The 57,671-nt window shown below is 33.5% G+C and carries 54 protein-coding genes, 4 tRNA genes, 1 pseudogene and 1 riboswitch (2 of these 60 only partly in view); of the genes and pseudogenes, 18 read left to right on the top strand and 41 right to left on the bottom strand.

Going from position 1 to position 57,671, the window contains the following annotated elements; genetic code table 11:
* Both ppk1 and GQS07_RS10935 read right to left on the bottom strand, forming a co-directional pair.
* Positions 1–423, bottom strand: the beginning of a protein-coding gene (gene ppk1 / locus GQS07_RS10940; protein ID WP_158210836.1) for a polyphosphate kinase 1. It extends 1,695 nt beyond the left edge of the window; only the first 423 of its 2,118 coding nucleotides appear in the window; its start codon is at positions 421–423; its stop codon lies off the left edge, out of view.
* A gap of 1 nt (position 424) precedes the next feature.
* A complete protein-coding gene (locus GQS07_RS10935) occupies positions 425–910 on the bottom strand; it encodes a SixA phosphatase family protein (protein ID WP_158210835.1) in 486 nt (161 codons plus the stop codon).
* A 168-nt stretch (positions 911–1,078) separates the two neighbouring features.
* Between GQS07_RS10935 and GQS07_RS10930 the strand changes: the two genes are divergently transcribed.
* The 6 genes from GQS07_RS10930 to GQS07_RS10905 all read left to right on the top strand — a co-directional run bounded on the left by GQS07_RS10930 (position 1,079) and on the right by GQS07_RS10905 (position 3,116).
* Complete coding sequence (locus GQS07_RS10930; RefSeq protein ID WP_158210834.1) at positions 1,079–1,639, top strand: DUF4199 domain-containing protein; 561 nt, start codon at positions 1,079–1,081, stop codon at positions 1,637–1,639.
* 26 nt (positions 1,640–1,665) lie between these two features.
* Entirely contained in the window at positions 1,666–2,484 is an 819-nt protein-coding gene (kdsA, locus tag GQS07_RS10925; protein ID WP_158210833.1) for a 3-deoxy-8-phosphooctulonate synthase, read from the top strand.
* A 161-nt stretch (positions 2,485–2,645) separates the two neighbouring features.
* Positions 2,646–2,729, top strand: a tRNA-Tyr gene (locus GQS07_RS10920).
* A gap of 47 nt (positions 2,730–2,776) precedes the next feature.
* A tRNA-Tyr gene (locus GQS07_RS10915) sits at positions 2,777–2,857 on the top strand.
* Between the two features lie 48 nt (positions 2,858–2,905).
* Positions 2,906–2,986: transfer RNA gene (locus GQS07_RS10910), tRNA-Tyr, on the top strand.
* Between the two features lie 49 nt (positions 2,987–3,035).
* A tRNA-Tyr gene (locus tag GQS07_RS10905) sits at positions 3,036–3,116 on the top strand.
* A 393-nt stretch (positions 3,117–3,509) separates the two neighbouring features.
* Here the strand turns inward: GQS07_RS10905 and GQS07_RS10900 are convergent.
* Positions 3,510–4,631: a retropepsin-like aspartic protease gene (locus GQS07_RS10900; protein ID WP_158210832.1), complete on the bottom strand. Its 1,122-nt coding sequence runs from the start codon at positions 4,629–4,631 to the stop codon at positions 3,510–3,512.
* Between the two features lie 202 nt (positions 4,632–4,833).
* Here GQS07_RS10900 and rlmD point away from each other — a divergent pair, with 202 nt between their 5' ends.
* Complete coding sequence (gene rlmD, locus GQS07_RS10895; protein WP_158210831.1) at positions 4,834–6,246, top strand: 23S rRNA (uracil(1939)-C(5))-methyltransferase RlmD; 1,413 nt, start codon at positions 4,834–4,836, stop codon at positions 6,244–6,246.
* Positions 6,247–6,304: 58 nt separating this feature from the next.
* Here rlmD and GQS07_RS10890 read toward each other — a convergent pair whose 3' ends face one another.
* From GQS07_RS10890 to GQS07_RS10870, 5 genes are all read right to left on the bottom strand, one after another.
* The gene (locus GQS07_RS10890) at positions 6,305–7,054 is read right to left on the bottom strand and encodes a hypothetical protein (protein ID WP_158210830.1); all 750 of its coding nucleotides are present in this window, start codon (positions 7,052–7,054) and stop codon (positions 6,305–6,307) included.
* Positions 7,055–7,140: 86 nt separating this feature from the next.
* A complete protein-coding gene (locus GQS07_RS10885; RefSeq protein ID WP_158210829.1) occupies positions 7,141–7,719 on the bottom strand; it encodes a lactate utilization protein C in 579 nt (192 codons plus the stop codon).
* Positions 7,720–7,726: 7 nt separating this feature from the next.
* Positions 7,727–9,100, bottom strand: a complete 1,374-nt coding sequence (locus GQS07_RS10880) for a lactate utilization protein B (RefSeq protein WP_158210828.1) — start codon at positions 9,098–9,100, stop codon at positions 7,727–7,729.
* Between the two features lie 4 nt (positions 9,101–9,104).
* Positions 9,105–9,845 (bottom strand): (Fe-S)-binding protein, encoded by a 741-nt coding sequence (locus GQS07_RS10875; RefSeq protein ID WP_090406720.1) that lies wholly within the window; start codon positions 9,843–9,845, stop codon positions 9,105–9,107.
* 19 nt (positions 9,846–9,864) lie between these two features.
* On the bottom strand, positions 9,865–11,400 hold the full coding sequence (locus GQS07_RS10870; RefSeq protein ID WP_158210827.1) for an L-lactate permease: 1,536 nt from the start codon (positions 11,398–11,400) through the stop codon (positions 9,865–9,867).
* Positions 11,401–11,649: 249 nt separating this feature from the next.
* Between GQS07_RS10870 and GQS07_RS10865 the strand changes: the two genes are divergently transcribed.
* Positions 11,650–12,168: a DUF6452 family protein gene (locus tag GQS07_RS10865; RefSeq protein ID WP_158210826.1), complete on the top strand. Its 519-nt coding sequence runs from the start codon at positions 11,650–11,652 to the stop codon at positions 12,166–12,168.
* Positions 12,140–13,027 carry a DUF6048 family protein gene (locus GQS07_RS10860; protein WP_233269270.1) on the top strand — a complete coding sequence of 296 codons (888 nt, stop codon included), beginning with the start codon at positions 12,140–12,142 and terminating at the stop codon, positions 13,025–13,027. Before GQS07_RS10865 ends, GQS07_RS10860 begins: the two co-directional genes overlap by 29 nt.
* Before the next feature lie 51 nt (positions 13,028–13,078).
* Here GQS07_RS10860 and GQS07_RS13710 read toward each other — a convergent pair whose 3' ends face one another.
* From GQS07_RS13710 to GQS07_RS10845, 3 genes are all read right to left on the bottom strand, one after another.
* A complete protein-coding gene (locus GQS07_RS13710; protein WP_199269098.1) occupies positions 13,079–13,651 on the bottom strand; it encodes a hypothetical protein in 573 nt (190 codons plus the stop codon).
* Between the two features lie 17 nt (positions 13,652–13,668).
* A complete protein-coding gene (locus tag GQS07_RS10850; RefSeq protein ID WP_158210825.1) occupies positions 13,669–14,214 on the bottom strand; it encodes a putative glycolipid-binding domain-containing protein in 546 nt (181 codons plus the stop codon).
* A gap of 115 nt (positions 14,215–14,329) precedes the next feature.
* On the bottom strand, positions 14,330–14,818 hold the full coding sequence (locus GQS07_RS10845; RefSeq protein WP_158210824.1) for a 3'-5' exonuclease: 489 nt from the start codon (positions 14,816–14,818) through the stop codon (positions 14,330–14,332).
* A gap of 254 nt (positions 14,819–15,072) precedes the next feature.
* Between GQS07_RS10845 and GQS07_RS10840 the strand changes: the two genes are divergently transcribed.
* Entirely contained in the window at positions 15,073–16,602 is a 1,530-nt protein-coding gene (locus GQS07_RS10840) for a M20/M25/M40 family metallo-hydrolase (protein WP_158210823.1), read from the top strand.
* A gap of 59 nt (positions 16,603–16,661) precedes the next feature.
* Here GQS07_RS10840 and GQS07_RS10835 read toward each other — a convergent pair whose 3' ends face one another.
* The 3 genes from GQS07_RS10835 to GQS07_RS10825 all read right to left on the bottom strand — a co-directional run bounded on the left by GQS07_RS10835 (position 16,662) and on the right by GQS07_RS10825 (position 19,559).
* The gene (locus tag GQS07_RS10835; protein WP_158210822.1) at positions 16,662–17,327 is read right to left on the bottom strand and encodes a hypothetical protein; all 666 of its coding nucleotides are present in this window, start codon (positions 17,325–17,327) and stop codon (positions 16,662–16,664) included.
* A gap of 123 nt (positions 17,328–17,450) precedes the next feature.
* The gene (fabG, locus tag GQS07_RS10830) at positions 17,451–18,197 is read right to left on the bottom strand and encodes a 3-oxoacyl-[acyl-carrier-protein] reductase (RefSeq protein ID WP_158210821.1); all 747 of its coding nucleotides are present in this window, start codon (positions 18,195–18,197) and stop codon (positions 17,451–17,453) included.
* A 69-nt stretch (positions 18,198–18,266) separates the two neighbouring features.
* Positions 18,267–19,559 carry a Na+/H+ antiporter NhaC family protein gene (locus GQS07_RS10825; RefSeq protein WP_158210820.1) on the bottom strand — a complete coding sequence of 431 codons (1,293 nt, stop codon included), beginning with the start codon at positions 19,557–19,559 and terminating at the stop codon, positions 18,267–18,269.
* Positions 19,560–19,629: 70 nt separating this feature from the next.
* Positions 19,630–19,736: riboswitch (SAM-I-IV-variant riboswitch) on the bottom strand.
* A gap of 136 nt (positions 19,737–19,872) precedes the next feature.
* Between GQS07_RS10825 and GQS07_RS10820 the strand changes: the two genes are divergently transcribed.
* Positions 19,873–20,367, top strand: coding sequence for a hypothetical protein (locus GQS07_RS10820; protein WP_158210819.1), 495 nt, complete (start codon positions 19,873–19,875; stop codon positions 20,365–20,367).
* 130 nt (positions 20,368–20,497) lie between these two features.
* On the opposite strand, the gene GQS07_RS10815 is transcribed toward GQS07_RS10820, so the two are convergent.
* The 3 genes from GQS07_RS10815 to GQS07_RS10805 form a co-directional block, all read right to left on the bottom strand.
* Positions 20,498–21,073 (bottom strand): Crp/Fnr family transcriptional regulator, encoded by a 576-nt coding sequence (locus GQS07_RS10815; RefSeq protein ID WP_158210818.1) that lies wholly within the window; start codon positions 21,071–21,073, stop codon positions 20,498–20,500.
* 9 nt (positions 21,074–21,082) lie between these two features.
* Positions 21,083–21,739 (bottom strand): 3,4-dihydroxy-2-butanone-4-phosphate synthase, encoded by a 657-nt coding sequence (gene ribB / locus GQS07_RS10810; protein WP_158210817.1) that lies wholly within the window; start codon positions 21,737–21,739, stop codon positions 21,083–21,085.
* 132 nt (positions 21,740–21,871) lie between these two features.
* Positions 21,872–23,659 carry an ABC transporter ATP-binding protein gene (locus GQS07_RS10805; RefSeq protein WP_158210816.1) on the bottom strand — a complete coding sequence of 596 codons (1,788 nt, stop codon included), beginning with the start codon at positions 23,657–23,659 and terminating at the stop codon, positions 21,872–21,874.
* Positions 23,660–23,820: 161 nt separating this feature from the next.
* On the opposite strand from GQS07_RS10805, the gene GQS07_RS10800 reads away from it, so the two are divergent.
* Positions 23,821–24,384, top strand: coding sequence for a porin family protein (locus GQS07_RS10800; RefSeq protein ID WP_158210815.1), 564 nt, complete (start codon positions 23,821–23,823; stop codon positions 24,382–24,384).
* Between the two features lie 54 nt (positions 24,385–24,438).
* Here GQS07_RS10800 and GQS07_RS10795 read toward each other — a convergent pair whose 3' ends face one another.
* Positions 24,439–25,311, bottom strand: a complete 873-nt coding sequence (locus GQS07_RS10795; protein ID WP_158210814.1) for a bifunctional GNAT family N-acetyltransferase/NUDIX hydrolase — start codon at positions 25,309–25,311, stop codon at positions 24,439–24,441.
* A gap of 97 nt (positions 25,312–25,408) precedes the next feature.
* On the opposite strand from GQS07_RS10795, the gene GQS07_RS10790 reads away from it, so the two are divergent.
* On the top strand, positions 25,409–25,873 hold the full coding sequence (locus GQS07_RS10790) for a GNAT family N-acetyltransferase (RefSeq protein ID WP_158210813.1): 465 nt from the start codon (positions 25,409–25,411) through the stop codon (positions 25,871–25,873).
* Positions 25,874–25,882: 9 nt separating this feature from the next.
* Here the strand turns inward: GQS07_RS10790 and GQS07_RS10785 are convergent, their stop codons facing one another.
* The 7 genes from GQS07_RS10785 to bcp form a co-directional block, all read right to left on the bottom strand.
* Positions 25,883–27,475, bottom strand: a complete 1,593-nt coding sequence (locus GQS07_RS10785) for an ABC-F family ATP-binding cassette domain-containing protein (protein WP_158210812.1) — start codon at positions 27,473–27,475, stop codon at positions 25,883–25,885.
* Between the two features lie 284 nt (positions 27,476–27,759).
* A complete protein-coding gene (locus GQS07_RS10780; RefSeq protein WP_158210811.1) occupies positions 27,760–27,933 on the bottom strand; it encodes a hypothetical protein in 174 nt (57 codons plus the stop codon).
* Positions 27,934–28,011: 78 nt separating this feature from the next.
* The gene (locus tag GQS07_RS10775; protein ID WP_158210810.1) at positions 28,012–28,515 is read right to left on the bottom strand and encodes a hypothetical protein; all 504 of its coding nucleotides are present in this window, start codon (positions 28,513–28,515) and stop codon (positions 28,012–28,014) included.
* A 249-nt stretch (positions 28,516–28,764) separates the two neighbouring features.
* Positions 28,765–29,370 carry a GDYXXLXY domain-containing protein gene (locus GQS07_RS10770; protein WP_158210809.1) on the bottom strand — a complete coding sequence of 202 codons (606 nt, stop codon included), beginning with the start codon at positions 29,368–29,370 and terminating at the stop codon, positions 28,765–28,767.
* Positions 29,357–30,445 carry a DUF4401 domain-containing protein gene (locus tag GQS07_RS10765; RefSeq protein WP_158210808.1) on the bottom strand — a complete coding sequence of 363 codons (1,089 nt, stop codon included), beginning with the start codon at positions 30,443–30,445 and terminating at the stop codon, positions 29,357–29,359. Before GQS07_RS10765 ends, GQS07_RS10770 begins: the two co-directional genes overlap by 14 nt.
* Positions 30,432–31,415, bottom strand: coding sequence for a DUF2157 domain-containing protein (locus tag GQS07_RS10760; RefSeq protein ID WP_158210807.1), 984 nt, complete (start codon positions 31,413–31,415; stop codon positions 30,432–30,434). The genes GQS07_RS10765 and GQS07_RS10760 overlap by 14 nt, the downstream gene beginning before the upstream one ends.
* 148 nt (positions 31,416–31,563) lie before the next feature.
* Complete coding sequence (gene bcp / locus GQS07_RS10755) at positions 31,564–32,019, bottom strand: thioredoxin-dependent thiol peroxidase (RefSeq protein ID WP_158210806.1); 456 nt, start codon at positions 32,017–32,019, stop codon at positions 31,564–31,566.
* A gap of 245 nt (positions 32,020–32,264) precedes the next feature.
* Between bcp and GQS07_RS10750 the strand changes: the two genes are divergently transcribed.
* Positions 32,265–32,372, top strand: a complete 108-nt coding sequence (locus GQS07_RS10750) for a 30S ribosomal protein THX (RefSeq protein WP_158210805.1) — start codon at positions 32,265–32,267, stop codon at positions 32,370–32,372.
* Positions 32,373–32,435: 63 nt separating this feature from the next.
* Here the strand turns inward: GQS07_RS10750 and GQS07_RS10745 are convergent, their stop codons facing one another.
* Positions 32,436–33,836, bottom strand: coding sequence for a serine hydrolase (locus GQS07_RS10745; RefSeq protein WP_158210804.1), 1,401 nt, complete (start codon positions 33,834–33,836; stop codon positions 32,436–32,438).
* A 754-nt stretch (positions 33,837–34,590) separates the two neighbouring features.
* On the opposite strand from GQS07_RS10745, the gene GQS07_RS10740 reads away from it, so the two are divergent.
* On the top strand, positions 34,591–35,253 hold the full coding sequence (locus tag GQS07_RS10740) for an endonuclease III domain-containing protein (protein WP_158210803.1): 663 nt from the start codon (positions 34,591–34,593) through the stop codon (positions 35,251–35,253).
* A 20-nt stretch (positions 35,254–35,273) separates the two neighbouring features.
* Here the strand turns inward: GQS07_RS10740 and GQS07_RS13705 are convergent, their stop codons facing one another.
* Both GQS07_RS13705 and GQS07_RS10735 read right to left on the bottom strand, forming a co-directional pair.
* Positions 35,274–35,423: a hypothetical protein gene (locus GQS07_RS13705; protein ID WP_199269097.1), complete on the bottom strand. Its 150-nt coding sequence runs from the start codon at positions 35,421–35,423 to the stop codon at positions 35,274–35,276.
* A 53-nt stretch (positions 35,424–35,476) separates the two neighbouring features.
* On the bottom strand, positions 35,477–36,064 hold the full coding sequence (locus tag GQS07_RS10735; protein WP_158210802.1) for a sigma-70 family RNA polymerase sigma factor: 588 nt from the start codon (positions 36,062–36,064) through the stop codon (positions 35,477–35,479).
* A gap of 346 nt (positions 36,065–36,410) precedes the next feature.
* Between GQS07_RS10735 and uvrA the strand changes: the two genes are divergently transcribed.
* Entirely contained in the window at positions 36,411–39,221 is a 2,811-nt protein-coding gene (gene uvrA, locus GQS07_RS10730; RefSeq protein ID WP_158210801.1) for an excinuclease ABC subunit UvrA, read from the top strand.
* Positions 39,222–39,273: 52 nt separating this feature from the next.
* On the opposite strand, the gene GQS07_RS10725 is transcribed toward uvrA, so the two are convergent.
* From GQS07_RS10725 to GQS07_RS10710, 4 genes are all read right to left on the bottom strand, one after another.
* Positions 39,274–40,569, bottom strand: a complete 1,296-nt coding sequence (locus GQS07_RS10725) for a glycosyltransferase family 4 protein (RefSeq protein WP_158210800.1) — start codon at positions 40,567–40,569, stop codon at positions 39,274–39,276.
* Positions 40,570–40,578: 9 nt separating this feature from the next.
* A complete protein-coding gene (locus tag GQS07_RS10720) occupies positions 40,579–43,017 on the bottom strand; it encodes a YfhO family protein (protein WP_158210799.1) in 2,439 nt (812 codons plus the stop codon).
* 121 nt (positions 43,018–43,138) lie between these two features.
* Positions 43,139–43,423, bottom strand: a complete 285-nt coding sequence (locus tag GQS07_RS10715) for a DUF4834 family protein (protein ID WP_158210798.1) — start codon at positions 43,421–43,423, stop codon at positions 43,139–43,141.
* A gap of 122 nt (positions 43,424–43,545) precedes the next feature.
* Entirely contained in the window at positions 43,546–43,935 is a 390-nt protein-coding gene (locus GQS07_RS10710; RefSeq protein WP_158210797.1) for a rhodanese-like domain-containing protein, read from the bottom strand.
* Positions 43,936–44,024: 89 nt separating this feature from the next.
* Here GQS07_RS10710 and hemN point away from each other — a divergent pair, with 89 nt between their 5' ends.
* Complete coding sequence (hemN, locus tag GQS07_RS10705; protein ID WP_158210796.1) at positions 44,025–45,386, top strand: oxygen-independent coproporphyrinogen III oxidase; 1,362 nt, start codon at positions 44,025–44,027, stop codon at positions 45,384–45,386.
* 10 nt (positions 45,387–45,396) lie between these two features.
* Positions 45,397–45,597 (top strand): hypothetical protein, encoded by a 201-nt coding sequence (locus GQS07_RS10700; RefSeq protein WP_158210795.1) that lies wholly within the window; start codon positions 45,397–45,399, stop codon positions 45,595–45,597.
* 220 nt (positions 45,598–45,817) lie between these two features.
* On the opposite strand, the gene GQS07_RS10695 is transcribed toward GQS07_RS10700, so the two are convergent.
* The 9 genes and pseudogenes from GQS07_RS10695 to aroB all read right to left on the bottom strand — a co-directional run.
* Positions 45,818–46,735: a phospholipase A gene (locus GQS07_RS10695; protein WP_158210794.1), complete on the bottom strand. Its 918-nt coding sequence runs from the start codon at positions 46,733–46,735 to the stop codon at positions 45,818–45,820.
* Between the two features lies 1 nt (position 46,736).
* Positions 46,737–49,391: a DNA gyrase/topoisomerase IV subunit A gene (locus GQS07_RS10690; protein WP_158210793.1), complete on the bottom strand. Its 2,655-nt coding sequence runs from the start codon at positions 49,389–49,391 to the stop codon at positions 46,737–46,739.
* An 8-nt stretch (positions 49,392–49,399) separates the two neighbouring features.
* The gene (locus GQS07_RS10685; RefSeq protein ID WP_158210792.1) at positions 49,400–51,250 is read right to left on the bottom strand and encodes a DNA topoisomerase IV subunit B; all 1,851 of its coding nucleotides are present in this window, start codon (positions 51,248–51,250) and stop codon (positions 49,400–49,402) included.
* A 77-nt stretch (positions 51,251–51,327) separates the two neighbouring features.
* Complete coding sequence (locus GQS07_RS10680) at positions 51,328–52,266, bottom strand: YihY/virulence factor BrkB family protein (RefSeq protein ID WP_158210791.1); 939 nt, start codon at positions 52,264–52,266, stop codon at positions 51,328–51,330.
* Positions 52,267–52,532: 266 nt separating this feature from the next.
* Entirely contained in the window at positions 52,533–53,627 is a 1,095-nt protein-coding gene (gene ychF / locus GQS07_RS10675) for a redox-regulated ATPase YchF (protein WP_158210790.1), read from the bottom strand.
* Between the two features lie 130 nt (positions 53,628–53,757).
* Positions 53,758–54,051 (bottom strand): annotated as a pseudogene (locus GQS07_RS10670) (hypothetical protein); the annotation flags it as partial.
* Positions 54,052–54,143: 92 nt separating this feature from the next.
* A complete protein-coding gene (locus GQS07_RS10665) occupies positions 54,144–55,118 on the bottom strand; it encodes a deoxyhypusine synthase family protein (RefSeq protein ID WP_158210788.1) in 975 nt (324 codons plus the stop codon).
* A 27-nt stretch (positions 55,119–55,145) separates the two neighbouring features.
* Positions 55,146–56,543: an arginine decarboxylase gene (locus GQS07_RS10660; protein WP_158210787.1), complete on the bottom strand. Its 1,398-nt coding sequence runs from the start codon at positions 56,541–56,543 to the stop codon at positions 55,146–55,148.
* Between the two features lie 299 nt (positions 56,544–56,842).
* Positions 56,843–57,671: the 3' portion of a 3-dehydroquinate synthase gene (gene aroB, locus GQS07_RS10655; protein WP_158210786.1), read on the bottom strand. It continues 239 nt past the right edge of the window; only the last 829 of its 1,068 coding nucleotides appear in the window; the start codon falls outside the window, past its right edge — the gene reads right to left on this strand; its stop codon occupies positions 56,843–56,845.

Below are 57,671 nucleotides of genomic sequence, written 5' to 3'. Positions count from 1 at the left end.
AGCAACCTCGTGCAAGAAAAACTCTTTGACAAACGCTTGTTGTTTCTCATTGATCTCTTTCTCGTTCAACATAAAGATACCTTCCTCTTCCAGTTTAGACTCAACTTCGTGTAATATGCGTAAACTTTCGTTTTGCAACTCAATCACACGCGCTGTAATCTGTGCTAATAACTCTTTTACTACCGCTCCACTACCTAACTTGCGATTGCTTTGTCCTGTTAAAGTCATTCTACGAATTGTAGCATACCTAACTCTAAAAAACTCATCTAAGTTATTTGAAAAAATACCGATGAAGCGCAAGCGCTCTAACAAAGGTACAGTTGCATCACCTGCTTCTTGTAAAACACGTTCATTAAATGCTAACCAGCTTTTCTCTCGGTCAACGTAACGGTATTTGCTTGTACTATTATTATTGCTATTCATTCTATTTTAAATCTCTTGGGAAAATGGTTAATTCTGTAACCCCTGATTCTATACTACCCCAATCATCTGTATCGAAATTTATCACTACAACACCTGAGGTTGGTACATTATCAAAAGTTTCGCTACCAAATTTATTAACAAATTTTGTTATTGCATCATTATGGCCAAAAAGAATTAGCGCATCGTGATCATTTTTACATTTTTTGATCTCTTCACGCAACTTTGAGTGCTCAAAAGTGTATAATCCTTCTCTAATTATAACACATTCCAAACTCAAATCCATATTTTGACAAAATATAGTTGCTGTTTCCTTTGCCCTTTTAGCTGGACTCGTCCAAATAATCGACTTATTAGGTAAATGTTCTTTTAAAACATCAGACACAAGATGTGCATCTTTAATCCCCCTCTTAGAAATCGGTCGTGTTAAATCATCTGTTATCGTATCCCAGCTTGATTTTGCATGCCTAATTAGGATTATTTTTTTCATAAAGTATAGTTTTAATGTTGTTTGCAATATTTTTAATCTAATAACTGCATATTTCTTGCCAAGAATTAAATAAGTCTCCTAAACTTAGTAAAAAATATCAAACTAAAATATATTTTATGCTATTAAATAAAAACTTTACTTTTGAACTATTAATTTTAAAAGACAGTAATGAAGAATTTCTCTATTGAGTTTAAATGGGCTGCCCTTGCAACTTTAGCAGCATTAATTTGGATGTTTATCATTAAATCACTTGGTTTTCACAGCATTGAGAAAATTCGTTATGAGGTAGCTTTCGAGTTACTATTTAATATTTTACTTACTGTATTTTATTGGTTGGGAATTAGACAAAAGAAGTATGAGTTTTACAACGGTATTATTTCTTGGCAACGCGCTTTCTTGTCTGGATTAGTTATCTGTGTAATGATTACCTTCTTCTTCCCTCTTATCCAATACATTACCTTCTATCAGGTTTCTCCTAATTTTATGAACACCTTTTTGGAAGCTTTGACAACACAAACAAATATGTCGTTAGAAGAAGCTCAAAAAAGTGCCTCTTTTGATTTATTTATGAGAAATGGAGTAACGAATAACCTTTCATTTGGAGTAATTATTGTGTCTATTGTTTCATATTTCTTGCAAACTAAGAATATGACGCCTGAAGCACAACGTACAATTACAAACAGAGCAGAAGTAGTTAAAGTAAAAAAGAACAAAAACAAGAAAAAGTAACACACTAATAATAAACATTGAGTATTATGGACATTAATAAAATCCCCCTAATTAAAAATACAGACGCAGATAACTTCTTCCTTTTAGCAGGACCTTGTGCTATTGAAGGAGAAGAAATGGCAATGAGAATTGCTGAGCGCATCATTAAAGTAACTGATGATTTAAAGATTCCTTTTGTATTTAAAGGTTCTTTTAAAAAAGCAAATAGATCTCGTATTGACAGCTTCACAGGTATTGGTGATGAAAAAGCACTTAAAATACTTCAAAAAGTAGGAAAAGAGTTTGGTGTACCAACGGTAACGGATATCCACGAACAAAGTGATGCTGCAATGGCGGCAGAATACGTTGATGTTTTACAAATACCTGCTTTCTTAGTTAGACAAACTGACTTAGTTGTAGCTGCAGCAAACACTGGTAAAGTAGTAAACTTGAAAAAAGGTCAATTTATGAGTCCTGAAAGTATGCAACACGCAGTACAAAAAGTTCTTGATTGCCAAAACGAGAGTGTGATGGTTACAGATAGAGGTACTATGTTTGGATACCAAGATATGATTGTTGATTACAGAGGTATTCCAACAATGAAGCAATTTGCTACAACTGTTTTGGATATTACACACTCTTTACAACAGCCAAACCAAACTTGTGGTGTAACTGGTGGACGTCCTGATTTAATCGAAACTGTAGCAAAAGCAGGTATCGCAGTAGGTGTTGATGGATTATTCTTAGAAACACACTTTGATCCAGCTAACGCAAAAAGTGACGGAGCGAATATGCTTCACTTAGATTATTTCGAGGATTTAATGAAAAAACTTGTGGCAATTCGCCAAACAGTGAACAAATTCTAAAAAATAATTAAAAAATATTTTCCTTGTACTTTTTTTAGAACCAAACAGTTAGAGGTACAAGGAAAATAAAAGTTAAAAAAAAACACAAAGAACGCTTGCAGATTAAGGAAACAGCGCTATATTTGCACCGTTGAAAACAAACAATAAGCGATTATGCTTATGGGGAGATACTCAAGCGGCCAACGAGGACGGACTGTAAATCCGTTGGGTAACCTTCGCAGGTTCGAATCCTGCTCTCCCCACCAAACGTTCTTTAAAAAACATATTATATTATTTAAGTAATAATACCGGAGGGGAGATACTCAAGCGGCCAACGAGGACGGACTGTAAATCCGTTGGGTAACCTTCGCAGGTTCGAATCCTGCTCTCCCCACTAAATTCTTTATAGAATAACAATATATACTTAAATAATAATACCGGAGGGGAGATACTCAAGCGGCCAACGAGGACGGACTGTAAATCCTTTGGGTAACCTTCGCAGGTTCGAATCCTGCTCTCCCCACTAAGTTTTTTAAAGAACAACAATATTATTGATATAAGAAGGTACCGGAGGGGAGATACTCAAGCGGCCAACGAGGACGGACTGTAAATCCGTTGGGAAACCTTCGCAGGTTCGAATCCTGCTCTCCCCACTACAAAAGCGACTATTATTAGTCGCTTTTTTTGTTTATATTTGTTACGTTATTAATTGAAGAGAATCAGTCTATTTCTTTTTCAATTGAAAATAACTTTCTTTATATAGAAAGCCATTCTATTGTATATTGATAATGCTTTCTGTACTACTTCACATAAAATATATCGCTATTTCAAACGCACCTTGTTCGGAAACGATTCGAGACTTGTTCGGGAGTCCTTCGTAAAAGAGGCTCGTTTTCCGAACAATGCACGACTTTTTCCGAAGGATGTTTAAAAGAAGACTCCTTTAATATTTAGCCAATATCTGTATTGCTGTAAAATATAAAAAAAGCCCAGAATTAATCATATTAATCAATTCTGAGCTTTAAATAGTTTTACATTATTTTATATCAATATTCAAATTCTTTTTTCCCTCTTTTCAGTCCTAACTTAGGAGTATCTTTTGCTATCTGAAAATACTTTCTATAACCACATATCTCACTTATTGCTACACCATCAATTGTTATAACTTCATCACCAATCTTCAATACCTTTTCATTCTCACTGATAGCCGCTATAATATACTTCCCTTCTTGATAAGCAATTCCGTAACCAAACTTATTCAAATTAGATTCTCCCTCGTATCTTCTAACTTGTTTTAAAAATAATAGTTGTAAATCGGCCATATAAATCATATGAAACTGTTTTATGAACTCCACTCCTATTTGATATATACCTTCTGAAGGGCTAAAAGCTAATTCCTGTTCGTTAAGTATACGATCAGCAAGCTGGACCCTACCATTTACACTTATCTGTGTCTTTGCTAAGCCCTTATTCAACCCAAATGCACCTACACTTCCATAGCTTAGAAAACTTTTGACAGCTAACGTTTCAATGTATTTCACCATATCCCTATCTCGTGATACGGATAAATACCCATTATCTCCCGTATCCACTAAAAAAGGACGGTACATACCTCCGACAGCCATAGGGATAACTATACGCGTAGGATTTTGATCGTTTAAACTTGCTACGTGAATAAAGTCATCACTCAATATACGCAACTCTAAAGCCCTTGAAAAGTCCTCCAAGATAATTTCCTTCTTAATTGGATCTATTTCCAATACCTTATCTTTATAAATCACATTTCCCAAAATACCATCAATCTTATAACAATCAAATATAGGATCCTTCAGCATTGGAAACTGCTCTAAGTCTGTAAAAGGTAAATTGCGAAAAACATAATTGCCAACCTTTAAACTATCTACACGCATTTTAGCCACATCTTGTAATACGTTATTCGCATCAACAGCAGCAATACTCCCCGCTTTTTTATATCCATCTAACAAACTACCGCGAATAGATAAACCATCCCAACCGGTGTCAAACAGAAAAGTCATCTCTTTATCATTTACGGTCAAATTAACCAACATCCAACCCGATTCGTCCGTATAAGGCAAGCGAATTGTTTGAGCAGAAGACATAGTACTAAAGAGCACAAAAAAGGCTAATACAATCTTTTTTAAAGACATAGTGGTGTGTTTTTTTACGAAGTACTAAAATAGTATATATTCTAATTGATACAGCGCCTTAAAAGAATTAAACTACTTTTTAATTCCTGCTATTTGAAACATAAATGAGCCAACAAACCTTCTCCTTCTTTAGAATGTTTCCTAATTAGCAAAATTCAAATAAAAATGATTTTCAAATTGAAATTAAGTTTATTTTTGCGGCATGACAAGAAAAAGAACAGAAAGAATCGTATTCGAAAACGTAGAAGTCCTTGATGCAGGTGCAAAAGGCGTTTCGGTAGCTAAAGCTCCAGATGGGAAAGTAATATTTATTCCTAACGTAGTTCCGGGAGATGTGGTAGATGTGCAAACTGTAAAAAAACGCAAAGCGTATTATGAAGGTCGTGCTATCAAGATCCATAAATTTTCTGAACACAGAATTGACGCCGTTTGTGAGCACTTCGGAGCTTGTGGTGGATGTAAATGGCAAAATATGAAATACAGCCAACAGTTGTTTTACAAAAACCAAGAGGTTTTTAACAACTTGAAGCGTATTGGTAAAATTGAATTACCTGAATTCGAGCCTATTTTAGGTTCTGAAGAAACTTTATTTTACAGAAATAAAATGGAGTTCTCTTTCTCTAATGCTCGTTGGTTAACACCAGAAGAAGTAGCAAGTGGAGAAGAAATGGGTAAAGAGAATGCTCTTGGATTCCACATCCCTAAAATGTGGGATAAAATCTTAGATATCAAGAAATGTCATTTACAAGAAGACCCTTCTAACGAAATTCGTAACGAAATCAGAAGATTTGCTAATGAGAATGGGCTTTCATTCTTTAATCCTCGTGAACAAGAAGGTTTATTGCGTACATTAATGATTCGTACTGCATCTACTGGAGAAGTAATGGTATTAATCCAATTCTTCCACGAAGATCAAGAAAAGAGAGAGTTATTACTTAACTTCTTAGCTGAGCGTTTCCCAATGATTACTTCATTACAATATGTTGTAAACGGAAAAGCAAACGATACAATCTACGATCAAGATGTAGTATTATACAAAGGACGTGATTATATCTTAGAAGAGATGGAAGGACTTAAATTTAGCATCAATGCTAAATCGTTCTACCAAACAAACTCTGCTCAAGCTTACGAATTATACAAAATTACAAGAGATTACGCTGGATTAACAGGAAATGAGTTAGTATATGACCTTTACACAGGTACAGGAACTATTGCTCAGTTCGTTTCTAAAGCAGCTAAAAAAGTAATCGGTGTTGAGGCAGTTCCTGAAGCTATTGAGGATGCTAAATTAAACGCTGAGCGCAATAATATTACAAACTGTGATTTCTTTGTAGGAGATATGAAGAATGTGTTTAACGATGAGTTTATCGGTACACACGGGCATCCTGATGTAATTATCACTGACCCTCCTCGTGATGGAATGCACAAAGATGTAGTAGAAATGATCTTAAAGATTGCTCCTAAACGCGTAGTTTACGTAAGTTGTAACTCTGCAACACAAGCACGTGACTTAGCTTTAATGGATGAAAAATACAAAGTAATTAAAGTAAGACCGGTGGATATGTTCCCACAGACACACCACGTTGAAAACGTAGTATTACTTGAATTAAAATAATATTCTAAAAAAAAGCCCTTGTATTAAATACAAGGGCTTTTTTATTGCGTTTAATTCGCTATTTACTTTTCTGTTTTTGATACAAGATTTTAAATTCTTCTTTACCAATGTCAACACGCATCTGCTTGATAATAGGGCGTCCTAACATAATTCCAAAACCTACACTACACTTAACATAGTACTCGTGACCTTTTTCTAAAGTAAGCTTTACTTCTTCTGTTGTTTCTAAACTACCTTTAAATATTCTATCACCGTACGTTGTTGTTTTGTAACTAAAAGTTTCACCTGTACGCATTCTTCCAATATTTTGACTTTTTTCATCTTTTACTTTGTATCCTAACAAATGACCAGGACCACCTGTTGGTCTGTAAAAGTGAACAATCGCATAATCTGGATCTCCTTCTATTTTCTTAGCATACACATTAGAATCACTGAAACGCAGATCTTTTAAGTGTTCTGTATTCAAATTACGAAAAGCTTTTCCTTGTATTCTATAACAAGTACTCCCCATTGAAGTAGGTGTCTTTACCTCTGTTACCATTATAATATTGGCCCCTACTTTACGCGCTGCATTCTCAAAATCTGTTATCACAGTTTCATAATCACAACGAGTTGTAAATCCAGAATCGCCAATTTTGACTGTTCCCACCAATTCTGTCGCTTCTGGCAATTGGCGAACATTCTCTACGATGTAAACTTTGGTAGAATCTGCCAACGGATTGTGGTTCGTTCCAGACACTTTTGTTCTAACAGCAGTAGAACAACTGCATAATAATGCACTAATAAATAAGATAGATAGGTATCTCATATTGCTTGGTTTTTAGGTATAAAAAAAGAGACGCAATTATACGTCTCTTTTTCTTTATATTCTAAGCAATATTAAACTTTTCTTAATTATTTTAAAATAACTGTTAACCCTTTAGGTCCGTGGGCTCCCACTACTAAAGCTTGTTCAATATCAGCTGTTTTAGAAGGTCCTGAAATAAACACTCCAAACCCTTTATCATTTGTTCCAATCTTAGCATAAGCCTCGTGCATATTATTGACAATCTTATTCTTATCTAAAACGATAACTAAGTATTGTGTGATAAAATACAATGCTTTGTGCTTAATCTCTTGAGGAATCCAGATACAACCATTCTCAGCTACACCTAACTCTCCTTCGATTATTGCTAAGTCTACATCCTTTAAATCAGTTGCCTCTGCTACTGAATTAGGATCTAAAGTACTCAATGTAATATCCTTTAAAGCAGAAGAAATCTCCTTTGCATCCGGATATAAGTCACGAATAACAGCATTGATATCTTGTCCTTCTTCTAAAACTACAGCGTGTCCACCAACAGCTTGAGAAATCTCAACAAACTGTGTCAACAAGTTATCAAAAGTGATAGCATCCAATTTCACAACGGGTCTATCATGTCTTTTCTGTATGTTTCTTGTTATCTTTTCTAATATGTAATTTTTGCTACTCATAACTCTACTATTTTTTTTGAACCTTACCTTTCTTCCACATTTCTGTAAAAGACTCTTTTGCAAAAGGAGGTAACGAACGACCATCTTCCCATTCTTTCAATCCAAAAGTCAACGAACGAGGCGCATATTTTGCTAATGAAGAGAATTTCAAACTTGTTCTAAACAACGCTGGATGTGTAAATAAAAACTGCATACCAGAAGAAATAAGTTTCTTAGAAGCATTTGCTTTTCCTAAAGAATCTAAATCTTGACGCCATTTATAAATCTGATCTGCCAAGTCAATACGCACTGGACATACGTTATTACAAGAATAACATAGCGAACAAGCAGAAAGGTTTTCACTGTGTTTCACAGGATCTTTAAGCATTCCTAAGTTAATACCAATAGGTCCAGGAATAAAGTAAGTATATGAATATCCACCACTACGTCTGTAAACCGGACACGTATTCATACACGCACCACAACGGATACAGTTTAATGATTTGATGTGATCTTCATTTGTAAGAATATCACTACGCCCATTATCTACAATGATGATGTGAAATTCTGCACCCTCAATTGGTTTTTGGAAATGAGACGTATACGTTGTTGTAGGTTGTCCTGTAGCAGAACGCGCTAATAAACGTGTAAATACCGCTAAACACTCTCTGTTAGGGATAACTTTTTCAAGTCCCATAGAAGCGATGTGCACCTTAGCTAATGAAGTACCCATATCGGCATTCCCTTCATTAGTACACACAACAACCTCTCCTGTAGAAGCTACACCGAAGTTAACTCCAGTCATTGCAACATCAGCAGTTAAGAAATCATTTCTCAATGACGCTCTTGCAGCACGAGTTAAGTACGTAGGATCACTATTTCCTTTTTCAGTGTTTAATTTCTCACTGAATAATTCCCCTACTTCCTCTCTTTTCATATGAATAGCAGGAAGTACGATATGTGAAGGCGCAGTACCATTTAACTGTAAAATACGCTCTCCTAAGTCACTTTCAATAACATCAATTCCCTTAGCCTCTAAGTAATGGTTAAGCTCACACTCTTCAGTAAGCATAGACTTACTTTTTACCATTTTCTTAGCATTGTGTTTTTCAAGAATTGAATGTACAATAGCATTGTGCTCTTCAGCATCTTTAGCCCAGTGTACAATTACTCCGTTAGCTTCAGCGTTAGTTGAAAACTCTTCCAAATAAACATCTAAATTACTAACACTATGTAACTTTATTTTTTCTCCCATAGCTCTAAGTTCTTCCCATTCAGGAATTGTCTTAGACATACGGTCTCTTTTTTCTCTTACAAACCACAAGGCATTATTATGCCAAGCAGCCTTTTCTGAATCCTGCTGAAAAACGCCAGCATTCTGTGAATGTTTTGTACTACCCATAATCTTATAATCCAGCTGCGAATATTTCTACTACGTGAATGGTTTTAATTGGCAGACCTTTTTTGTCTACAATTCCCCCCATATGCATCAAACAAGAACTGTCTGGTCCTGTAATATATTCAGCACCAGTTGCAGTATGACAAGAAACCTTATCATTCCCCATTCTAATAGATACAGCAGGCTCCTCGATAGAAAACATTCCACCAAAACCACAACACTCATCTACTCTTTCTGGTTCTACAACTTCTACACCTTTTACTAATCTTAATAAATCTTTTACTTTAGAGTAAGGTTTAATATTTAACTCACTTGCCGACCCTAATTTAAGCTCTCTTAAACCGTGGCAACTATTATGTAAGCTCACTTTATGTGGGAAAACACCTGGAAGTGCTTCAACTTTTAAAATGTCGTGTAAAAACTCACACATATCATATACTTTACCGCTAACCTTACTTGTACATCCTTCTTTCTCCATAATACGCGGGTAAGAATCTTTTACGAACCCAACGCAACTTCCCGAAGGAGCAACTATATAATCATATTGATCAAATAATTTATTAAATTGATTTGCCAATGGTAATGCTTTATCTTCAAAACCCGCATTAGCCATAGGCTGCCCACAACATGTTTGATCTACAGGATAATCAACCTCTACACCAAAATGTGTTAATAGCTTATAACTTGCTACACCTACTTCCGGATATGCCGCATTCACGTAGCAAGGAATAAATAATCCAACTCTCATATATTTGTTTTTATATATTTTAACTACCAATATAAACAACGATTCCTGCGATAATAATATATACTAACGCGAAAACAATTGCTCTTTTTAAAATAACACCTTCTTGACCTTGTTGATTACAAGCTGTTGTAGCGACTGCAATACTTTGTGGAGAAATAATCTTACCACCCGTTGCACCTGCTGTATTAGCCGCAGCTAACCAACCTTTATCTGCCCCGATTTGATCGGCAACAGTTGCTTGTAACTTACCAAATAAGATGTTTGAAGAGGTATCACTACCTGTTAAGAACGTTCCTAATGCCCCAATTGCTGGTGCAAAGAAAGGATAAAACGCTCCTGTACCCGCTGCTAACGCCAACCCTAATACAGAGATCATTCCTGAGAAATCCATCAATGTAGATAAAGCGATTAAACAGCTAACTGTAATTACAGTCTTTTTCAATTGCAAAGTTGTCTTACCTAATAACTTGAATAATTTAGACAATGAACTACCTTGAATTAATCCACCTACTATTGAACTCACAAAGATTAAAACACCTGTATCTGTCAACCAGTAGATTCCTACTTTTCTCGCCGCCCCTGCTATATCAAAGCTAAAGACAGTTTGGAAAATAGTAACATTTTCTTTCAACCAAGCTGTAATTGGGAAAAGTGGACTTGTCAATAATACTAAGATTAAGATAAGACCATATACACTCCACGCTTGGAATATTTCTTTTCCTGAGAAGTTGATTACCTCTTTTTTCTCAGTACTCTTTTTAGCTGTAATTTTTCCGAATGCAATAATAACAAAAATTGACGCTATACTCCCTAAAATTGCAGGAGTTTCTGCACCAATATATACTGCTGCATAATATTGAACAGCTAAAGTTACTGCTCCAGTTAATCCACCTAATATAATATTTCTTGGAATTGACTTAACTGATTTACTCGTTAATGTTAAGATTACAAATGGGATCAAGAACATTAAAATAGCCAATTGCCAAACTACATTTGCACTAATCGTAGTAATTTGGTCTGCCATATCAACCTCTCTCGCCAATACAATAACAGGAATACCAACTGCACCAAAAGCTGTAGGAACACTATTTGCTACTAAACTTACAACGGCAGAAAACATTGGTTTGAATCCTAAGCTAATTAAGATAGCTGCTGGAATAGCTACAGCAGTTCCAAAACCTGCCATACCTTCTAATAATCCCCCAAATCCCCATGTTAAAAGCAAAACTTGAATCGCTTTGTCTTCAGAAATCGCAGAAAACTGCTGTTTTATTACTTCTATTTTCTCTGTTTGTACTTGAACATTGTAGCTATAAATAGCCATTAAAATGATGATAAGTATCGGAAAAACTGCTTTAATTACTCCGTAAAGAACAGACAATGCTGTGTCGTTTACTGATAATTCAAAACCAAAAATGGCGATTAAAATTGTGACAACCAACGTGATAAAAGCACTTTTCTCTCCTGGCATTTTTAAGAAGCCAAGCAAAACAATCAAGAGTACAACAGGAGTAGCTGCAAGCAGTATCAATCCTGAGGAAATAGATTCTAACATTATTATTTTATTTATTTTTTAGCCCCTTAAAGGTAAGGTCAAAAACACTTTTTTCACGCATAATCAGTAAAACAATCACTCAATACCCCTTAATTTAGAATGATTAAATACTAATAAGCTTGTTTAACTTAATTTTATGTTATAAATTTTGAGGTTTTCTACACCAAACTATACCACTATTTTATTAGAGACTTATGAATTAGTTTTAGTATTTTTGACAACTTATATAAGACAGTGTAAAGATTCTATATGAAAAAATTAATATTAGCAGGTGTACTATTATGCATTGGTAGCATAGCTTTTGTAGCTTGTGAAAAAGATGATATCTGTGCAGAGACAGAACCTACAACTCCAAGCTTCCGCGTAGAGTTCTATAACTATGACGACCAAGACATTCCAAGAAATGAAAGGGTTGAAGCTTTTGTAGCTGGTCGTGAAGATGATGTGATTTTTAGCACAGGAAATAAACTATCATTACCATTGCGTTTAGATCAAGCTGAAACTGCGTGGATACTAAAGTCTACTCAAAGAATTGATAACGAATCTGTAACTTTATACGACACGCTTACTTTTAAGTATAAAATAACTACAAAGTATTTTAATAAAGCGTGTGGATATGTTTCTACATTTTCATTAAGTCAAGATGGAACTTCTCCGCAATTAAATGGTGATGCAGCAAGCACAACAGGAAATTGGATTAAACAATATATAACTGAAACAAACGAAATAGTAGACGAAGATGAAGCGCACTTTAAAATATTTTATTAGTTGTAGTTTATTCCTTTTTGCTTTTTCTGCTGTTGCTCAAGAAACATCAAAGAAAGACTTTGGAGCTCAAAGAGATTCTATTGACAAGGAGATTCACTTCTATCCACAACGATATGGTTTACGTGTAGGAGTTGACTTATTCAGAACTACAAGGTCATTATACGACAAGACTTATTCAGGATTTGAAATAACAGGAGATTACCGTTTAACTAAAAACTGGTATGCTGCTGCAGAGATTGGTCACGATAAGATGGATAGAAATGAAAACAACTTCGGTTTTACAACAAATGGTAACTATCTTAGATTAGGAGCAAACTACAACCTGAATATCAACTGGATGGATAGAGAGGATTTGATGTATGTTGGTTTTAGATATGGTATTGCCTCTTTTTCTCAAACATTAGATTGGTATAAACCCTATACAACAGACCCTTATTTTCCAACGCAACGCGTTGATATAAACAGAAAAGAAAGTGGACTTTCTGCGCATTGGGTAGAGTTTGTTGCTGGTATTAAAACAAGAGTCTTTAATAATGTTTTTATGGGATTCTCTTTAAGATTGAATGGTTTAATAGCACAAAAACAACCAGAAGATTTTGAAAACCTATATATTCCTGGGTTTAACAAAAAACATAGTGGAGCAATCGGAGTTGGTTTTAATTATTCTATTTCTTACTTCATTCCTTTTTACAAATCTAAAAAGAACAGGTTTGTAATGCCTACAGAAGACGATGGTGCTAAATATGATTTGGAAGGAAACTTAATTGACAGAAAAGAAGTTGTTCCGTCTGAACCTTCTAATCCAATGGAGGCTGAAGAATTAAAGCTTATTGAAGAAAATAAAAAGACAATCAAATAATATAGAAAAGGCTCACTTAATAGTGAGCCTTTTCTATATATCATTATAAAACTACTTAAGTCTTATTTCTTTAACATTAGAAGTAATCGGAATTATCTTAACTCCTTTATCAGTTGATAAAAAGATCACATCATTTGTCTTCCCTATAAGCTTCCCTACTTCCTCTTCATTATCTGTAAACCGAAGACTAACTGTTGCTTCTTCTTCAATTAATCGCTTAGTCAACTTACCATAAGTATTAGCAGCTATAAATAAATAAAAGATAAAAATAATTAAAGAAAAACTACCTTTTATCTTTCTATAGCTTTCAAAACGATCTACATTAAACGAATAACGCTTATATGAAACAGGATACCTTCTTTGCCAATAGATATCAAACCGATATAACAAATAGGTCGCTATAATTGTAACTACTGTAAACAATAAGATTTTATAATCTGCAAAGGGCGCTATCAAGAAATCAAATATTCCTGCATAGTCAAAGATATTAATACCAAATTGCTTGTACTTATAAAAGTTAAACAACATCCCTATTCCCACAGCTAATAAATAAGAAATGGTTACAAGACTCTGTATTTCTTTAACTGCCTTGCTAAATAGCTCTTTAAGAAGATCCGACTTCATACATCAATACTACTAAGTTAAATTGCTTTATACATATCAGAATAATCTTTAACAATACCATCTTCATCTACGGTTATTGTAGCTTTAAAGTCATTCCACAGGTTTTCATAATAATAAGTATCCTCTGAAAGACGTTTATAACGCTGCATAACTAAAGCAATTCGTTCTTCTAAAGGATTAATATATAACACACTTAATTCTTTAGACTCTCCTATTACTAATTTCAAACGATTAATAGGCAATGTATTCGTATAGGGTGTTGTTGCTATATCAATAGCCAAACATTCATTAAATTCTGGACGCTCTATATCATCGATAACCCAAAGATTATTAATCTTATGTGCATTTACACTATAATGTTTATGCCCTTGATAACTATTAATTGAGAAAAATCGTGTTTCCCATTGTTCATCAACTACAATTTGATAATCCAAACCATATACCTGATTATTCTTGTTACCCACAACTTCTCCTCTACTGTGAAAGCTTTGTTCTTTCTCAATAATATGACATTTTTCTATCGACAAATGTTCTTCTCCAATCCAGGTAATATGCTTATTCATATTTCTAAATTTAATATTATATACAAGTTAACATTCTTTGTGCAATTAAAAACACATTCCTTAGAGATAATTTATAGCAATAGTACTTGAGATCCTATCTCTACTAAAAAGTTTATTATAGAAAGATATTTCCCTCTGACAAATATTGATTGAATAATTGTCCACAAGCATTCGCATCACTTAAAGCATCGTGGTGATTTAATTTTATGTCGTATTGCTCAGCCAATACAGCTAAGCCTTTTTTATAAATTCGATACGTACAAAACTTATTATACTCAGGCACAGCTAAATTGTAGTATCCTAATGTTTTTGCTAACACTGGAAAGTCAAATGCAAATCCGTTGTGAGCTACAACATTTTGATCTTTTACAAAAGGTTCTATCTGGTGCCATACCTCATCAAATGTAGGCGAAAATTGCGTGTCCTCAGGAGAAATTCCGTGAATATCTACAAACTTAGACCAGTATAAATTCTGAGGCGGTTGAACTAACACATTAAGTGTATCAACTATTTTATTATCCTCAAAAACTACAAGACCAACTTGGCATATACTTGAGCGATCTGCTTGTGCTGTTTCAAAATCTATAGCTGTAAATCTATTCATCTGCTGTATTAAATGTTTAAGAAGCTAAATTACTATTTTTATTAACTGTATGCTTTGTTTAAATAGTCTTTTTATCAAATCAAACTCATAACCTCAACTAATCTCTAAAAAAAGCTTAGGTTAATTAGGAATGAGATTTTCTTTGTAATTATTCCTATTTTTAAACCTATACAGACATATAATCTCCCTTTTTTTTATCTTCTGCTTCTAAAAAGGCTTAGTTATTGTAATACAATACGAAAAGACACAGAATTATGAAGAAGATAATTACATTTGGAATACTTGTATTACTTGTTATCGCTACAATTATGATAGTCAAAACATTTACATTTAATTTCCAAATTAAAGAAAACGCAAATAACGAAACAATGAAATACCCTACCAATAAAATCGCCCTTCTAAGATTGTCACAAGCTATACAGATACCAACAGTAAGCGCTGTACATTATGAAGAAACAAACTTCAAACCTTTTGACGATTTTAAAACTTTTTTACAAGAAGCATATCCACAGGTTTATCAATCGATGGATGTAACTACGGTAAATACATACGGATTAGTATTTCATTGGAAAGGGAAAGATAGTGCTAAAAAGCCCCTTTTGTTTTTATCACATTATGATGTAGTTCCGATAAACAACTATGATTTTGATGCCAATCCAGTTCCCAATGAAGCGATTGTGGATTTGAATACACCATCAACCCCATTATCTAATTACCAAGAAGGTTGGGAAGGATATCCCTTTAGTGGAGATATAAAAAATGGGCGTATCTATGGTAGAGGAACACTTGATATGAAGTCTATGCTTATTTCGATTATGGAAGCTGCTGATACATTATTAGCAGAAGGATATGTTCCTAATCAAGATATATACTTTGCATTTGGACAAGATGAAGAAGTAAGTGGTAGACAAGGTGCTGTGAAAATAGCAGAGTATTTCAACAATAAAGGAATACGCTTTGATGCAGTATATGACGAAGGAGGTTTTGTAACGAGTCCAACTTCTGTATTACCACAAGTGGACAAAGCTATTGCATTAATTGGCGTTGCAGAAAAGGGATTCTTAACATTAGAAATAAAAGTAAATGGTATAGGGGGTCATTCATCTATGCCTCCTGCAAAAGGATCTTTGGTATTAGCAGCAGAAATTATTGAGAAACTGAATACAGAACAGATGCCAGCAACATTGATTCCGCCTATTGAAAACTTTTTACACAATATTGGAGGGTCTATGGATTTTAAATCGAGAATGGCCATTTCAAACAAGCGGTTACTGGGAAATACGTTACTTAAATCACTCTCTAAAAACCCAGGTTCAAATGCGCTGATTAGAACGACAACAGCAATAACTATGGCTCATTCAAGTGATGCACCTAATGTGCTTTCTGCTTCGTCAGAGATCACAGTTAACTTCCGTATTTTACAAGGAAATACAGTTGAAGATGTTTTGAATCACGTAAAGAAAATATGTAAAGGATACGATGTGGAGTTCAATGTAGTTTCTGCACGTGAACCCTCTCAATTATCTTCACATACAAGCGAACAATTCAAAAAGTTAGAGAAAACAATTGCCGTGAATTATCCTAACGCCATTATTACACCGTATCTTACCATTGGTGGTACGGATGCTTATAAATATGAATTAGTTTCTGACAACGTATTTCGTTTTATGCCAATTGAAGTAAATCAATACGAACAAAGACAAATTCACAATGATAATGAGTCTATTACAATAGACAATTATATGCGAATGATTAACCACTTTAAATTGTTAATGGAACAATAGTAATTAGATAACAGAAAGGGCGAACTATTAGATTAGTTCGCCCTTTCTATTATAATCTGTTAGACAAATACCCTTAGATACACGATAAACAATATTTGTAAAACTACGAGTGCATAAAATCCCCATAAAGCAGGTAAAAATGCCATAGGATTAAAACGCAAAGTTGTTAATTGCTGAAGTAAGCTTCCCTTACCGCCAACCTTAGCTTTAGATAAAATATAGTTAGTAGTACGTCTTTGAAGATTACTTGCTACCACATTCGTAGCATTCATATTAATCAATTCTTGTTTTATGGTTTGCTTATCCAGCGAATCCGTAAACAAGGTAGGTTGCTTAGCTTGTAAATACCCTAAGAGTTGAGCGATATAAGACGATATATACTCACTTCCTTGTCTTTCCCACAACATCGCAATAGCTTTCTGAATTGCGTATTTATTTGCAATAATAAAATAACCTATTAACATCAATATCTGTACAATAAAGATAAGAGCCACTGAATAGTTTATATCTTTAAAGAACGCTCCAACATTAGCAAAGAAGCCATTAGCTTCTAATCCCTCCCTTATAATATAAATCTTAGTCATCGAATAAATTATAATCCACAGTGACAAGAATATACCAACAAGCATTATTCCCAACCAGCGCAACAAACAAACGAAGACGATCTTAAATGACTTTATTCCCTCATTACCCAAACTCTTTCCCTTCTCTATAAACTCTTTCATTTTACTTACGTATTACAATAGAATAAAAATACAATTAATTTTTTATACCTTCTTTATATAAACACAAAAGGCTATACCCGTAGATATAGCCTTTATATATAAGTTTTGATATACTAAGATATCTTATGTCAACATTCCTCCATCAACATTAATAACTTGTCCACTGATATAAGCAGACATATCAGATGCTAAAAATACACAAGCATTAGCAACATCCTCAGGAGTACCTCCACGTTTTAAAGGAATAGCATCTCTCCATCCTTTTACAACATCTTCTGGTAATTTACCTGTCATTTCAGTTTCAATAAATCCTGGTGCAATTACGTTACAACGGATATTTCTTGAACCTAACTCTAATGCAATAGATTTAGAGAAACCAATTACACCCGCTTTAGAAGCAGCATAGTTAGCTTGTCCAGCATTACCTTTCACACCTACAACAGAACTCATATTGATAATAGAACCTTTTCTATTTTTCAACATTGTGCGTTGTACTGCTTTAGTCATATTAAATACAGACTTAAGATTTACTTCGATTACAGCATCGAAATCTGCTTCTGACATTCTCATCAACAAATTATCTTTTGTAATACCTGCATTATTAATTAAAATGTCAATATTTCCAAAATCTTTTAAAATCTCTTCAACCAATTGTTCTGCTGCTGAAAACTCAGCTGCATTAGATTGATATCCTTTAGCTTGAACTCCCATAGCAGCTAATTCTTGTTCAAGTTCGATTGCAGCTTGTGCAGATGAACTATAAGTGAACGCAACACTTGCTCCGTGTTGTGCAAATGCCATAGCTACTCCTCTACCGATTCCTCTTGTAGCACCTGTGATAATAGCGATTTTACCTTCTAATAATTTCATTTGTAAATCCAATTTTATATTTTGAACTAAACGCAAATATAAACAATTTGTATTTTGTTGTACTTTATTTTACGCAGTTTGTGCTTGTTTTCTAAAGAAAGTCATATAAACTAACGTTACAAGAAGCAGTAAACCAAAGTAGTAAGCGTGTTTCATCAAATCAAGATAATCTAAGTTACCATTAGAAAAACTCAATAAGATTAAGATTTGTGCTCCATACGGCAATACACCTTGAACAACACACGCAAAAATATCTAAGATAGACGCTACGTGTGGTCTGTCTAACTTATACTCCTTAGCAACATCATTTGCAAGATTACCCGCTACAAGAATAGACACTGTATTATTAGCTAAACATACTGCTACACCAGATACTAATGCTGCAATACCGTACTCAGCACTCTTAGGTGTTTTCATACGACTCTTCATTTTAGTCAACAACCATTGGATTCCCCCTTCTTTCTCTACCATACGAGCCATTCCCCCTGTAAGCATAGAAAGTAAAAAGATTTCTGTCATTGATAAAAACCCTTGGTATATAAGATTAGCAAAGCCAAATAAGTCATAATTCATTTGAACTAACCCTACAATACCCGCTACGACTATACCAATAAACAAGGCAACGAATACTTGTACGCCCGATAAGGCTAATACAATAATTAGAATATACGGAATAACCACCCAGTAATTGTGATTAGGATCTAAGTCTAAACTCACACCTGCGTCATTACTTTTCATAAATAACAAAACACCAATCGTTAAAATTGCTGCTGGTAATGCCAGTTTAAAGTTCGCTCTAAACTTATCTTTCATCTGACAGCCCAAAGTTTGCGTAGCTGTAATAGTCGTATCAGAAATAATAGACAAATTATCTCCAAACATAGCTCCTCCTAACAACGAACCACATAATAGTCCCATTGAACTCCCTGTTTTCTCAGCTAAACCAATAACAATAGGTCCTAAGGCAACAATAGTTCCCACAGACGTACCAATAGACAAAGACAAGAAACTTGCTATAATGAAGATTCCAACACCAAGATAAGCAACAGGTATAAAACTCAACCCTATGTTTACCATCATATCTACTCCTCCGATAGCTTTCGTTACTGTAGCAAACGCACCAGCTAACAAATAGATCAAACACATTGTGATAATCTTACTATCACCACAACCTTCTACTAAAGAAACAACTTTGTCTTGTAAAGGAGTTTTATAAAAAAGGATAAATGCTGTTACAATACCAATACAAATAGCAACAGGCGATGGTAGTTTGTAGAAATCACCTAAGGCAATACCACATCCTAAGAACACAGCAATAAATACTAAAAAGGGAATTAAGGAGTAAAATTTGTTTTCTGACATAACTTAATTTAAAAGTTTAAAATTGTTTTATTCGCCAGAAACGTAGAAATAGCCCTGCTTATAAAGAAGCAGTTACAACATTTTTTCCATTCCTGGCTTATCGATTGCAGCACCTTGCTTGTTGTTGCAGGTTGCTATTTTCCTGAAGGTTATTCAGTCAAATTCTTGATAATAATACCGCAAATATATGAAAAAATGAGAAAAAACAAAACTATCTATCAATTAATCAACAAAATATAGAATTCAAAAATTCTTTTTTTGCGAACTAATTCTATTTATACTACATTTGAAACCGTACAAAAAATAAAATACAATGAAAAAATTATTGCTTTCGGCAGCCCTTATCGCAGGGTTTGCATTCTCTGCTCAGGCACAAAACAGTCCTAAAAATGCTATTGGATTGCGCTTCGGAGGAAACAGTGGATTAGGAACAGAAATTTCTTACCAAAGAGACTTAAGTAAAAACAACCGTCTTGAATTAGATTTAGGTTGGAGATCTCATAATCATTATGATGCTGTAAAGGTAACAGGTATCTATGAATGGGTATGGAATATAGAAGGTGGTTTTAACTGGTACGCTGGTGCTGGTGCTGCTGTGGGAACTTGGAACTATAGCGAAACTCACAAAGGAGAAAGACGCTCTGGCAGTGGAGCATTCGGACTTGTAACTGGTACAGTTGGTATTGAATACAACTTCGATATTCCTTTGCAAATTTCTCTTGACTTACGTCCTGAGGTTTATTTAAACGATAGCTACAGAGACGGTATCCGTGCTGACTTAGGTCTTGCAATTAGATACAGATTCTAATACATCTTACACACGAAAGCGATCTTACAATATAAAAGCCACCTCAACACGGGTGGCTTTTTCTTTTCTATCTTGTCTTAAACACTTATACACTTTGGAATATACTCAATATAATGCATCGCGTAAACACTTATGACATTATAACCTTTGCTTTTATTCTACTTAACGTTTCCTGAGAAATATTCAAATAGGAAGCAACAATCTTATTAGGCAATCGCTGTACAATCAACGGGTTTTGCTTCAGCAATTCGCAATATCGTTCAGACGCATCCATAGTAACCATTGCAAACAGTCTATTTGTATTGTTTACGTAAGCAAACTCAAGGTACTGACGATAAAACTTCTCCCATTGAGGTACTTCTTCTAATAGATTGTAAAAATCATTATGTGTAATTGCAAAAACCTCACTCTCTTCTAATGCCTGTAAATACTCAGACGACGGAGAGGTATTGATAAAGCTAACTAAAGCAGTTGCAAACTGGTTCTCAAAAGCAAAGAAACGAGTTGCATCTTGTCCTGCTTCATTGATATAGAAAATACGTAAACATCCTTTACACACAAAGTACAACTTCTGTGTACTAAGTCCAGACGAAGTCAATTGCGTTCCCTTTGCCAACTTCTCATAGTGAAAACGGGAAAGAATAAGGTCTAAATCCGCTTCTGACACGCTTATACGCTCTTGTATATAGGCAATCAACTGTTTCATATGTAATGCTTATTTGTCAATTACAAAAGTACGGTAATAAACCAAATCGGCTATACTAAGTACAGTCATCTTATGCTCCTTAGCAAAATCAACTACCTCAACTAAACGCGCCATAGTTCCATCGTCATTCATCAATTCGCACAAAACTGCCTGTGGAGGTAATCCTGCCAATTTCATTAAATCAATTGCGCCTTCCGTATGCCCGTTTCTCTCAAGTACACCACCATTCTTAGCACGAAGAGGAAATATATGTCCAGGACGCGCTAAATCAGCTTTAACAGCATCTTTGTTACTCGCAGCGCGAACTGTTGTCAATCTATCAGCAGCAGATAGTCCTGTTGTAACTCCCTTAGCTGCTTCAATTGTAATTGTAAACGGAGTTTGAAAACGACTACTGTTTTCCTCTACCATATAAGGCAAGGCTAACTCATCTGCCTTTTCATTGGTTAGACATAAACAAATAACTCCACTGCAATAGCGTATTAATAGAGCCATATCTTGCTCTGACATCAAATGAGCAGAAAAAATAATATCCCCTTCATTCTCCCTATCTTGATCGTCTAACAACAATATTCCCTTGCCACTTTTTAAAAAGCTCAATGCATTTTCAACCCTTTCTTGACTATCCCAACCAAAGTGGTTAAGTGTATTTTCTAATGTTTTCATCTCTTTTAGTTTATACGCCAAAGGTCTTGTATCACCTAAGTAGAAACATTGATATAGGTCAATAAATTAAAACCACAAAAAAAGACCTACAAATAAATGCAGGTCTTTTGACATCTAACGGTTGGTAAAGACTTATTCGTCTTGGTTTAACGTATGTGATATTTTATCTAAGTTCAAGCTATTTGCCATCGCTGAGAATATATCGTAATACGTTTGTTTATTATCATATAAAACTTCGTGTGTACCACTTTCAACCACTTGCCCTTTTTCCATTACGATAATATTATTGGCATCTATTATCTGAGAAATACTATGTGACACAATGATTACCGTACGGTTTTCCTTAATAGCATCTAAACTCAGTTTTATCTGTTCAGTGGCAATAGCATCCAAACTTGCTGTTGGTTCATCTAAAAAGATAATAGCAGGATTCTTTAAGAACAGTCGTGCAATGGCAATACGCTGTTGTTGTCCTCCTGATAACAAACGTGCGTCAGCTTGATATCCTTTCGGTAAATCCATAATCTGCTCGTGTATATACGCTTGCTTAGCCGCTTGCTCTACTTCCTCAAAAGTAGCTTGCGGATTACCATAGCGGATATTATCTTCAATACTTCCTTGAAAGATGTGGTTCTTTTGAAGCACTAAGCCTATGTGTTTACGGAGTTCTTTAGTATCGTACTCTGCTAAATCAATACCGTCTAAAAATATTTGTCCTTTTGTAGGTGCATAAAACTTATCTAATAGATTAATGACTGTACTCTTCCCCGCTCCACTTAGCCCTACTAAAGCCGTAGTTTCATTTGGTACAATAGTCATCGATACATCTTTCAATGCCGTAGTGCCATTAGGGTAGTCAAAGCGAACGTCTTTAATTTCTATTTTCCCTTTAACTTCTTTGGGAATATACGATCCAGTAGATTCAACCTCATCTTCTGCATCTACAATTTCAAAAAAGCTTTCTGAGTAAATCATCGCATCATTCACATCATCATAAATACGGTGTAACTGACGTATAGGCGCTGTAACATTATTAAACAATAGAACGTGAAACATAATAGCACCAACAGTCATTTCTCCCTTCAACACAAAATAAGCAGTTAATAGAATAATGACTACCAATCCGAATTGCTCTATAAATCCTTTCACGGCATCAAATACAAAACTTGTACGTCTTGTTTGCAATTGGTTCTCTGTCATATCATACTGAATCGCTTCGTGCTTTTTGGCTTCTAATGGTTCACGTACAAAAGACTTGATAACAGTAATTGAATTAATCAACGAGATTATTCCGTTGTTCTTATTCTCTCTATAACTACGCATTTTACGTCTATACCCCTTTAGTTTTGTTGCTTGTCGCTGACTTACATAGAAATATAAAGGTATCATTGCAGTACTTACCAGTCCCACATAAACATTGGCACTATAAATAAATATCAAAGCAACAATAGCATTGGCGAAAAGAGGTAATATATCAATAAAGAAATTCTGTATTAATCGGGTAATACTACTTATACCTTGGTCAATACGAGTTTGTAATTTTCCGCTATCATTGTCGTCAGAAGTATAAAATGCCATTCGATACGTCAAGATGCGATCTACAACCAATTGTGATATGTCTCTTGATACGTAAATACGCAATTTCTCACCAAAGAATTTCTGTCCGAATTGAATAAACGCAAGTATAATCTCCTTGCTAATTAAAATAGCACTACAAATCAGCAGCATCTTATAGCCGTAGTTCAAATCGTGTAAACCATTTATTACATTTGTCAGTTCATCTACCAAACGGCGAAGAACAATAGCATTTACTTGAACCGCAAAAGAACCGACTGCTGTAAGAACTAACGTTCCTATAATTAACCGTTTATAATTAGCCACAAAGGGCTTAATCTTCTTTAATATCTTAAATAAATTCATAATACAAAGATAGCTATGTTACTTATATAAGTATTTGACCTACATCAATAAAACGCAAAATCACGCTGGTACGAAAGAACAGGAACTGTTAAATAAATACTAACAAAATGCGAATTATTAAAATTTAACTACATTTGATAAAAATATAAAACATAAGAACAATGAAAAAAATCACACTATCGTTATTAGCTGCGTTAGCTTTTAGTTTAACAGCTAATGCACAAACACCAGATGTAAAAATAGGTGCTAAAGGAGGTTTAAATATTGCAACTTTAACTGGTGAAGGGTCTTCATCATTAACTGGTTTCAATATTGGTGGAGTTGCTGAAATCTTTGTGAACGAAAAATTCTCTGTTCAACCTGAGATTTTATATTCTACACAAGGAGCTGAATACTCTTTTTTAAACAAAGATATAAAAGCCGAATTACACTATATCAATGTACCTGTTATGGCTAAATATTACGTTTATGAAGGTTTAAACGTACAAGCTGGTCCACAATTCGGATTTAATGTAAAATCTGAATTAGATGGTAAGGATATTAAAGATATGACTAAAGGATTTGACTTTGGCCTTAACCTTGGTTTAGGATATGAATTACCAGTAGGTGTATTTTTTGATGCTCGTTACAACTTTGGTTTAACTGAAGCTTTCAAAAGCCAAGCTGGAGTAAAAACAGACGCTAAGAATAGCGTATTCCAAATTTCTGTTGGTTACAAATTCTAATCAAATTAGTATCTAAAATAAGAAAGGCTATCCTGTATAGGATAGCCTTTTTCCTTATAAAAGTCTTTCTTTCTTCAAGAAATCATAAACCATTAAAACGCCTGGTACTAAAACAAGCTCTTGTTTATAGTCGCTATAACTAAAATACCTCACGGCTCCTATTTCATTTGTTGGATGTATTTCCTGCTCACCTAAGTCATAAAGGAAACATTGCTGACGCATCATAATATTTAACTTTTCTCCATAAGCAGGTGCAGACACCTGTAAAAGAGATGTCATTTTAGAAGGATCCAGCGTAACAGCTAATTCTTCTTCAACTTCTCTAATCAAAGCTTCTTGCTTATTTTCTCCTTGATCAACCTTTCCTCCTGGCAAGTACCACGCTTTCTTATTGTTGCTATAAGCCAATAATAATTGACCATTATTAACTACAACTAATCCTACCGTAGGCAAATCAATCCATTGTTCGTCTGTAACAGTAACGTGAAAAACACTCATCATACGCCCTGGAACATTTGTCAGTACACTCTTAACTGCAGTTCCTCCTACTTTTTGATAGAATCCATCTGTATTGGGATCAGCAAATACCTCAATATATTTATAACCTTCTTCTTTGCTGATACGTTTAATTTCTTTTATAACCTGTGTACCATAGCCTTTATTTAAAAAATCAGGTAAAAACCAAAGGTGTTCTAATGCTATATAATCTCCTTTAGGCACTAAGGCAAAGAAACCTATAAATTCATCCGCTAAGTAACATTTATAAAGATTACCTCTTTTAAAATTCTCCTCTGTAATCGTTAGTAAATCAATCCATTGGCGAATAAGCTCATCGGCATATCCCCAATGTTTTTTTGCAGTTATAGCCGTTTCTGTTAGCAAATCACAATCTGCTATTGTGGCTTTTTTATATAGTAAAGTGGACATATTATTGTTGTTTGAATCTCAAATTTACTACTTTTAAAAACTTTATTTATAACATTTATAAATAACTTAGTATTTTCGTTTATAAATACAATAAATTATGATTATCAGAAAAGCTGTGTCTTCCGATATACCTCAGTTGCAGTTAATATACCAACAACAGTTTGAAACCTTACAAGCGTACCAACCAAACTACTTTAAAGCTGATTTGCCAGCTATTGATTTTTTACAAGAAACAATTGATTCCGATGAATGTGAGTTTATCCTTGCTGAAGATAAGGGAACTTTAATTGGTATGGTTGCATTATTTATTGAAGAAACCCTGCCTTACGAATGCTTTGTTCCTCACCGTTACTTAAACTTTGCCGATATTTATGTAGTTCCAGCTTATAGAAACCAATCCATAGGTCAACAATTAATTGCTGAGGTGAAACAATGGGCTGCCACCAAAAAAGTAGATTACATCGAATTATTGGTCTTAAAACAAAATGTACAGGCGTATGAACTTTACTTACGTGAAGCATTTGAACCTGTACATACTGTTATGCGATATACAATGAAGTAAGACAATATTTTACAAAGCTATTTCTCTAATTAAGCCTATTTCTTTACTAAAAGTAGCATCGTGACTTATAGCAAGTATAGTTCCTTTAAAACTATTTAAAGCAGTAGTTAAACTCTCAATGCTTTGTATATCTAAGTTATTCGTAGGTTCGTCTAAAAGCAAGACATCTATATTTTCATATCCGATATTTAAACAACATAAAGCAAGTTTTAATTTCTCTCCCCCACTCAATGTATAAACTGGGTTGCTCCATAACTCTACGCCAATTCCGTATTGAAACAAAAGGTTATGAATTTCTTCAGAAGGCAGCCTTAAATAATTAAATACAGCTAATTGTTCTGACACAGTCAAATCACTATCCAATAAAGAATAAAATTGATCCAGATAGACAATGTTACACTTGGCATAACTTATCTTACCTATTGGTTTTATCTTATCTAAGAACAATTTGAATAACGTAGTTTTACCCGAACCATTATTCCCCTTTATTAAAATGCGTTCACCACTCTCTATTGTAAAGTTTAAATCATTGCTCCAAAGGTTCTTTTCTTGATTTGGAAAACAATAGTTAACATTCTCTATCTTCCATAGTATTTTACCTTTGTGCAATTGGCTATTTGGAAAGCGAATATCAAATATTTTATCCCTTTCAATGTTCTCGCGGATATTAGCCATATCACGTACTAAGCTATTTCGTCTCTCTTCGTGAACACCTTGTAACTTAGCACTACTATTTTCAGCTTTGTTTTTAAAGGCATTGATAACAATTTTAGGCAAACCTGCTTTCTTTTCCGCCTTCTTATTTTGCGCTTGCTCTTTAATAAGTTGATTATTTCTATTGGCTTGTTCTTTTTTAGCTGCTTTTAGTTCCTTCGTAGTATTATCTAACTTTTGAAGTAAACTATCTACTTGTATTTGTTTTTCTTGTCTGTAGTAATCGTAATTTCCTCCATAGCGCTTAATTCCTAAAGCAGACAATTCATAAGTAATATGTTGTCTATTTAATAATGCACGATCATGGCTAACCAAAACTATTGTTCCTTTATACGTATCAATAAACTTGTAAAACAGTTCTTTTGTGTAACTATCCAAGTGGTTAGTGGGCTCGTCTAACAGTAATATATCAGCCCTGTACAACATTAAACTCGCTAAATACACTTTGGTTTGTTGTCCGCCACTTAACTCTTGCATTGGACGATCAATGGTTATTTCTTCTATGCCCCAAAAGCACATAGCTTCTTTGATACGTTCTTCTATATCCCATTCGTCATTTAAGATTTCATAACAACTTTCATCAACCGTACCTGCTAAAATCTTTTGTAAGGCATTTAGTTTTGAAGCAACTCCTAAGGCATCTTTAACCCTGTCTCCACTTTGGAAACGCATATTTTGTTTAAAAAAGAACAAGTCTCCTTTAACCATTATATTTCCTTCTGTGGTAACTAATTGTTGGGCTATAAGTTTTAATAAGGTACTTTTTCCTGTACCATTACGCCCTATAATATTGACTCTCTCTCCTTGATTGATTGTAAGATTTAATCTGGAAAATAACATCTCCTTATTGGGATGCTGATAAGATAAGTTAGTGATAACTATACTCATAGTCTAATTGATATTGATGTGAATACTTGATATGTGGCCCGTACACCACTCCTCACGGTCAATAAATTTTATATATACACGATACTAAGTATTGGATAGCACAATGCTATCATTTAAAAATGATTTAACCATTCCAATGCTTTCTTCAAGCATATCTCAATTGGTTAAGCAACCAATTCTTACTTAGATGTGTACATTTAGACTATTTTTCGTTTATACTGCTGCAAATATAGAACGAATCTATTAATAATAGAAATATTTTAGATATTAGTAAAACAGAAGAATTATAAACTATCCCCTTTTTGCTTGTCTTTATATAAAAAGTAAGCTCCAAGAATAATAGCCAATAAACTAATGACTACAAATACCTCTTGTGGCATATCTTCTCCAATGCCGTTAAGTGTTACAAATACGGCAATTATACCGATAAAAATAAATAGATAACCAAATACCTTCATTTCTCGTTGTTATAAAATATTCCTTGCAATTTACATTTATTATGCCAAAAAAAGCGAACCATATCGTTCGCTTTACATTTATCTCTGTGCTATTTCAATCCCCTTTAACCAAGCCCTTACCCACTTCATTCCGTCTTCTTTATCCATCTTTGTTAAAGCATAGGACATATCTTCAATTATTTGCCCCATCTTAGTAACATTCTCTCCCATTTCTTGAAATACTTTTACATCTTCTTGTCCATCTGCATCAAGATATCCTCTTTGTTTATTACATACTGCCATATACTCATCAATAGCTGCTTCTACCTCTTTAGAAGTCATTTTCTTAACCTCTTTCTTTCTATCAACAAGATTATCTTTATACATCTCTACTGTCTGCTCATAGATCGTGTTCAACTTAATATCGTCTATTTCTTCTGTTGCAATATCTATCTCCTCTGTACTTAAAATTTCTGGATGTGTTTCTAAATTAGTGCTTTCTATGTTTTCTAAAGATTCCACATCAGTACCATCCCCTTTCTTATTACAACCTACAACGATCATCCCTGACAATAGTAAGCCTAAAATTAATTGGTTTTTCATATCTATTTTTATTTTGGTTTCTAATTAACAATTGCTTTTAGCTTATAATCTAAGATTACAAGTAGCCATTTAATACCCCTCACCGCTATAAATACTCCAACACAAAACCAACTAATGCATTTATAGTCAAATAAATATAATGTAAAAAAACCACACTTTGTAAATAAATATATTTACGTCACCTGATTAGTAAATTACTCTCGCACCATTTAACCATAAAAAAAGCGAACCTCTCAGTTCGCTTTTTTACTATTTTATTAATTGTAAGGACTCGTCATACATCCCTATCAAAATACTATTTCCTTTATCATCTACCCGAAGACCTCCGTATTTCGCCTTTTCATATTTCTCTGCATCTCCTTCTTGAAAAAAGAAACTCTCTGCTCCAATATTATAACTCCAATCTGTGTTGTTGAAAAATTTAATGTAAACTTGTCCTTCTCCAATCTCTCCTATTTGATCTGTCATCTTTACATAATGTCCTACTTGATTAGCATCAATATCTAATAGCACATATCCTCGTACTCCAATCTCTTTCGACTCCTTAATTTTCTTCTCTTGTAACGCTATCGCTTCATCGAGTGCTATACTATTATTACTTATTGAATCATTAGCAAAAAATGCCTCACTTGCAACCTGAACTGCTCGCCAACTTCTACCTTCACGTGTAATAGCGTAATTTAACTCCATATAATCCCCTTGCATCAACGATCGTGGGTCAACAGGTGCAAGTTCTAACAAAACAAGTTTACCTTCTTTAATCGTATTCTCCTTATTCATCACCGCTTTTACAAATAATAAAAGCACAACTACCAAAGTAGCAATGATGATGATTGTTGTTTTAGACTGTTTCATCTTTCTTCCAATTTTTTTGAATTAACCAATACATTGCTAAAAAGAATATACCACTTAACATAAGTGAAATAGACTTTGTTAATAAGGTGATTCTCAAATCATAATAAAACATTCCCATCGACCAAATTAAAGCGAAAACAGACAAAACAAATCCAACCTTATACTGTGTTTTGAATGACCACAAAATAAATAAAACACTGACTGAAAAAGCTGGGTAATCGAATCCTACGAAGTACAAAAAGAATAAAAGTAACGCGTAAATAATTCCTTTTGTAACAACTGACATTATTTGTAATTTCTGCATCATTAAATGCACTGTAAGAACCGTTGACGCTATTAATACAAGAATCAAAACAACTCTTGACGCAACAGAAACGGCATTGAAATAGTGAAAATAACGCATTGTTGACCCCATTACACTCATAAATAAAGTGTAACAAAAAGTTGCTGTAAATACAGGTGTATATAGCTGACTCATCAATGTGTTTTTGCATCTAATCACCTCTTCTTTGTAGAATAAATAAACCGTAAATAGGATTATTAAACTCATATAAATAGGCAACACTACATATAGTCCTTTAAAAACAAGCAGACAATTAATACTAATCAATACCCCAGCTGATGCTAAGAATGTGATAATCTGATTTCTATAAACAAACAATGAAATAACTGATAATATTAATCCCACCAATGCAATTATTACATCTACTTTAGCATAATCTCCAACCGCAATTGCTGTTTCAAACAAGGCAAAACCAGATATAAAAGTTGCCACAGCTAAACCGTCTTTGATAGCACTTGCATTGCTTTTATTAATAAAATATGTAGCTCCAAATAAAATTACACTAACAATAAACAAGGGTAAGCCTTCTGATAAATTACGCTCAAAAAGCATAAATAAAAAGCCCATAAACATTGTCATTCCTAATAGTCCTCCTATAACAGCAATAACCTTGATAAAAACTGTTTTAACGGAGTTTGTATGCTGTAATTCGGCAAGCTTTTCTTTATCTATAACCACACCTTGACTCTCAAGATTATTGATTACTTTATCTAACGAATTATGCTCTTTCATCTTTCCACATTTTTAGTTTGTGTGTAATCATCTTTATCATCCCCATTGTTGTTCCAACTATATAAATAGCATAAACCAACAAGGATTCTATCCCTAAATCAAATAAGCGAATTAGTACAATAAAGCCTATAGAAACAACGGCCAATAACGAATAACTATATAACAGGATGTCTTTTCGCTTTTCACTTTGTAAGTATCCTAAGATTATTCCGGCTATCGTAATAACCAACAAAGGAAGCATCCCTGTCAATTCACTTTTTGAATATTTTACACTCTTGGTGAATACGATAAACCCTATACCCACAACACCTATAACATAACTTGCAAAAGTCATTATTGCTTTGTAGTAAATAGCTTCTTTAAATTCTTGGTATTTACCAATGATATAAGGTAATCCTAATAGCGATAGATTTAATACTAATAAAGATAATAGCACGTAAAAGGCATTACTTCCCTTTACAGCTTGTATAAAATATAAGGATAAGGTGGTATTTGCTAATACAGCATATAGTAACCATTGAGGTGTAAACTTAGAAACGAATGTCCAAGCTGTAATGGCTAAAACCCACATTAAAAACAAGTCATAAGCATTTGCTCCTGTCTGATATACTTGTCCAAAAACAGCGAAAAGTACCCCCACTAAAACTGATCCTCCCAAAAGAGCAACTTTTCCGATTAAGGAATCTATCCCTTTTACAACTGATAAGCCAATAGCCGCTATAAGCAACAAGATAATAACAGCAAACTTTGCAAAACTCGACATCTCTGTCCAATTGTACGCAAAAAAGAATACCACACCACTTAATGCTAAACCTGCTCCTAAAGCAAGCATAAAGTAAGAAATAAACATTCTCCACTCACTAACCTTGGCATAACTATGTTCCTCTAAGAGCTCATTCAACTTAGTATCACTAATTGAACTACACTCTTTCAAGAGATATAACTCGTCTTTATTTATTTTCTTTTCCATAGTAATTCGATTATAATTGTAAGCTACTTTTCCCAAACAACCTACTAATCAATTGATAACATAAATCATACACTTTAAAAGCGCGATGACTCCCTACTTTTTGAGCAAAAAAAAGAGGCATTTGAAAAAACGCCTCTTTATAGTTTACTTATTTTTCTAAAATCTGAGTAGCGTGATCTTTTGTTTTAACCTTAGTAATTACATCGGTTAAAACGCCATTCTCATCAATAACAAAAGTGCTGCGGTGAATACCATCATAGGTACGCCCCATAAATTTCTTAGGTCCCCAAACTCCAAATGCGTTTAACACCTCTCTATTTTCATCTGCAAGCAATGGAAAAGGCAAACTATTCTTATCGATAAACTTCTGTTGTCTTTCGGCAGAATCAGCACTTACACCTAATAACTCATATCCTTTTTCTTTTAATATCTCATAATTATCTCTCAAGTTACAAGCCTCGGCAGTACAACCTGGTGTACTTGCTTTTGGATAAAAGAAAACAATCAATTTTTTTCCTTTATAATCTCCTAACTGATGTGTATTTCCTGCTTGATCAACTCCTTTAAAATCTGGTGCTTTATCTCCTATTTGTAATGTAGTCATTTCTTGATATTTTTAGATTTTAAGTAAATGTAACTTTTTTTGTTGCAAAATAAAAAATTATCTCTTCCCCTACATACCCACAAACACCAAAGTCATTGGGTTAACTACTCCCCATAAAAGCTACTTACAAAGCTATTACTCTAAAATTTAAACGCTTATCTCCCTCTTTTTTTGTATATTGGGATATTCTGTTGTTTTCAGAAGAGAAGTCAAATAATTTATTAATTTAAAACCGTTAAGCAATTATGGGAAAAGGTGATCTAAAAACAAAAAGAGGTAAAATCGTGAATAAATCTTATGGAGTAAGACGACCAAAAAAAGCGAATAAACCCTCTACAGATACCACTAAGTAAATGAAAAAGGAGATACTTCAGAAGTATCTCCTTTTTTAGTTTTATATCAGAATGTTTTATTCTCTATTCCTCTAATAGTTTTACAACCAATTTATAGCTTAACTCATCTAAAGTAGCTAATGCGTCTTCTGATGAACTATTGGATAAAATTACCACTCCTTTTTTAGCTATTGGATCAAAAGCTACATAGTTGGAATACCCACCATCTATTCCTCTACTAAAATATAAAGGATTTGGCGAGTTAAAAGGCGAACCTATCTTCCATCCTAAACCAATCCAATAGTTATGAGATACAATAAGTGTCGGCTTTTGTGTTAATTGTAAAACTTTATCTTCTTTATTAAACTGTGCTTGTACAAACTTTGTCATATCCTCCAAAGTAGTTACTCCACCACTTGATGGTAATAACGCTTCAACCTTTGGTGGATACATCTCTTTGTGATCCATTCGAATTCCTTTTACCAAATGCTTCTTCTTTTTAGGAATCAACATAGATGAATTGTGCATACCATATTTGCTAAATACCACATCATCTATAATGTTCGTGAATGGCTTGTTGTATATCTTACTCAAGGTATTACCTAACACAGCATATCCAAGAAAGGAAAAACTTTGTCTCTTACTATTATCTATAGAGTCCAAAACAAATTGATTCTTCAAGTAATCTTCCAATTGTTTACTTGAGTAATTACCCAAATAATCGTCTTCATTTTGCATAGCCTCATCACTCACAGGAGGTAGCATAGGTACAAAAGCCGAATGATTTGCTAATTTCACTAAACTCACCTGTGTATCCTTATACAACGGAAAATCATAATACTGATTTATCATTGAAGTAATATCAACGCCCTTATTTACAGAAGCATTCGCTAAAGCCGCTGAGGTAAATATTGTACTTAAATTTGCCAAAGAAAACTGCTTGGTAGCGTTGTCTTCTTTTGCAATCTTTTCTCCATTTTTCTTAAATCCGTAATAAGTAACATTCTTATCATCGATCATTGCAACAGCAAATTGTCCTTTATTAGGCAAATTTCTTGTTTCTTCTACCAAGATTTGTTCAACAGACATTGCTTTAAAAGCATCATCTACTTTTTCATCTGGCATATTAAGAATACGGAAACCTACTACTTCCCCTTCTTCATTCATTGCAAGGTTAAGCAAGGCTACTTCATTATTCTCAAACTCAGTTCTATAAAGTGCTAACTGATTGTTATCTAATCCGTAAAACTCCATATTCTTGATGTTTCCCAACTTCTCTTTCATCTCTACAAAGAACGACTTGGCTTGTGCGCGTGGCAATTCTTGTTGTAAAGAAGCTGAGAAGAAACTATAAATATCATCATAATCATTAGCGTTGTAATCCTTGACGAATACATCAATTAAAGGACGCTTTTCTTGTGCTTGTCCAAAACTGGCAACTGAAGCAAAAAGCAACACTAATAAGGAAACTCCTATGTTTTTCATTGTACTAATTTTTCTAAGGATAAATATATTAGTTATTCACAGAATAATACTACACTTTAACAAGTTTAAGGGAAATTTTAAAAGTCTATCTCCTTGAACAGCTACAAAATTAAATACTCCTTAACTAAATGCAATAGACCACTAACGAAGCTTTTTACTTTACGCCTCGTCTATAAATACTCGATATTAATCTTCAAGCCTTGTTTTATAATATACTATAACTAAGCTTATTTGACAATTATCCGACACTCCTCTGACAATTGTCCGACAAAATACCCCTTAGCCCAGTATTCTCCAAGGATTGTCCCACTATTGTCGGAGAATCTACTTATGAGACTAAAATAAAATACTTTAAAAACAACAAATAAACAACTGATAAACAACTGATAAACAAATGCTTACATTAAAAACCACTTAATTTTATACGATTTTAAAATGATAGAAAACCTGTCAAAACAAGCCTTTTTTAGCTAAAAAACAGCTCACTTTCCTCCTTTTTTGACTAAAAACCTATTTAAAAAATCCATTTTTTACCTATTTTTTCACTTAAAACGAGCTAATTATATACTCGGATACTTATAAAGGATCTTCTTATGTGAGAAAAAAACCGCCCATTTCTTTGCTGATTTCCCTACTTTCTTGTTCAAAAATGAAACTTACTTATTTGATTATATAGGCATCAATAACATTTATAGCAATGCCTTAACAAAACCTTCTTTTTTAAGTATATTCGCATTTATAAAAGAAAATGACAATGACGAAAAGTGAAAAAGTTCAGTTTGTTCTTGATACATTAGACGCAATATATCCAGAAATACCAGTACCATTAGACCATAAAGATCCATATACCTTACTTATAGCAGTATTGCTTTCTGCACAATGTACAGATGAACGTGTAAATAAAATCACACCTATTCTATTTGCTAAAGCTGATAATCCGTATGATATGGTTAAAATGACAGTTGAAGAGATTCAAGACATCATTAGACCTTGTGGATTATCGCCAATGAAATCAAAAGGGATTTACGGACTTTCTCAAATCCTGATAGAAAAATATAATGGTGAAGTTCCTGCTGATTTGGAAGCATTGAAAGAAATGCCCGCTGTTGGTCATAAAACAGCAAGTGTTGTAATTTCTCAAGCCTTCGGAATACCTGCATTTCCTGTTGATACACATATACACCGCTTGATGTATCGTTGGAATTTTACAAATGGAAAAAGTGTTGAGCAAACTGAAAAAGATGCTAAAAGATTGTTTCCTAAAGACAGATGGAATAAACTACATTTACAGTTAGTGTGGTATGGAAGACAATATTCTCCTGCTCGAGGATGGAATTTAGAAATAGATATTATAACGAGTGTTATCGGTAGAAAAACCGTTATCAATGAGTACTATAAGAAAAAAGCACGTAAATAATTTTACGTGCTTTTTTATTTTTAGTTTTCTTTTAATTTAAGCGATTTCTTACTCAATAAACCATTTAGCTCTAAGTTAGATAGTCTTTTTGAATAATTTAAAAGAAATTCGATTGTTTCTTTTTTTGGTAAAGAAAATTCAGGGTGTTTTGCATTGTAGTTGTTCTTCATATATGGACTGTTTTGTTGTTTTGTACCATTATAACGAACAATTTACAATAATATTATATATCAGTCAAAACGATTTGGTTATCATCAATTAACTTCCTTAAATTCAACAAGGCATAACGCATTCTTCCTAATGCTGTATTAATACTTACATCAGTAATCTCTGCAATCTCTTTAAAACTTAAATCTTGATACATACGCATCATAACAACTTGTCGTTGATCTTCAGGCAGTTCTTTAATTAACATTCGTAAATCTTCTTCAACTTGCTCTTTAATCATCAAACCTTCCATTGTTTGAGAATCATCTTTTAAAAATGAAAATAGCGGTAGGTCCTCAGAATCATATTGAATATTCAGGCGTTTTTCTTTTCGGTAATGGTCCATTACCAAATTATGAGCAATACGAATTACCCAAGGTAAAAACTTACCCTCTTCATTATATCGTCCTGATTTTAGTGTGTTTATAACTTTAATAAAAGTTTCTTGGAATATATCATTCGTCAAATCTGAATCGGGTAATTTAGAGAATATAAACCCATAGATTTTTGACTGATGTCTTTTTATCAAAACTTCAAGTGCATCTTCGCCCCCAGCTATATAGTATTTTACTAACATAGCATCCGGCATATCTACATATACCATAACAAAATTCTTTAAATAGCTGTAATTATATTTATAAAGTATTTTTGTTGTATAGGCCTTTTTTATTTTTGATAGTTTTGTGGTACAAATATAGACAAAATATTGTGTTAAAATAATTTTATACTTTTTTTATTATACTGATTATCAAAAGTTGATAATTTATACGTCATAATATTAGCTTATTTCACACTTACCACGAAAAACAGCTTTTACATAGCTATCTTTCTTCCTTATTTTTTTTTATGATAATAGTGTTTTCTTAAACCAACTTATAAAAAACAAAGTAGTCTTAGTTTTAAAGAAACAAAGAAAGCATTACCTTTGTTTTTCATCCTTTGTAGGCAAAATGAAAAAAACAGATTTCTCTAAAATAGATCCCAAAAAGAATATTATTATTAAAGGTGCTCAGTTGCACAACCTTAAAAATATAGACGTTGTTATTCCTCGAAACAATTTTGTTGTTGTTACCGGTTTATCTGGTTCTGGAAAATCAAGTTTAGCTTTTGATACCCTTTATGCTGAGGGTCAAAGAAGGTATGTGGAAAGTTTGTCTGCTTATGCACGTCAATTCCTTGGTAGAATTGATAAACCAAAAGTTGAATACATCAAGGGTATTGCTCCTGCTATTGCTATTGAGCAAAAAGTAAATACTACAAATGCCCGATCTACCGTTGGTACGTCAACTGAAATTTATGATTACATTAAACTTCTTTATGCTCGTATTGGAAAAACCTTCTCTCCTATCTCAGGAAAAGAAGTTAAAAAAGATACGGTAAGCGATGTTTTGGATTACATAAAAGGATTAGAACTTAAATCTAAATGGTTATTACTTGCTCCTATACAATTAGACGAGGATCGAGAATTGCACATTCTCTTACATATTTTATTACAACAAGGATATGCAAGAATTCTGTACAAAAATGAAACAACACGTTTGGATTCATTCTTAGACGAAAATACAGCAGAGGCTATTGCAAAAATGAACATCAAGGATATTATGCTTATCGTTGACCGAATTGTTGTAAATGACACAGAGGAGTTTTATAATCGTCTTGGAGATTCTATTGAGAATGCTTTCTTTGAAGGTAAAGGTTATTGTTATTTACAAGATCTTTCTGATAACTCAAGAGTAGAGTTTAGTAATAACTTTACATTAGATGGCATTACCTTTTTAGAACCAAATGTACATTTATTTAGCTTCAACAACCCTTACGGAGCCTGCCCTTCTTGTGATGGTTATGGTAGCATTATAGGAATTGATGAAGAATTAGTAATTCCTAATACAGGACTTTCGGTTTATGAGAATGCTGTTTTCCCTTGGAGAGGTGAATCTATGAGCTGGTATAGAGACCAGTTAGTCAACAATGCTTATAAATTTGACTTTCCTATTCACAAACCAATCTTTGAACTTACAGAAGAACAAAAAGCGCTGCTTTGGGAGGGTAATAAATTCTTTACTGGTTTAAATGGCTTCTTTGAGGAACTGGAAGAAAAAAATTATAAAATACAAAACAGGGTTTTACTTTCTCGTTATAGAGGTAAAACAAAATGTCCTACTTGTAAAGGTAAAAGACTTAGAAAAGAGGCAAACTACGTTTTAGTTGGTGGTAAAACAGTATCTGAATTGGTTGATTTACCAATTAAGCATATCAAAACATTTTTTAATCAATTAGAACTTAATAAATATGATGCTAAAGTTGCTAATCGATTGCTAATTGAAATTAACAACCGTTTGGAGTTCTTAACGAATGTTGGTTTAGACTATCTTACGTTGAATCGTAACTCCTCTACTTTATCTGGTGGAGAGTCACAACGTATTAACTTGGCTACTTCTCTTGGTAGTAGTTTAGTGGGTTCTATGTATATCTTAGACGAACCAAGTATTGGTTTACATCCTAAGGACACAGAAAAACTTATTGATGTGCTTAATAACTTAAAAGCACTTGGTAATACAGTGATTGTCGTTGAGCACGATGAGGATATTATGAAATCGGCTGACCAAATTATTGATATTGGTCCAGAAGCTGGTACGTTTGGTGGAGAACTTGTAGCTCAGGGTACTTATGAAGATATTTTAAAGTCAGATTCTTTGACAGGACAATACCTAAGTGGTAAAATGAAGATTGAAGTGCCTAAGTCAAGACGCGAGTATAAAAATTACATCGAGATTGTTGGTGCGAGAGAAAACAACTTGAAAAATGTAGATGTTATTTTCCCTCTTGATTGTCTTACTGTAATCACAGGAGTTTCTGGATCAGGAAAGAGTACATTAGTTAAAAAGATACTATATCCAGCATTACAAAAAAAGTTGAGAGGACTAAGTGATAAGCCAGGACAATTTACAGAAATGCGTGGTGAGTTCGCTAATATTAAAGCTGTTGAATATGTGGACCAAAACCCTATTGGTAGAAGTTCACGATCTAATCCTGTTACGTACATCAAAGCCTATGATGAGATTAGAGATTTATATTCTAAACAACAGTTGTCTAAATTGCGCAATTACCAACCGAAACACTTCTCTTTTAACGTAGATGGTGGAAGATGTGAAACTTGTAAAGGGGAAGGTACTGTAACGGTAGAAATGCAGTTTATGGCTGATGTTCACTTAGAATGTGAAACTTGTCATGGTAAACGTTTTAAAAAGGAAATACTTGAAGTAAACTTTGAAGGGAAGAATATTGATGATATCCTAACAATGACAATTGATGATGCTTTACAATTCTTTGAAACGCATAATCAAACGAAAATAGCACAACGATTAAGACCTCTACACGAGGTTGGTTTAGGCTACGTACAATTAGGACAATCATCTTCAACACTTTCTGGTGGAGAGGCTCAACGTATTAAGTTGGCATCTTTCTTATTAGCGGGTACAACAAGAGATAAGGTATTATTTGTTTTTGATGAACCTACTACGGGTCTTCATTTTCACGATATTCAGAAATTGCTTAAATCATTTGAGGCATTGATTGCTAAAGGGCATTCTATTATTGTGATTGAACACAATTTAGACCTGATTAAATGTGCTGATTACATCATTGATATCGGTCCTGAAGGCGGTGAAAATGGTGGTGAACTTGTAGCTTTTGGAACTCCTGAGGAGATTTGTAAAAACAAAAAATCTATTACAGGTAAATACTTGAAAGATAAATTATAACAAAAAAGGGTAACGCGATGCGTTACCCTTTTTTGTTTATATTTCTGTAATCTTAATACTTCTTAATTACACTTACCAATTTCTCTGTTAAGCGCTTGCGACTGTAATACTGTAATCCCATTCCGTGTACATTTAATTGCTTATTTTTATACAATTCAAAATACTCAGACAGAACATCCATTATCTTATCCTTTTCGCTATATAAAGCTACTTTTCCTGTATTGGTTTGTTGAATTATCTCAAAGAAATCAGATTCCTCTGGCCCTATTCCTAATATTGGTCGTTCAGAAGCCATATACTCAAATAACTTTCCAGGAATAATTGCTTTAGTATCATCTGAATCAATTTCAACTAATAACAGTACTTGAGATGCACGCATTTGCTTTAAAGAGTCTATGTGATCTATATACCCCATATTTAGCGTACAACCCTCTAATTTAAACTCCTTGATGGTATCTAAGATTTCTTGGCTGACCTTTCCTATTAACTTTAATTGAAACTGCGCTTTGAACTCTTTATTTTCTTTTCTTAATTCACTAATCGCCTTCCATAAAACACGTGGGTTTCTATTAGCAAGGAATGAACCAATATGAGCTAAAGTAAACTTATCATCTAAAGCAACCTTTCCGACATTGGTAATATCATATCCATTCGTAATTACTGTTATAGGAGTATTCGTCTTTTCTTCAAATTCACTTTTAGTAGTCTTACTTGTTACAATAATCTCATCAGCATTATTCAAGACTTGCTTCTCTAAATTCAAATGAGCTTGCTTAGATTTTTCTGTCAACTTCAGTTCCTTATGGTAACCAATGGTTGTCCAAGGATCCCTAAAGTCAGCAATCCAATTAACTCCTAACTTCTCTTTCAACGCCATACCTATCAGGTGCATACTATGAGGAGGTCCCGTTGTAATGATTGTCTTCACATCCGGATTATCCTGTAAATACTTTGTAAGATAGACTACAGAGGGTTTTACCCATTTCACACGTGCATCTGGAATAAAGCAATTACCTCTGACCCATAATAACAACTTGTCTATAAAAGTCTGCTTCTTTTGATTTGGAATCATACCAGCACTAAGAGAACTCGTCTTGTTTGACGAGAAGACTTTAGCCAACTTATAAGGTTCACTAATCTTATTTCTAAGTATAGTTACGTCAGGGTTAACTTCTTTGATAAGATTATTATCCATTAAAGGATAAGTAGCATTATCAGGTATATATAAAATAGGCTCGATAGCAAAGTCTGGAAGGTATTTCACAAACTTTAACCAACGCTGTACGCCTGGTCCTCCTGCTGGTGGCCAATAATAACTAATGATTAAAACTTTCTTTTTCTCTGTCATAACACAGTTTTACGCTCTTTTTTCTTTTTCCATTCTTACTACATAAAGAACTCCCCCAACAATAACTAACAGGATTAAGAATGATGAAATTAATGAAATCATTCCTCCTTTTTTAATTACTTCTGGTTCAAATGTAAACTCTACAGTGTGTTTCCCTTTTGGCAACACTACTGCTCTTAATACATAATCAGCCGCAAAAATTGGCGTTTCTGTTACCCCATCAATCTTTGCAACCCATCCTTTTGGATAGTATATTTCTGAGAATACAGCTACAGCATCTTCCTCATTTACATAGTCATAGACAACTTTATTTGGTGCATAACTACGCAATGAAATAGTAGCCGAATCAACTGTATAATTGTCTTTTAAATTGATATTTGAAAACTGTGCAGTATTTACTACAGCTTCTGTTTTTGTTTTTAATTGATCAAATGCCTTCATTTCATCATCAGCAGTACTTACTTTTTTGATTGTTGAAACAAACCAAGCATTACCATTTGCATTTTCGTTTAACATTGGAATATCTTGTCCTTGCTCATCTTTTTGAATCACATAGCGAACATTCATCATATTCAGAACTTCCATATTGTTCTTACCGCTCAATTGGTACTCTGCTAATTCTTGCATTCTACGTGGCTTAGCTGCGTGGTATCCTCCTAAAGAATTATGGAAGAATGAAGAACGCGCACTATTAAATCCACCTGCTACTTCATAAACTCTGAAATGGCTCGGGTCATTTAAAATAACTTTATCTGCTTGTGTTGCTTGGAACGGATTAGTCATTTGTGTAGCTAACACGAAATTAGAATCATTTACATATCTTCTGTCAACCAATACCAAATCTCCTACCATCAAAACACCAATAATAATCACTGATATTTTCGCTGATATTTTTTCTTTTGCAGTAAAGAATAAGGTAACGGCCGTAAACAATACTAAGATAAATGCTCTAATCAAGTCTGCTGTATAAAGAGATTTTCTATCGTCTATTAATGCTTTGATATAACCAGGTCCTATCTCTCCGTAAGCATTTCTATAGTAATCATCGTTTAATCCAATAAAACTTAATGTTCCTTTGATAACAAATAAGAAAGCGAAAAGTAAAACTGTAATGATAGCTGATTTCTTAAGTACAGCCATCTGCTCTTCTTTCTCAATTTTACTATAAGCATACAAGCCCATTATTGCTAAAGCAGGAATACACAATTCTAAGATTACTTGTATTGACGATACTGCTCTAAACTTGTTGTATAAAGGCACAAAGTCTATGAAGAAGTCTGTTAATAATGGGAAGTTTTTACCCCAAGAAAGCAATAATGATAGAACTGCTCCGATAACAAAAACATACTTAACGTTTCGCTTTTCAGCAAACATTCCAACCACAAATAAGAAGAAAACAACGATTCCTATATACGCTGGTGCAGCTACAATTGGTTGATCTCCCCAATACGTTGGCGAGTGTTCAGCCATTTCTGCTGCTTGTTGATGTGATGCTCCTAATGAACCGAAATAAGAGTAAACATTTGATTTACTATCTAACTTCTCGTTATTTGCTCCTCCTGTTAAACGAGGAACAAGTAAGTTAAAGCTTTCAAATAAGCCATAACTATATTCAGTGATATACTCATAACTCATTGCATTTGAAGAAGTCTTTGGCGAGCCATCTGCTTGAAAAGACAACTCACTATTACTACGAGTACTAAACTTTGTGTATTCAGATGTTGCCATTAAGTTAGTTGCATTAGCTCCTATACTTAAAATACCTGCAACAATGAAGATACCTATAGCAGTTCCTAATTCTTTAAACTCTTTATTTTTAATGTAAACAACTGTGTAATAAACGCCTATCACTACTAATAGTAATAATAAATAATAGGTCATTTGGAAGTGGTTAGCACTAATTTCTAATGCTGCGGCAACTAAGGTAAGTATACCTCCCTTGATATAATGCTTTCTAAAGACTAACAACACTCCAGCTACAACCATTGGCATATAAGCAATAGCGTGCGCTTTCGCATTGTGTCCAACGCCTAATATAATAATCAAATAGGTTGAAAAACCAAAGGCTAAGGCTCCGATAAAAGACCTTAATGGCTTCATTCCCAATGAAATTAACAAGATATAGAATCCAATGAAGTAAACGAATAAATAATCCGCTGGTCGTGGTAAAAAACGAATAGCACTATCTAAGGCTTTCACGTAGTTATGCGGATACTTTGCTCCCAATTGATAGGTTGGCATTCCTCCAAAAGCACTATTGGTCCAATAAGGTTCATCTCCTGATTGTAAACGATAGTCTATTTGCTCTTTGGCCATACCAGTGTATTGTACAATATCAGACTGATGGATAACCTTTCCTGACAAGACAGGTGAAAAATATAATAAGGCTACTATAGCAAAACCTATAACAACTAAAAAATGGGGTAAAAATTTCTTTAACGTATTCATCCTTTGCGTGGCATTTACTTTTTTATTGAATACGCTAAAGTAAGTAAATTTAATCACGCACTAAAGAGAACATTACAGAAATATAAGGGTATAAAAAAAGACCCACATTGGGGTCTTCTTACTATTTTGTATCTATTTCTTCAAACTCGATATATTCTCCAACAACCTTTGTTGATCGAGGAACCTGATTGTCTGACGAAGTGTCTGGTTTCGCTTGTTGACTTTGATTCTCTCTATACTGGTTATATTGTTGTTGTTGTCTTTCTTGAAAGTTCTGCCCTGCCTTTTTTGCTACCTTCATTAATAGCAAAGGAAATAAATAACGCATAGCAAACTTGAACGCATAATAGACTAATACTATAATCAGTAAAGTCTTTATAAATCCTCCAAATGATGCTGTATCCATAATCTCACTGTTTTTTTCAAAAATAACAAAACTTCGTTCTCATAAAGAATAATAAATCTTAAATAATTGATAAAATCAATTTCATTACAAGAGTCATATTCTCAATTCCGCAATGTATCTTACTAATTCTCAACAGAAGTAGTATTCCATTTAGAATATCCTTCTTTTAACTCATATACTTGTTCAAAGCCTTGTTCTAATAACATATTTCTTGCTTTAGCACTTCTCTTACCTGATTTACAGAAAATATATAATGGTTGCGACTTATCTAATTTATTAGCTTCCTCTAAAAAGTTATCTTGTAATACATCTATATTTTGAGCGTATTCGATTGTTCCTTCATTAAATTCTTTCTCAGTTCTCACATCTAATAATTGAACCTTATTTGTCTCAATTACTTCTTTAAACGTTTCATTTGACATCAAATGATCTTTTTTCTCCTGTGCGCAAGCTACAGTTGAAATCCCCATACAAAGTACTAAAAAGAATTTCATTACATTTTTTGTTCTCATAATTTGCTTGATTTGATAGGCTAAAATGACAATTATCATAGTATGCACTATTTTTAAACTCTACTTTTGTTTTCAAATATATAATAAATATGTCACTTTCTCTTATTCAAAAATACAATGTACCTGGTCCAAGATATACCAGTTATCCTACTGTGCCTTATTGGGAACAAGAAACATTTACAAGAGAGAGTTGGCTTGAATCGTGTAAAAGATCTTTTATAGAGTCTAATGATACTGAGGGTATCAGTATTTATATTCACTTACCTTTTTGCGAAAGTCTTTGTACTTTCTGTGGTTGCCATAAACGAATCACAAAAAGACACGAAGTAGAGAACCCATATATACAAGCTGTACTAAAAGAATGGCAATTGTATTGTAATCTTTTTGGTGCTAAACCAAAGATTAAGGAGATTCACTTAGGCGGTGGTACTCCTACTTTCTTCTCTCCAGAGAACCTAACAATGTTGATAGAAGGAATAACAAATAATGCTATCATTGCTGATAACCACGAATTTAGTTTTGAGGGACATCCTAATAACACAACGAAAGAACACTTAGCTACGTTATACAACTTAGGTTTTAGACGTGTTAGTTTTGGTGTACAAGATTATAACCCAGAAGTTCAAAAAGCTATACACAGAGAACAGAGTTTTCACAATGTCGCTAAAGTTACACTTTGGGCTAAAGAATTAGGTTATACTTCTATATCGCACGATATTATTTATGGTTTGCCTTTTCAGAATTTAGCACACGTAATAGATACTATTGAGAAAACTAAATCACTATCACCTGACAGGCTTGCTTTTTATAGTTATGCACACGTGCCGTGGATTAAAGGTAATGGTCAAAGAGGATTTAATGATGAAGATGTACCAAAAGACAATGAAAAGCGTGAACTTTATGAAAAAGGGAAAGAACTTTTATTAAAGAATGACTATGTTGAAATTGGAATGGATCACTTTGCTTTGAAATCAGATTCATTGTACAAAGCGCTAAACTCTCAAAATATTCATAGAAACTTTATGGGCTACACATCTTCTAAAACACAAGTAATGATTGGCTTAGGAGTTTCTTCTATAAGTGATAGTTGGTATTCTTTTGCACAGAATGAAAAAGATATTGATACTTATTATAGCTTATTAGACGAAAATATAATACCTGTTACCAAAGGTCATATTTTGACGGAAGAAGATTTGATAATCCGAAAACATATCTTAAATTTAATGTGTTCTTTATCTACTGACTTAGATGAGGATATTGATAAAATTAACTTCACTCCTATCTTACAAGAATTAAAGGAATTTGAAGAAGATCAACTTATCAATATTACAGGAAATAAAATTAAGATATCTAAAAAAGGAAGAGCTTTTGTAAGAAATATCTGTATGGCTTTCGACTTACGCCTTCAGAGAAATAAACCACAAAGACAGCTTTTCTCTATGACTATTTAAACTTCATAAAATGAATAAAAAAAATCTTGAAAAGGGAGCAACTTTTATAGTACTACTATGGTTAGTTTACGGAATTTTCAATTTAAATAGTGAGAACTTATGGTCTATAAAAGACAACTGGTTCTCTTTCCTTGGGTTCATAGCATTCATTGCTTACTTAGCTTATTCGCTTAAAAAGGCGGCTAAACAACAAGATATAAAAAACTCTTAGGACAAATATTTACAAACTGAATTGTCATTTGTTTTTATTGCTATACAGCAGCAATACTAATAAGGAAAGGGGCTATCTATAATTAGATAGCCCCTTTTTCCTTTTATATATTTAACTCAGTATAATAAATAGTCTTATTTCTACCTACTTGATTATCAATCTTAGCTGATTCAAAAGCAAGAAGATACTAAGCCGTTTACTCACCAAATCTAATAGTCTGCTATAACCATTCCATTAACGTAATCCCTACCCCTACAGTCGTTTGATTCCAGTTATAGTCAATCATAGAATCACCATAACCATTATTTACAACCACAAATGCTTTTAAATTATGTTTGATTGGATAAGCCCACGTTAATTCAGTAAAACCTTTATATCTACTATTCAAACGCATATTACTACGCATTAAGAAGGTAAACATCTGACCATTATCTCTACTGTAAATAACATTTAGTTCTCCTTTCCCAATATACTCCTCAATTCTTGGATTATCTTCCTTCTCGAATGTTTCGTGAAATTTAACCCAAGGACGCAACATAAATGTCCATTTGTTATACTCCATTCCTAAGTGCATTGTAAACCTATTCCAACTTCTTGAAGTAGGTAAGCTCTTTCCATTTGACTGGTGATTAAACCCAAAACCAACCATTTTAAACTTAAAATCGTTAATTGCAAAATCTAACGGATAATTAAAGATTATTTCCGGTTCGTAATTTAACTCACGAAAAGGTCTTGATTCTTTACCATTGTACGCTTGCCAATTAGCTGTTTGTGTAAAAGCTAACCAAATATCACCTTTACCATCAAAAAGTCCTTGTGCAACTTTAGTTTTAAAACTCAACTGAAACTTAATCTCCCAGTTATCATAATCAATCGGTTCCGTAGAACTATTGTTAGGATTTAAACTTGTTGGCTGCTCATTTGGTCTACTATACCATTTGGCTGGCAACAAATAAATAGGTTTATAAGGCGTAATAGTAAAGGTTTTCTTTCTCGTTTCTGGAGTTAAATCCCAACGTTCATTTAATCCTTGTGCTTTTCTATTTTCGTCAAAAAGCGTATCATCTTGAACCTGACCAAATACAGAAGTCATTGAGCACAAAAAAAGTGCTGCTACTGTAAGATATACCTTTTTCATATTAAAATAAAAGTGTTGATTGTCCATCGTCATCTATTCCTATATTAGGCATATCCCCATTTAATTCAGGCATTATTTCTTCTTCCTCTTCCTCCTCTTCTTCTACTTCAACATAAGGTAATGACTCTAAAGCACTTATTTGTCTTACTTTATCAGTTGTAACTTGATTTCCTAAAGCTTTAATTCCCTTTACAACAATAAATTGCTCTAAATCAAGAACTAAATTCTCTTTTTGAACTCCTTTTACTTTGCTAAATACCACTTCAAATACTGGACGATAATCTGTTGAAACTATCTCTAATTTTGATCCTTCGTGTTCTGATATAAAAAACTCTTCTTTATTCTCATTCTCTACTAAGAAACGCTTAGCAAAATATCTCGCTTTTTCTCCATCAAAGTATATTGCTGAAATAGGCTTGCTTGGTTTCCATTTTTCAAGAACAATCATATCTTCATCAAAATGCGTAGTCAATTCAGGTACTATCGTTTTAACCTTACCAGATTGGCTAACAATCAACAATCTATCGTCTGCTTTAAACTCACCTAATAAATCTCCTCTACCATCAACATTTAAACGATTAACTGTATTGTCAAACCATATCTTACGTGGTCTTAGCGTAGAAATACCTTTCTCTTTTAATTCTATTTTCTTAATTGCGTATTTAGTAACTACATTTCCTTTTGCAGCCCTACCCTTAATTAGCAATTCAGCGAAGTCTAAATCAAATTTTAATTTCTTAACATTCGCTAATTGACGCAACAAGATATTAACTACCTCTGCTTCTCCATTCGGATTAGCTGAGAAATACAATACTTGAGAACCTGCTTTACCTTGTGTCAATTGATACATCTTATCACGAGTAACCCCCGTAATATTGAATCGTTTTACAAAAGAAGATCCCGACTTACCATCGCGGTAAATCATATTGTAAATTGTTCGTTTATCATTCTTATCCCATACAGCGATGTGAATAATATCTTTTCCAACAAATTTCTTTTCATCAACTCTTGAAACCATAACAGAACCATCTCTCAAGAACACAATCACATCATCAATATCTGAACAGTCGCATACATACTCGTCTTTTTTAAGACTCGTACCAAAGAAACCTTCACTTCTATTAACGTATAATTTAGTATTTCTCAAGACAACTTTTGTTGCTTCAATCGTATCAAAACTTTTCAGTTCGGTTTTACGTTCTTTGCCTTTGCCATACTTCTCTTTTAACGTTGTAAAATAGTTAATAGCAAAGTCAATTAGATTAGCTAAATTGAATTTAACTTTCTCTATATCTCCTTCTAAAGCCTCAATATTTTGATTTGCTTTATCAATATCAAAACGAGAAATACGCTTAATCTTAATCTCCGTTAAGCGTGCTAAATCTTCTTGTGTTATCGCGCGTTTTAAATTAGTAATAAATGGTTTTAACCCTTCATCAATCGCATTTAAAACACCTTCCCACGTTTCTTCTTCCTCAATATGACGGTATATTCTATTTTCTATAAATATACGCTCAAGTGATAAGAAGTGCCATTTTTCTTCTAATTCGTGAAGTTCAATCTCTAACTCTCTACGCAACAAATCAACTGTTTGATGTGTTGAAATCTTCAACATTTCTGAAACTCCAATGAATAAAGGGCGATTATTTTCAATAACACACCCTAATGGTGCAATCGATGTTTCACAAGCTGTAAACGCATATAAAGCATCAATCGTTTTATCTGGTGAAGTACCTGCAGGCAAGTGAACTAAAATCTCAACTTCAGCTGCAGTATTATCTTCAATTTTCTTAATCTTAATCTTCCCTTTCTCATTTGCCTTCAACACACTTTCAATTAAAGAAGTCGTTGTTGTTGAAAAAGGTATTTGTGTAATAACTAATGTATTCTTGTCTAATTGAGAAATACGAGCACGCACACGCACACGCCCCCCTCTTAAACCGTCATTGTAATTTGATACATCTGCAATTCCTTGTGTTGGAAAATCCGGATACAAGGTAAATGGTTTTCCTTTTAAGATCTTGATTGACGAATCAATTAACTCAATAAAGTTATGTGGTAATACTTTTGTAGATAATCCTACTGCAATTCCCTCTGCTCCTTGTGCTAATAACAATGGAAATTTCACTGGTAAATTAACCGGTTCATTTCTTCTTCCATCATAAGATGATTGCCAAGTAGTAATCTTAGGCGAATACAATACATCTAATGCAAACTTACTTAAACGTGCTTCAATATACCTTGAAGCCGCTGCACTATCCCCTGTTAGGATATTACCCCAGTTCCCCTGCATATCAATCAGTAACTCCTTCTGTCCAAGCTGCACCATAGCATCAGCAATACTCGCATCACCGTGTGGGTGATACTGCATTGTATGTCCTACGATATTTGCCACCTTGTTGTAACGACCATCATCCAACTCTTTAATAGAGTGCATAATACGACGTTGTACTGGCTTAAAACCATCTTCTATAGCAGGAACAGCTCTTTCCAAAATAACATAAGAAGCGTAATCAAGGAACCAATCCTTGTACATTCCCGTTACTTTGGTAATCGTTTCTTTTTCTTCTTCTACAAGAGACTCGATATGTTCTTCAATGGGTAAGTCGTTATTATTCTTATCTAATTCTGCATCAAAATTATCTTCGTGTATCATATCCTCTATTATTCTACAACATCAAGTTCTACTTTCAAATTATCTATAATAAACTCTTGTCTATCAGGTGTGTTTTTCCCCATATAGAACTCAAGCATTTTTTCAATTGATATTGTTTTATCCAACATCACTGGATCAAGACGTATATCCTCACCAATAAAATACTTAAACTCATCTGGCGAAATCTCTCCAAGACCTTTAAATCGAGTAATCTCTGGTTTTGGTTTTAATTTCTCTATTGCTGCCACACGTTCTTCATCGCTATAGCAATAAATCGTCTCCTTCTTATTTCTAACACGGAATAATGGTGTTTGCAGAATATACAAATGCCCTTCTTTAATTAATTCAGGGAAAAACTGTAAGAAGAAAGTAATCAATAACAATCTAATGTGCATACCATCTACATCGGCATCGGTAGCAATTACAATGTTATTATATCTTAAACTTTCAAAATCTTCTTCAATATTTAAAGCCGCTTGTAATAAGTTAAACTCCTCATTCTCATAAACGATCTTCTTCGTCATTCCATAAGAATTCAAAGGCTTACCACGCAAACTAAATACTGCTTGTGTATTCACATCTCTCGATTTTGTAATCGAACCAGACGCCGAATCACCCTCTGTAATAAACAGTGTACTATCTAAATACCTTGGATTTTTTATATCTGTAAAGTGAACTCTACAATCTCTTAATTTCTTGTTGTGTAAACTTGCTTTCTTAGCTCGCTCTTTTGCAATCTTACGAATACCTGATAGTTCTTTACGCTCTCTCTCTGCTTGCAATATCTTTCTTAATAAAGCATCTGCAATCTCTGGATTCTTATGTAAAAAGTTATCTAATTGATTCTTAACAAAGTCGTTTACAAATGTTCTAACAGTCGGAAGGTTAGGTCCCATATCTGTAGATCCTAATTTTGTTTTTGTTTGAGACTCAAAAACTGGTTCTTCTACTTTTACCGAAATACTTGCTACGATAGACTTACGAATATCAGATGCTTCAAAGTTTTTATTGTAAAACTCTTTTAATGTACGCACAATCGCCTCTCTAAAAGCACCTAAGTGTGTTCCTCCTTGCGTTGTATTTTGTCCGTTCACAAATGAGTAATACTCTTCTGAATACTGAGTTCTACTATGTGTCATAGCAATCTCAATATCATCACCACTCAAATGAATGATTGGATATACCTGATCTTCTACATCAATGTTCTCCTCTAATAAATCTTTTAATCCATTTTCTGAGTAAAACTTCTCTCCGTTAAAAATAATTGTCAATCCTCTATTCAGGTAACAATAATTTTTAAGCATACGTTCTACGTACTCTTTACGGTATTTATAGTTTTTGAAAATAGATTCATCTGCAATGAATGAAACTTTAGTTCCTTTGCGTCTTGAAGTTTCTTGTAAATCTTCTTCTTCTACAAGATCCCCGCCAGAAAACTCAGCACCTTTTAATTGTCCATCTCTAACTGATTCTACACGGAAATAGTTTGACAATGCATTAACTGCCTTTGTACCTACTCCGTTAAGTCCAACGGATTTCTTAAATGCTCTTGAATCATATTTACCTCCCGTATTCATTTTCGAAACTACATCGACTACTTTTCCTAAAGGAATACCACGACCGTAATCGCGCACTGTTACCAGTTTATCCTTTAACGTTACTTCAATAGTCTTTCCAGTTCCCATCACGAACTCATCGATACTATTATCGATTACCTCTTTGATTAAGATATAGATACCATCATCAGGCGATGAACCATCACCTAATTTACCGATATACATACCCGGTCTCATACGGATATGTTCCTTCCAATCTAAAGAACGAATATTATCTTCAGTATATTGATTTTGATCTTGCATAAAAAACATAGGAATTTGCGCTAAAATACTACTATTTAGCTTAAAATAAAAATTGTCTATCTACAGTTTTTGAGGAATTACTCACTACCTAAGGCATCTGAAGAATCTTTTACAACATTTTTACGAATTTCTACAGAATATTCACCAGGAATAATCTTTCTTCCAAATAATTCTGTATAATTTTTAGTGAATTCTGCCCCGAAATATAGTATCATCGCTGAGTAATATACCCAAACTAACATAACGATTATTGATCCTGCTGCTCCATATAACGACATAGATGCTGTATTACCTAAATACAACCCTATTCCAAATTTACCAATCATAAATAAGATTGCTGTAAACCCTGCCCCTACAAAAGCATCTTTCCACCTAATCTGACCGTTAGGCAATGTCTTAAAAATCAACATAAACAACACTGTAATTACTAAAAACACAACGATGTTGTTTAATACGTAAACTAAGTAAATCGTCTCTTCAGCAAAAAATTCACCCAAAAATCCATATAATAAACTTACCATTGAATTGACGAATAAACTCACCAGTAAAACAAATCCAACAGATGCTATCATAGCAAATGACAAAAGCCTGTTTTTAACCAATCTAACAATACTTTTATCTGGTTTGGCTGCTATACCCCAAATATAATTTATCGAGCTCTGAATCTCAGCAAATACCCCTGAAGCACTAAATAGCAACATCGCTACCCCAATAATAGTAGCAATATTACCTTTCTTACTCAATTGTACATTGGCCATTGCCCCTTTTACTTCTTCTGTAGCATTAGGACCTACTAAATCAGTCAACTGATCATAAAAAAAGTTGGCAACATCGTTCTGCTCTACAAAAAAACTACTGGCAGAAATAATTAAGATCATTAACGGAGGCAAGGCAAAAATGGTATAATAAGACAAAGCTGCACTAAACTTCATTGCATTATCGTCTAAAAAATCAAATACCGATTTCTTTAAAAGTTCAAATACCTTTTTCAAAAGATTCAAATTCAAAGCCTCCATAAATTTTATAAATTATTATTTGTCAGTTAAGTAAAGTATAACCGCTTACCTCTTCAAAAATAGAAGTAAAACGTCATTCAATTAAATAATGTAAAATGACACTATTTTCTGAAATCTCCTTCAAAATTACACAAAAGAACTTAACAGATTTACATAGAAAATAAATTATTATTTATAAAAATCCAATTAAGTATTTTGCCTAACTCTAAAGAAAAAAAAAGAGAAGCGTTATGCTTCTCTCTTTTAAAAATATCTCGTAGTAAGAATTATACGTTGAAACGGAAATGCATTACATCACCATCTTTAACGATATATTCTTTACCTTCTACTCTTAATTTACCAGCTTCTTTAACTTTAGCTTCAGAACCAAAAGCAACATAGTCTTCATAAGCAATAACTTCTGCTCTAATGAATCCTTTCTCAAAGTCAGAGTGAATTACCCCAGCTGCTTGTGGCGCTGTATCTCCTACTTTAATAGTCCAAGCTCTTACTTCTTTAACACCTGCAGTGAAATAAGTCTGTAAGTTTAATAATTTATAAGCAGAGCGAATTAATTTAGAAACACCTGGTTCAGTTAATCCTAAGTCTTCTAAGAACATTTGACGTTCTTCATAGCTTTCTAACTCAGTAATATCAGCTTCAGTTCCAACTGCTAAAACAATAACTTCAGCATTTTCATCTTTCACTAATTCTTTTACTTGCTCAACATAAGCATTACCATTAACAGCAGCATCTTCATCTACGTTACAAACATATAATACAGGTTTAGCTGTAATTAATTGGAAAGCTTCCATTAATTCTTCTTCATCCTGATTTTTTGGTTCGATTACACGTGCAGATTTACCTGTCAATAATACTTCTCTGATACGCTCTAATAAGTCTGCTTCAGCTAAAGCTTCTTTATTTCCTGTTTTACCAGCTTTTTTAGCTTTCTCTAAACGCTTTTCAACTGTATCTAAATCTTTTAATTGTAATTCAATATCAATCGTTTCTTTATCGCGAATTGGATTTACATTCCCATCAACGTGAACGATATTATCATTGTCAAAACAACGTAAAACGTGAATAATAGCATTACACTCGCGAATGTTTCCTAAAAACTGGTTTCCTAATCCTTCTCCTTTACTTGCTCCTTTTACAAGACCAGCGATATCTACAATATCTACAGTTGCAGGTAATACACGTTCTGGATTAACCAATTCCTCTAACTTCAATAATCTTGGATCTGGTACATTTACCACTCCAATATTTGGTTCTATCGTACAGAAAGGAAAGTTTGCACTTTGAGCCTTTGCATTAGACAAACAATTAAATAGCGTTGATTTCCCCACATTTGGCAATCCTACAATACCTGCTTTCATATTTTTGATTCTATTGTCATTTTTAAACGTCTGCAAATATATTCAAAATAATAGAAGTTTAATATCTATTTGTTAATACAAATAAAAAAACCACTCTCGCGAGTGGTTTTTTTATATCGATTTCTTGTTAATCTTCTTCGTCAGCAATTTCTAAGTCTTTCAATGCGTCTAACGAGTCATCTGCAGTGTCTACAAAATCATCTTCCTCGTCATCGAAGTTTTCGATTCTGTCAGCTAACTTAGTACTAACTTTTACCAAATATATAGTATCTTCAGTTCTAACTTCAACTGCTTCTACTGTTTCGTTTTTAACGTTTTTAAAACGAACTATATCTGCGTCATCATATCCATCAGGAAATTTCTCCACTAATAGTGTCAAGATTTCGTTCGTCAATTTTGCGTAATCAACAATTACTCTTTTCATTCTTTGTTATTGCTTTATTTCTGTTTCAAATGTAATAGCAAAATCGAAATTAACAAATAAAAAATTAATTTAATTTACTATCAGTTATTTGTTTAGTTTCCAAGGATATATGCAAAAATCAATGGTGCAACGATAGTAGCATCAGACTCAACAATAAACTTAGGAGTATCAACATCTAATTTACCCCATGTAATCTTCTCGTTTGGAACAGCTCCTGAGTAAGATCCATAAGATGTAGTTGAATCAGAAATTTGACAGAAATATGACCAGAATGGAACATCTTCCCACTCTAAATCTTGGTACATCATTGGAACAACACAGATAGGGAAATCTCCAGAAATACCTCCTCCAATTTGGAAGAAACCTACTCCATGTCCACCTGAATTTGCACGGTACCATTCAGTCAAATAAATCATATACTCAATTCCAGATTTAACTGTATGTACATTTAAGTTTCCTTTAATTACGTTTGAAGTAAAGATATTTCCACAAGTAGAATCTTCCCATCCTGGACAAACGATTGGAATGTTTCTCTCAGCAGCAGCTACAATCCACGAATCTTTTGGATCAATTTCATAGTATTGCTCTAATACACCTGAATTTACAACTTGGTATAAAAATTCGTGTGGGAAATAACGCTCACCTTTTGCTTCTGCAGCGTGCCATACGTCTTCTAAGTGTTTTTGTAATCTACGGAATGCTTCCTCTTCTGGAATACAAGTATCTGTAACTCTATTATAGTGATTATCTAATAACTCTCTTTCTTGTTCTGGAGTTAAATCTCTATAGTTAGGTACTCTTTTATAGTGTGAATGAGCTACTAAGTTCATAACGTCTTCTTCCAAGTTTGCACCTGTACAAGAAATAAATTGAACTTTATCTTGACGGATCATTTCCGCTAAAGAAATTCCTAATTCTGCAGTACTCATTGCACCACCCATAGAAATTAACATTTTCCCTCCAGCATCAAGATGCGCTTCGTATCCTTTTGCAGCATCAACTAAAGCAGCAGCATTAAAGTGTCTGTAATTATGCTCAATAAACTGACTAATCGGTCCTTTACTCATTTTATTTATATTTTTTATTTATAATTCTTATTTGTTATATCCTAAAATATTTAATACATCCTCAGCTGTTTGTTGTTCTGAGAATAATTCTGTTCCAATGATACCATTTTCATCTTTATCGATCAAAATGTGTCTTGGTTGTGGAATCAAACAGTGGTGTAATCCTCCAAAACCTCCAATTGTATCTTGGTAAGCTCCTGTATTAAAGAATCCGATATACAACGGTTTTTCTTTATTGTACTTTGGTAAATAGATAGCATTTAAGTTTTGCTCTGAGTTGTAGTAGTCATCACTATCACAAGTCATTCCTCCTAACAAAATGCGCTCATAAGAGTCGTTCCATCTATTTACAGGCAACATAATAAATTTTTTATTAATAGCCCAAGAATCTGGTAAAGTAGTGATGAAAGATGAATCAATCATATTCCATTTCTCTCTGTCATTTTGTTGTTTTTGATACAAAATTTCATAAATAGCTCCTCCACTCTCTCCTACTGTGTAAGATCCAAATTCAGTAAAGATGTTTGGAACATCTACTTCTGCTTCTTCACAAGAAATTTTAATTTGATTAATGATCTCATCAACCATATATTGATAATCAAATTCAAATGCTAATGAATTTTTAATTGGGAATCCTCCACCAATATTCAAGCTGTCTAATGTAGGACATTCTTTTTTCAAAGAAATGTAAACTTTTAAACATTTCAACAACTCATTCCAGTAATACGAAGTATCTCTAATTCCTGTATTAATGAAGAAGTGTAACATCTTCAATTCTACATTAGGATTTTCTGCAATCTGTTTTCTGTAGAAAGGTAAAATACTTTTATATCCAATTCCTAAACGAGAAGTATAAAACTCAAACTTAGGCTCTTCTTCTGATGCAATACGAATACCAATCTTAAATTTCTTTTCGATCTGTTCTTGAAGTAAATCAAGCTCTTCGTAGTTATCAATAATAGGCACCGTATTTTCGTGTCTTGTATTGATTAAACGAGCAATATTGTCAATGTATTGATCACGTTTAAAACCGTTACAAATTACAAATGTATCTTTTGTAATCTTACCTGCATCGATTAATCTCTCAACGATATTAACGTCAAAAGCAGATGAAGTTTCTACGTGAATGTCATTTTTAAAAGCCTCGTCTAATACATATGAAAAGTGAGAACTCTTAGTACAATAACAATAGTAGTAATTTGCTTTATACTTATTTTTCTCCATTGCTTTTCTGAACATCCCTTTTGCTTTATTGATGTTTTCAGAAATCTTTGGTAAATAAGTAAACTTTAATGGGGTACCGTATTTTTCAACTAATCCCATTAAATCTATATTGTGAAACTGTAAATTGTCTTTATTTAATTTGAATTCCTCTTGTGGGAAGTAAAAAGTTTGATTGATTAAATCAGCGTATTTTGTATTCATGGTAAAATAACTTTAATAATATAGGTTAACAAATTTGATTATACGAAATTTAATCCGCTTTTCAAACTCTTATATTAGCAAATACTATTGGCAACTTGTAGCTATGAATAAAAAACTTACAAGTTTCCTTTAAATATTTAATAATGCTATATACGAAATTCGTTCTTTGCCTTCGAACGAAACGTCTTACTTTGTGCTTCGATTGCACACAAAATCTAATATATAAAACATCTATTTTCACGAGCGCAAATGTAACAAAATATTGCAATGAAATAAGAAAAACTAAATGAATTTAGAACTTATTTAGAATATTCATTCAACGCCTTATCTACCAACGTCTTATCAATCTCCAAATTGTACTCTGCTTGCCCTATTTCATTTAATAAAACACAGCGAATACTTCCTCCTGAATTCTTTTTATCAAACTTCAACCATTCTAATATCCCTGCATAATCTTCTTTTGCAATATTTTCAATTCCATAAATGCTGTGAATACAATTTTTGATGTCTTCATATTCTTCTATGGACAATCCATTCAATTGCGTCGATAAATACGCTTCAACAACCATACCGATTGCTATTGCTTCTCCGTGTAATAATGTCTTCTTATCTTCTTGTGTTAAATAATAACTCTCAATTGCGTGTCCTACGGTATGTCCAAAATTTAATATTTTACGTAAACCTGCTTCTTTAGGATCTTGCTGAACAACTGAATTCTTGATAATAACAGAATGATGGATTAGAATCTCAATGTCGTTAAAGTCGATATTCGCTATATCTTTAAGATAATCATAATACTTTGCATCATATATAAGACCGTGCTTCAACATCTCTGCGTAACCAGCTTTAATCTGACGCGCTTCTAAAGTTTCTAAATACTTCACATCAACAACAACCATCTTTGGCATTACAAAACTACCAATGCAGTTTTTTATCCCTTCTAAATCCACTCCTGTTTTCCCCCCTACTGAAGCATCAACCATAGATAACAGCGTAGTTGGAATATTTACGAAATCAATACCTCTCATATATATAGAAGCGATAAATCCGCCCATATCAGTGATAACGCCACCTCCTAAAGTAATTACAATACTTTTTCGATCTCCCCCAAGCTCAAGCATTGTTTGA

The sequence above is a fragment of the Myroides phaeus genome, assembly GCF_009799805.1.
GTDB classification, from domain to species: Bacteria; Bacteroidota; Bacteroidia; order Flavobacteriales; family Flavobacteriaceae; genus Flavobacterium; species Flavobacterium phaeum_A.
This window is presented reverse-complemented; position numbering and strand designations above follow the sequence as displayed.

What these genes read in the sequence shown, in the direction of transcription:
- GQS07_RS10805 (WP_158210816.1), bottom strand. Translation starts at nt 23,659, where the DNA reads ATGAATTTATTTAAGATATTAAAGAAGATTAAGCCCTTTGTGGCTAAT.
- GQS07_RS10840 (WP_158210823.1), top strand. Translation starts at nt 15,073, where the DNA reads ATGAAGAAGATAATTACATTTGGAATACTTGTATTACTTGTTATCGCT.
- ribB (WP_158210817.1), bottom strand. Translation starts at nt 21,739, where the DNA reads ATGAAAACATTAGAAAATACACTTAACCACTTTGGTTGGGATAGTCAA.
- GQS07_RS10740 (WP_158210803.1), top strand. Translation starts at nt 34,591, where the DNA reads ATGACGAAAAGTGAAAAAGTTCAGTTTGTTCTTGATACATTAGACGCA.
- GQS07_RS10845 (WP_158210824.1), bottom strand. Translation starts at nt 14,818, where the DNA reads ATGAATAGATTTACAGCTATAGATTTTGAAACAGCACAAGCAGATCGC.
- GQS07_RS10880 (WP_158210828.1), bottom strand. Translation starts at nt 9,100, where the DNA reads ATGGGTAGTACAAAACATTCACAGAATGCTGGCGTTTTTCAGCAGGAT.
- GQS07_RS10860 (WP_233269270.1), top strand. Translation starts at nt 12,140, where the DNA reads ATGAAGCGCACTTTAAAATATTTTATTAGTTGTAGTTTATTCCTTTTT.
- fabG (WP_158210821.1), bottom strand. Translation starts at nt 18,197, where the DNA reads ATGAAATTATTAGAAGGTAAAATCGCTATTATCACAGGTGCTACAAGA.
- GQS07_RS10815 (WP_158210818.1), bottom strand. Translation starts at nt 21,073, where the DNA reads ATGAAACAGTTGATTGCCTATATACAAGAGCGTATAAGCGTGTCAGAA.
- hemN (WP_158210796.1), top strand. Translation starts at nt 44,025, where the DNA reads ATGTCACTTTCTCTTATTCAAAAATACAATGTACCTGGTCCAAGATAT.
- GQS07_RS10890 (WP_158210830.1), bottom strand. Translation starts at nt 7,054, where the DNA reads ATGAGATACCTATCTATCTTATTTATTAGTGCATTATTATGCAGTTGT.
- GQS07_RS10685 (WP_158210792.1), bottom strand. Translation starts at nt 51,250, where the DNA reads ATGCAAGATCAAAATCAATATACTGAAGATAATATTCGTTCTTTAGAT.
- GQS07_RS13705 (WP_199269097.1), bottom strand. Translation starts at nt 35,423, where the DNA reads ATGAAGAACAACTACAATGCAAAACACCCTGAATTTTCTTTACCAAAA.
- GQS07_RS10695 (WP_158210794.1), bottom strand. Translation starts at nt 46,735, where the DNA reads ATGAAAAAGGTATATCTTACAGTAGCAGCACTTTTTTTGTGCTCAATG.
- GQS07_RS10770 (WP_158210809.1), bottom strand. Translation starts at nt 29,370, where the DNA reads ATGAAACAGTCTAAAACAACAATCATCATCATTGCTACTTTGGTAGTT.
- GQS07_RS10795 (WP_158210814.1), bottom strand. Translation starts at nt 25,311, where the DNA reads ATGTCCACTTTACTATATAAAAAAGCCACAATAGCAGATTGTGATTTG.
- GQS07_RS10800 (WP_158210815.1), top strand. Translation starts at nt 23,821, where the DNA reads ATGAAAAAAATCACACTATCGTTATTAGCTGCGTTAGCTTTTAGTTTA.
- GQS07_RS10690 (WP_158210793.1), bottom strand. Translation starts at nt 49,391, where the DNA reads ATGATACACGAAGATAATTTTGATGCAGAATTAGATAAGAATAATAAC.
- GQS07_RS10680 (WP_158210791.1), bottom strand. Translation starts at nt 52,266, where the DNA reads ATGGAGGCTTTGAATTTGAATCTTTTGAAAAAGGTATTTGAACTTTTA.
- GQS07_RS10875 (WP_090406720.1), bottom strand. Translation starts at nt 9,845, where the DNA reads ATGAGAGTTGGATTATTTATTCCTTGCTACGTGAATGCGGCATATCCG.
- GQS07_RS10885 (WP_158210829.1), bottom strand. Translation starts at nt 7,719, where the DNA reads ATGAGTAGCAAAAATTACATATTAGAAAAGATAACAAGAAACATACAG.
- GQS07_RS10785 (WP_158210812.1), bottom strand. Translation starts at nt 27,475, where the DNA reads ATGAGTATAGTTATCACTAACTTATCTTATCAGCATCCCAATAAGGAG.
- bcp (WP_158210806.1), bottom strand. Translation starts at nt 32,019, where the DNA reads ATGACTACATTACAAATAGGAGATAAAGCACCAGATTTTAAAGGAGTT.
- GQS07_RS10725 (WP_158210800.1), bottom strand. Translation starts at nt 40,569, where the DNA reads ATGACAGAGAAAAAGAAAGTTTTAATCATTAGTTATTATTGGCCACCA.
- kdsA (WP_158210833.1), top strand. Translation starts at nt 1,666, where the DNA reads ATGGACATTAATAAAATCCCCCTAATTAAAAATACAGACGCAGATAAC.
- GQS07_RS10760 (WP_158210807.1), bottom strand. Translation starts at nt 31,415, where the DNA reads ATGGAAAAGAAAATAAATAAAGACGAGTTATATCTCTTGAAAGAGTGT.
- GQS07_RS10870 (WP_158210827.1), bottom strand. Translation starts at nt 11,400, where the DNA reads ATGTTAGAATCTATTTCCTCAGGATTGATACTGCTTGCAGCTACTCCT.
- GQS07_RS10765 (WP_158210808.1), bottom strand. Translation starts at nt 30,445, where the DNA reads ATGAAAGAGCATAATTCGTTAGATAAAGTAATCAATAATCTTGAGAGT.
- GQS07_RS10710 (WP_158210797.1), bottom strand. Translation starts at nt 43,935, where the DNA reads ATGAGAACAAAAAATGTAATGAAATTCTTTTTAGTACTTTGTATGGGG.
- GQS07_RS10790 (WP_158210813.1), top strand. Translation starts at nt 25,409, where the DNA reads ATGATTATCAGAAAAGCTGTGTCTTCCGATATACCTCAGTTGCAGTTA.
- GQS07_RS10665 (WP_158210788.1), bottom strand. Translation starts at nt 55,118, where the DNA reads ATGAGTAAAGGACCGATTAGTCAGTTTATTGAGCATAATTACAGACAC.
- GQS07_RS10720 (WP_158210799.1), bottom strand. Translation starts at nt 43,017, where the DNA reads ATGAATACGTTAAAGAAATTTTTACCCCATTTTTTAGTTGTTATAGGT.
- ychF (WP_158210790.1), bottom strand. Translation starts at nt 53,627, where the DNA reads ATGAAAGCAGGTATTGTAGGATTGCCAAATGTGGGGAAATCAACGCTA.
- rlmD (WP_158210831.1), top strand. Translation starts at nt 4,834, where the DNA reads ATGACAAGAAAAAGAACAGAAAGAATCGTATTCGAAAACGTAGAAGTC.
- GQS07_RS10775 (WP_158210810.1), bottom strand. Translation starts at nt 28,515, where the DNA reads ATGAAAAACCAATTAATTTTAGGCTTACTATTGTCAGGGATGATCGTT.
- GQS07_RS10660 (WP_158210787.1), bottom strand. Translation starts at nt 56,543, where the DNA reads ATGAATACAAAATACGCTGATTTAATCAATCAAACTTTTTACTTCCCA.
- GQS07_RS10700 (WP_158210795.1), top strand. Translation starts at nt 45,397, where the DNA reads ATGAATAAAAAAAATCTTGAAAAGGGAGCAACTTTTATAGTACTACTA.
- uvrA (WP_158210801.1), top strand. Translation starts at nt 36,411, where the DNA reads ATGAAAAAAACAGATTTCTCTAAAATAGATCCCAAAAAGAATATTATT.
- GQS07_RS10835 (WP_158210822.1), bottom strand. Translation starts at nt 17,327, where the DNA reads ATGAAAGAGTTTATAGAGAAGGGAAAGAGTTTGGGTAATGAGGGAATA.
- GQS07_RS10900 (WP_158210832.1), bottom strand. Translation starts at nt 4,631, where the DNA reads ATGTCTTTAAAAAAGATTGTATTAGCCTTTTTTGTGCTCTTTAGTACT.
- GQS07_RS13710 (WP_199269098.1), bottom strand. Translation starts at nt 13,651, where the DNA reads ATGAAGTCGGATCTTCTTAAAGAGCTATTTAGCAAGGCAGTTAAAGAA.
- GQS07_RS10930 (WP_158210834.1), top strand. Translation starts at nt 1,079, where the DNA reads ATGAAGAATTTCTCTATTGAGTTTAAATGGGCTGCCCTTGCAACTTTA.
- GQS07_RS10820 (WP_158210819.1), top strand. Translation starts at nt 19,873, where the DNA reads ATGAAAAAATTATTGCTTTCGGCAGCCCTTATCGCAGGGTTTGCATTC.
- GQS07_RS10865 (WP_158210826.1), top strand. Translation starts at nt 11,650, where the DNA reads ATGAAAAAATTAATATTAGCAGGTGTACTATTATGCATTGGTAGCATA.
- GQS07_RS10825 (WP_158210820.1), bottom strand. Translation starts at nt 19,559, where the DNA reads ATGTCAGAAAACAAATTTTACTCCTTAATTCCCTTTTTAGTATTTATT.
- GQS07_RS10745 (WP_158210804.1), bottom strand. Translation starts at nt 33,836, where the DNA reads ATGAAAAACATAGGAGTTTCCTTATTAGTGTTGCTTTTTGCTTCAGTT.
- GQS07_RS10735 (WP_158210802.1), bottom strand. Translation starts at nt 36,064, where the DNA reads ATGGTATATGTAGATATGCCGGATGCTATGTTAGTAAAATACTATATA.
- GQS07_RS10715 (WP_158210798.1), bottom strand. Translation starts at nt 43,423, where the DNA reads ATGGATACAGCATCATTTGGAGGATTTATAAAGACTTTACTGATTATA.
- GQS07_RS10850 (WP_158210825.1), bottom strand. Translation starts at nt 14,214, where the DNA reads ATGAATAAGCATATTACCTGGATTGGAGAAGAACATTTGTCGATAGAA.
- GQS07_RS10935 (WP_158210835.1), bottom strand. Translation starts at nt 910, where the DNA reads ATGAAAAAAATAATCCTAATTAGGCATGCAAAATCAAGCTGGGATACG.
- GQS07_RS10780 (WP_158210811.1), bottom strand. Translation starts at nt 27,933, where the DNA reads ATGAAGGTATTTGGTTATCTATTTATTTTTATCGGTATAATTGCCGTA.
- GQS07_RS10750 (WP_158210805.1), top strand. Translation starts at nt 32,265, where the DNA reads ATGGGAAAAGGTGATCTAAAAACAAAAAGAGGTAAAATCGTGAATAAA.